This is a genomic window from Pseudomonas sp. KCJK9016, from assembly GCF_046231795.1.
Lineage (GTDB): Bacteria > Pseudomonadota > Gammaproteobacteria > Pseudomonadales > Pseudomonadaceae > Aquipseudomonas > Aquipseudomonas bananamidigenes.
In genome coordinates, this window is the sequence record NZ_JBJJMM010000037.1 from 1 (window position 1) to 46,165 (window position 46,165).

Annotated in this window: 44 protein-coding genes; 19 read left to right on the forward strand and 25 right to left on the reverse strand. The window is 60.9% G+C overall.

Annotated elements, in window-relative coordinates:
• The first annotated feature begins 204 nt into the window (after nucleotides 1–204).
• The 4 genes from hrpA (at nucleotide 205) to ACK6BI_RS25545 (ending at nucleotide 6,454) form a co-directional block, all read left to right on the forward strand.
• Nucleotides 205–4,116: an ATP-dependent RNA helicase HrpA gene (gene hrpA, locus ACK6BI_RS25530; protein WP_409319271.1), complete on the forward strand. Its 3,912-nt coding sequence runs from the start codon at nucleotides 205–207 to the stop codon at nucleotides 4,114–4,116.
• 237 nt (nucleotides 4,117–4,353) lie between these two features.
• Entirely contained in the window at nucleotides 4,354–5,475 is a 1,122-nt protein-coding gene (locus ACK6BI_RS25535; protein WP_409319272.1) for a beta-ketoacyl-ACP synthase III, read from the forward strand.
• A gap of 137 nt (nucleotides 5,476–5,612) precedes the next feature.
• A complete protein-coding gene (locus tag ACK6BI_RS25540; protein WP_409319273.1) occupies nucleotides 5,613–6,224 on the forward strand; it encodes an RNA polymerase sigma factor in 612 nt (203 codons plus the stop codon).
• Complete coding sequence (locus ACK6BI_RS25545; RefSeq protein ID WP_409319274.1) at nucleotides 6,218–6,454, forward strand: anti-sigma factor family protein; 237 nt, start codon at nucleotides 6,218–6,220, stop codon at nucleotides 6,452–6,454. The genes ACK6BI_RS25540 and ACK6BI_RS25545 overlap by 7 nt, the downstream gene beginning before the upstream one ends.
• Nucleotides 6,455–6,589: 135 nt before the next feature.
• Here ACK6BI_RS25545 and ACK6BI_RS25550 read toward each other — a convergent pair whose 3' ends face one another.
• Nucleotides 6,590–7,921: a putative porin gene (locus ACK6BI_RS25550; protein WP_409319275.1), complete on the reverse strand. Its 1,332-nt coding sequence runs from the start codon at nucleotides 7,919–7,921 to the stop codon at nucleotides 6,590–6,592.
• 280 nt (nucleotides 7,922–8,201) lie between these two features.
• Here ACK6BI_RS25550 and ACK6BI_RS25555 point away from each other — a divergent pair, with 280 nt between their 5' ends.
• Nucleotides 8,202–9,326: a GNAT family N-acetyltransferase gene (locus tag ACK6BI_RS25555; protein WP_409319276.1), complete on the forward strand. Its 1,125-nt coding sequence runs from the start codon at nucleotides 8,202–8,204 to the stop codon at nucleotides 9,324–9,326.
• A 114-nt stretch (nucleotides 9,327–9,440) separates the two neighbouring features.
• Here ACK6BI_RS25555 and aqpZ read toward each other — a convergent pair whose 3' ends face one another.
• The 5 genes from aqpZ to ACK6BI_RS25580 form a co-directional block, all read right to left on the reverse strand.
• A complete protein-coding gene (gene aqpZ / locus ACK6BI_RS25560; protein WP_409319277.1) occupies nucleotides 9,441–10,136 on the reverse strand; it encodes an aquaporin Z in 696 nt (231 codons plus the stop codon).
• A 184-nt stretch (nucleotides 10,137–10,320) separates the two neighbouring features.
• On the reverse strand, nucleotides 10,321–12,153 hold the full coding sequence (locus tag ACK6BI_RS25565; RefSeq protein ID WP_409319278.1) for an ABC transporter ATP-binding protein: 1,833 nt from the start codon (nucleotides 12,151–12,153) through the stop codon (nucleotides 10,321–10,323).
• 88 nt (nucleotides 12,154–12,241) lie between these two features.
• Nucleotides 12,242–12,805 carry a peptidylprolyl isomerase gene (locus tag ACK6BI_RS25570; protein ID WP_065258271.1) on the reverse strand — a complete coding sequence of 188 codons (564 nt, stop codon included), beginning with the start codon at nucleotides 12,803–12,805 and terminating at the stop codon, nucleotides 12,242–12,244.
• Nucleotides 12,806–12,808: 3 nt separating this feature from the next.
• Nucleotides 12,809–13,612, reverse strand: coding sequence for an alpha/beta fold hydrolase (locus ACK6BI_RS25575; RefSeq protein WP_409319279.1), 804 nt, complete (start codon nucleotides 13,610–13,612; stop codon nucleotides 12,809–12,811).
• A gap of 13 nt (nucleotides 13,613–13,625) precedes the next feature.
• The gene (locus tag ACK6BI_RS25580) at nucleotides 13,626–14,549 is read right to left on the reverse strand and encodes a LysR family transcriptional regulator (RefSeq protein WP_065258273.1); all 924 of its coding nucleotides are present in this window, start codon (nucleotides 14,547–14,549) and stop codon (nucleotides 13,626–13,628) included.
• A 49-nt stretch (nucleotides 14,550–14,598) separates the two neighbouring features.
• On the opposite strand from ACK6BI_RS25580, the gene ACK6BI_RS25585 reads away from it, so the two are divergent.
• The 3 genes from ACK6BI_RS25585 (at nucleotide 14,599) to ACK6BI_RS25595 (ending at nucleotide 16,772) form a co-directional block, all read left to right on the forward strand.
• Nucleotides 14,599–14,913 carry a 3-phosphoglycerate kinase gene (locus ACK6BI_RS25585; protein WP_409319280.1) on the forward strand — a complete coding sequence of 105 codons (315 nt, stop codon included), beginning with the start codon at nucleotides 14,599–14,601 and terminating at the stop codon, nucleotides 14,911–14,913.
• 165 nt (nucleotides 14,914–15,078) lie between these two features.
• Entirely contained in the window at nucleotides 15,079–15,678 is a 600-nt protein-coding gene (locus tag ACK6BI_RS25590; protein WP_065258275.1) for an FMN-dependent NADH-azoreductase, read from the forward strand.
• A 212-nt stretch (nucleotides 15,679–15,890) separates the two neighbouring features.
• Nucleotides 15,891–16,772 (forward strand): carboxylate/amino acid/amine transporter, encoded by an 882-nt coding sequence (locus ACK6BI_RS25595; RefSeq protein WP_065258442.1) that lies wholly within the window; start codon nucleotides 15,891–15,893, stop codon nucleotides 16,770–16,772.
• Here ACK6BI_RS25595 and ACK6BI_RS25600 read toward each other — a convergent pair.
• The gene (locus ACK6BI_RS25600) at nucleotides 16,717–17,622 is read right to left on the reverse strand and encodes a LysR substrate-binding domain-containing protein (RefSeq protein WP_409319281.1); all 906 of its coding nucleotides are present in this window, start codon (nucleotides 17,620–17,622) and stop codon (nucleotides 16,717–16,719) included. The genes ACK6BI_RS25595 and ACK6BI_RS25600 overlap by 56 nt on opposite strands.
• 170 nt (nucleotides 17,623–17,792) lie before the next feature.
• Here ACK6BI_RS25600 and ACK6BI_RS25605 point away from each other — a divergent pair, with 170 nt between their 5' ends.
• A complete protein-coding gene (locus tag ACK6BI_RS25605; protein ID WP_409319282.1) occupies nucleotides 17,793–18,437 on the forward strand; it encodes a hydrolase in 645 nt (214 codons plus the stop codon).
• A gap of 61 nt (nucleotides 18,438–18,498) precedes the next feature.
• Here the strand turns inward: ACK6BI_RS25605 and ACK6BI_RS25610 are convergent, their stop codons facing one another.
• Nucleotides 18,499–19,797 carry a mechanosensitive ion channel family protein gene (locus ACK6BI_RS25610; RefSeq protein ID WP_409319283.1) on the reverse strand — a complete coding sequence of 433 codons (1,299 nt, stop codon included), beginning with the start codon at nucleotides 19,795–19,797 and terminating at the stop codon, nucleotides 18,499–18,501.
• A 191-nt stretch (nucleotides 19,798–19,988) separates the two neighbouring features.
• Here ACK6BI_RS25610 and ACK6BI_RS25615 point away from each other — a divergent pair, with 191 nt between their 5' ends.
• Complete coding sequence (locus ACK6BI_RS25615; RefSeq protein WP_409319284.1) at nucleotides 19,989–21,329, forward strand: DEAD/DEAH box helicase; 1,341 nt, start codon at nucleotides 19,989–19,991, stop codon at nucleotides 21,327–21,329.
• 60 nt (nucleotides 21,330–21,389) lie between these two features.
• On the opposite strand, the gene ACK6BI_RS25620 is transcribed toward ACK6BI_RS25615, so the two are convergent.
• From ACK6BI_RS25620 to ACK6BI_RS25635, 4 genes are all read right to left on the reverse strand, one after another.
• Entirely contained in the window at nucleotides 21,390–21,989 is a 600-nt protein-coding gene (locus ACK6BI_RS25620) for a hypothetical protein (RefSeq protein ID WP_409319285.1), read from the reverse strand.
• A gap of 12 nt (nucleotides 21,990–22,001) precedes the next feature.
• A complete protein-coding gene (locus ACK6BI_RS25625; protein ID WP_409319286.1) occupies nucleotides 22,002–22,586 on the reverse strand; it encodes a papain-like cysteine protease family protein in 585 nt (194 codons plus the stop codon).
• A gap of 216 nt (nucleotides 22,587–22,802) precedes the next feature.
• Nucleotides 22,803–23,078, reverse strand: a complete 276-nt coding sequence (locus tag ACK6BI_RS25630; RefSeq protein WP_065258449.1) for a hypothetical protein — start codon at nucleotides 23,076–23,078, stop codon at nucleotides 22,803–22,805.
• Nucleotides 23,079–23,158: 80 nt separating this feature from the next.
• A complete protein-coding gene (locus ACK6BI_RS25635; RefSeq protein WP_409319287.1) occupies nucleotides 23,159–23,893 on the reverse strand; it encodes a DUF899 domain-containing protein in 735 nt (244 codons plus the stop codon).
• Nucleotides 23,894–24,070: 177 nt separating this feature from the next.
• Here ACK6BI_RS25635 and ACK6BI_RS25640 point away from each other — a divergent pair, with 177 nt between their 5' ends.
• Nucleotides 24,071–24,460, forward strand: a complete 390-nt coding sequence (locus ACK6BI_RS25640) for a transcriptional regulator (protein WP_065258451.1) — start codon at nucleotides 24,071–24,073, stop codon at nucleotides 24,458–24,460.
• 50 nt (nucleotides 24,461–24,510) lie between these two features.
• Here ACK6BI_RS25640 and ACK6BI_RS25645 read toward each other — a convergent pair whose 3' ends face one another.
• From ACK6BI_RS25645 to ACK6BI_RS25655, 3 genes are all read right to left on the reverse strand, one after another.
• On the reverse strand, nucleotides 24,511–25,380 hold the full coding sequence (locus tag ACK6BI_RS25645) for a DUF6279 family lipoprotein (RefSeq protein WP_409319288.1): 870 nt from the start codon (nucleotides 25,378–25,380) through the stop codon (nucleotides 24,511–24,513).
• A gap of 71 nt (nucleotides 25,381–25,451) precedes the next feature.
• Nucleotides 25,452–26,168, reverse strand: a complete 717-nt coding sequence (locus tag ACK6BI_RS25650; RefSeq protein ID WP_409319289.1) for a TorF family putative porin — start codon at nucleotides 26,166–26,168, stop codon at nucleotides 25,452–25,454.
• 207 nt (nucleotides 26,169–26,375) lie between these two features.
• Nucleotides 26,376–26,564, reverse strand: a complete 189-nt coding sequence (locus ACK6BI_RS25655; protein WP_409319290.1) for a hypothetical protein — start codon at nucleotides 26,562–26,564, stop codon at nucleotides 26,376–26,378.
• 351 nt (nucleotides 26,565–26,915) lie between these two features.
• Between ACK6BI_RS25655 and ACK6BI_RS25660 the strand changes: the two genes are divergently transcribed.
• The 3 genes from ACK6BI_RS25660 to ACK6BI_RS25670 all read left to right on the forward strand — a co-directional run bounded on the left by ACK6BI_RS25660 (nucleotide 26,916) and on the right by ACK6BI_RS25670 (nucleotide 29,306).
• Nucleotides 26,916–27,752: a S1 RNA-binding domain-containing protein gene (locus ACK6BI_RS25660; protein ID WP_409319291.1), complete on the forward strand. Its 837-nt coding sequence runs from the start codon at nucleotides 26,916–26,918 to the stop codon at nucleotides 27,750–27,752.
• Between the two features lie 45 nt (nucleotides 27,753–27,797).
• Nucleotides 27,798–28,193 carry a DUF2177 family protein gene (locus ACK6BI_RS25665; protein ID WP_409319292.1) on the forward strand — a complete coding sequence of 132 codons (396 nt, stop codon included), beginning with the start codon at nucleotides 27,798–27,800 and terminating at the stop codon, nucleotides 28,191–28,193.
• A gap of 180 nt (nucleotides 28,194–28,373) precedes the next feature.
• Complete coding sequence (locus ACK6BI_RS25670) at nucleotides 28,374–29,306, forward strand: DMT family transporter (RefSeq protein WP_409319293.1); 933 nt, start codon at nucleotides 28,374–28,376, stop codon at nucleotides 29,304–29,306.
• Here ACK6BI_RS25670 and ACK6BI_RS25675 read toward each other — a convergent pair.
• Entirely contained in the window at nucleotides 29,251–30,432 is a 1,182-nt protein-coding gene (locus ACK6BI_RS25675; protein WP_409319294.1) for an MFS transporter, read from the reverse strand. The two genes, ACK6BI_RS25670 and ACK6BI_RS25675, sit on opposite strands and share 56 nt — an antisense overlap.
• A gap of 104 nt (nucleotides 30,433–30,536) precedes the next feature.
• On the opposite strand from ACK6BI_RS25675, the gene ptrR reads away from it, so the two are divergent.
• Both ptrR and ACK6BI_RS25685 read left to right on the forward strand, forming a co-directional pair.
• Nucleotides 30,537–31,430, forward strand: coding sequence for a putrescine utilization regulator PtrR (gene ptrR / locus ACK6BI_RS25680; RefSeq protein WP_409319295.1), 894 nt, complete (start codon nucleotides 30,537–30,539; stop codon nucleotides 31,428–31,430).
• 142 nt (nucleotides 31,431–31,572) lie between these two features.
• Nucleotides 31,573–31,701 carry a PA1414 family protein gene (locus ACK6BI_RS25685; RefSeq protein WP_007914492.1) on the forward strand — a complete coding sequence of 43 codons (129 nt, stop codon included), beginning with the start codon at nucleotides 31,573–31,575 and terminating at the stop codon, nucleotides 31,699–31,701.
• Between the two features lie 101 nt (nucleotides 31,702–31,802).
• Here ACK6BI_RS25685 and ACK6BI_RS25690 read toward each other — a convergent pair whose 3' ends face one another.
• The 6 genes from ACK6BI_RS25690 to speB all read right to left on the reverse strand — a co-directional run bounded on the left by ACK6BI_RS25690 (nucleotide 31,803) and on the right by speB (nucleotide 37,389).
• Complete coding sequence (locus ACK6BI_RS25690) at nucleotides 31,803–32,051, reverse strand: acyl carrier protein (RefSeq protein ID WP_409319296.1); 249 nt, start codon at nucleotides 32,049–32,051, stop codon at nucleotides 31,803–31,805.
• A gap of 46 nt (nucleotides 32,052–32,097) precedes the next feature.
• Nucleotides 32,098–32,823: an MBL fold metallo-hydrolase gene (locus tag ACK6BI_RS25695; protein WP_409319297.1), complete on the reverse strand. Its 726-nt coding sequence runs from the start codon at nucleotides 32,821–32,823 to the stop codon at nucleotides 32,098–32,100.
• Nucleotides 32,824–32,904: 81 nt separating this feature from the next.
• Complete coding sequence (locus ACK6BI_RS25700) at nucleotides 32,905–34,284, reverse strand: sodium:solute symporter (protein WP_409319298.1); 1,380 nt, start codon at nucleotides 34,282–34,284, stop codon at nucleotides 32,905–32,907.
• A 154-nt stretch (nucleotides 34,285–34,438) separates the two neighbouring features.
• Nucleotides 34,439–35,950 carry a purine-cytosine permease family protein gene (locus ACK6BI_RS25705; RefSeq protein WP_409319299.1) on the reverse strand — a complete coding sequence of 504 codons (1,512 nt, stop codon included), beginning with the start codon at nucleotides 35,948–35,950 and terminating at the stop codon, nucleotides 34,439–34,441.
• 55 nt (nucleotides 35,951–36,005) lie between these two features.
• Nucleotides 36,006–36,428 (reverse strand): YybH family protein, encoded by a 423-nt coding sequence (locus ACK6BI_RS25710; RefSeq protein ID WP_409319300.1) that lies wholly within the window; start codon nucleotides 36,426–36,428, stop codon nucleotides 36,006–36,008.
• Nucleotides 36,429–36,438: 10 nt separating this feature from the next.
• On the reverse strand, nucleotides 36,439–37,389 hold the full coding sequence (gene speB / locus ACK6BI_RS25715; RefSeq protein ID WP_065258464.1) for an agmatinase: 951 nt from the start codon (nucleotides 37,387–37,389) through the stop codon (nucleotides 36,439–36,441).
• Between the two features lie 232 nt (nucleotides 37,390–37,621).
• Here speB and ACK6BI_RS25720 point away from each other — a divergent pair, with 232 nt between their 5' ends.
• Complete coding sequence (locus tag ACK6BI_RS25720) at nucleotides 37,622–38,515, forward strand: LysR family transcriptional regulator (protein ID WP_007956593.1); 894 nt, start codon at nucleotides 37,622–37,624, stop codon at nucleotides 38,513–38,515.
• Between the two features lie 4 nt (nucleotides 38,516–38,519).
• Nucleotides 38,520–39,116, forward strand: coding sequence for a tRNA-uridine aminocarboxypropyltransferase (locus ACK6BI_RS25725; protein WP_409319301.1), 597 nt, complete (start codon nucleotides 38,520–38,522; stop codon nucleotides 39,114–39,116).
• Between the two features lie 148 nt (nucleotides 39,117–39,264).
• Here the strand turns inward: ACK6BI_RS25725 and ACK6BI_RS25730 are convergent, their stop codons facing one another.
• From ACK6BI_RS25730 to ACK6BI_RS25740, 3 genes are all read right to left on the reverse strand, one after another.
• Nucleotides 39,265–40,626 carry an HlyD family type I secretion periplasmic adaptor subunit gene (locus ACK6BI_RS25730; protein WP_409319302.1) on the reverse strand — a complete coding sequence of 454 codons (1,362 nt, stop codon included), beginning with the start codon at nucleotides 40,624–40,626 and terminating at the stop codon, nucleotides 39,265–39,267.
• Between the two features lie 9 nt (nucleotides 40,627–40,635).
• Complete coding sequence (locus ACK6BI_RS25735) at nucleotides 40,636–42,795, reverse strand: type I secretion system permease/ATPase (RefSeq protein WP_409319303.1); 2,160 nt, start codon at nucleotides 42,793–42,795, stop codon at nucleotides 40,636–40,638.
• 152 nt (nucleotides 42,796–42,947) lie between these two features.
• Nucleotides 42,948–44,306, reverse strand: a complete 1,359-nt coding sequence (locus ACK6BI_RS25740; RefSeq protein ID WP_409319304.1) for a TolC family outer membrane protein — start codon at nucleotides 44,304–44,306, stop codon at nucleotides 42,948–42,950.
• Nucleotides 44,307–44,838: 532 nt separating this feature from the next.
• Between ACK6BI_RS25740 and ACK6BI_RS25745 the strand changes: the two genes are divergently transcribed.
• Nucleotides 44,839–46,165 (forward strand): retention module-containing protein (locus ACK6BI_RS25745; protein ID WP_409319305.1); only part of this gene is annotated, 1,327 nt, incomplete at its 3' end.

Genomic DNA, 46,165 nt, shown 5'->3' on the forward strand with positions numbered 1-46,165 from the left:
GAAGTAAATGAGTCCGCAGGGAAGGAAACCCACGGGGGGGGGGGCGTTGCCACCGGCGGAGCAACAAAGCGGGTGGGACCCCCCCGGCGGGGCGGGGCGGGTATTGCGCAGCAGTGGGGGGGGACCACGCCCCCTCGCCACAGTAGAAGCCAAATCTGCCACAATCGCGTCCTTGCGCCACTAGACGACCGAATTGCGTACCCGATGACCGACGAATCGCCCTCCATCGACAAACTGCTGAAAAACCTCGATCACGCCATGCTCGCCGACCGCCATCGGCTGCGGCGGCAGTTGCTAGAACTGCGCAAGAAACCCGACGAGGCCAAACTGGCCCAATGGGTCGCTCGCATGCAGGCCTCCTGCGATCAGGTGCTGGCGCGCAAGGCCAGCCTGCCGGTGATCCGTTACGACGACAGCCTGCCGATCGCGGCCAAACGTGACGAAATCAAGAAAGCCCTGGAAAAACACCAGGTGCTGATCATCGCCGGCGAAACCGGCTCGGGTAAAACTACCCAGTTGCCGAAAATCTGCCTGGAAATCGGTCGTGGCCAGCGTGGTCTGATCGGTCACACCCAGCCGCGGCGGATTGCGGCGCGCAGTGTGGCCAGTCGGGTTGCCGAAGAACTCGGCACGCCGCTGGGCGCGCTGGTCGGTTATCAGGTGCGCTTCGAAGATCAAAGCGATGCCAACACCCTGATCAAACTGATGACCGACGGCATCCTGCTGGCGGAAACCCAGAACGACCGCTACCTCGAACGCTACGACACGATCATCGTCGACGAAGCCCACGAACGCAGCCTCAACATCGACTTCCTGCTCGGTTACCTGAAAACCCTGCTGCCGCGTCGCCCGGACCTGAAAGTCATCATCACTTCGGCAACCATCGATCTGGAGCGTTTCTCGAAACATTTCGACGATGCGCCGATTGTCGAGGTGTCCGGCCGAACCTTCCCGGTGGAAACCTGGTATCGCCCGCTGACCCTGGAGCAGGACGAAGAGGGCAACCGCGTCGAGGACGACCTGACCGTCGATCAGGCCATCCTCGCCACCCTCGATGAAATCGCCGCGTATGAACGCAGTGAGCGCCGCAGTCCTGGCGACGTGCTGGTGTTTCTGCCGGGGGAACGCGAGATTCGTGACGCCGCCGACATGCTGCGCAAGGCCCAGCTCAAGCACACTGAAATCCTGCCGTTGTACGCACGACTGACGCCGGCCGAGCAGCAGCGGATTTTCCAGTCCCACCCGGGCCGTCGTGTGGTGCTGGCGACCAACGTTGCCGAAACCTCGCTGACTGTGCCGGGCATCCGTTACGTGATCGACAGCGGCACGGCGCGCATCAGTCGCTACAGCTACCGGGCCAAGGTCCAGCGCCTGCCGATCGAAGCGATTTCCCAGGCCAGCGCCAACCAGCGTAAAGGCCGCTGTGGCCGGGTCGAGCCGGGCATCTGTGTGCGCTTGTACAGCGAAGAGGATTTCCTTGGTCGTCCGGAATTTACCGATCCGGAAATCCTGCGCACCAACCTCGCTGCCGTGATCCTGCAGATGCTGCATTTGCGCCTCGGCGAAATCACCGCGTTCCCGTTCATCGAACCGCCGGACGGCAAGGCGATCAGTGACGGTTTCAACCTGCTGCAAGAACTCTCGGCGGTGGATCGCAACAGTCAGCTGACCCCGCTGGGGCGCCAGTTGGCGCGCCTTCCGGTGGACCCGCGCATGGGCCGCATGCTGCTGGAAGCGGCAAAACTCGGCAGCTTGCAGGAAGTGCTGATCGTCGCCAGCGCCATGTCGATTCAGGATCCGCGCGAGCGTCCGCCGGAGCGTCAGCAGGCCGCCGATCAGGCCCACGCCCAGTGGAAGGATGCCGATTCGGACTTCGCGGCGCTGGTCAATCTGTGGCGTGGCTTCGAAGAGCAGCGCCAGGCGTTGACCGCCAATCCGCTGCGCAACTGGTGCCGCAAGAATTTCCTCAACTACCTGCGCTTGCGCGAATGGCGCGATTCCCACAGGCAATTGAGCCTGATCTGCCGCGACTTGCAGTTGAGCCTGAATAAAGAGCCGGCGGATTATCCGAAACTGCACAAAGCGGTGCTGGTCGGCCTGCTCAGCCAGATCGGCCAGAAAACCGAGGAGGGTGACTACCTCGGCGCCCGTCAGCGGCGCTTCTGGATTCACCCGTCGTCGGGCATCGGCAAAAAGCGCCCGCAGTGGGTGATGACCGCCGAGCTGGTGGAAACCACCAAGCTTTACGCGCGGATGGTGGCGAAGATCGACGCCGACTGGATCGAGCCGCTGGCCGGGCATCTGATCAAGAAGAACCACTTCGAACCGCACTGGGAGAAGAAGCGCGGCCAGGTCGTGGCCTTCGAACAGATCACCCTGTTCGGCCTGATCGTGGTCGGTCGTCGCCCGGTGCATTACGGCCCGGTGGATCCGGTAGTCTCGCGAGAGCTGTTCATCCGCGAAGGCCTGGTGCGGGGCGAGATTCAGTCCCGGGCCAAATGCCTGAGCGCCAACAAGCAGTTGCTCGAACAACTCGACGAACTGGAAGCCAAGGCCCGTCGCCGGGACATTCTGGCCGACGAGGAAACCCTGTTCGCCTTCTACGACGCGCGGTTGCCCGCGGAGATCCATCAGACCGCGACATTCGACAGCTGGTATCGGATCAACAGCCAGAAAAACCCGCAGCTGTTGATCATGCGCGAAGAAGACGTGCTGGCCCGGGAGGCCAGCGAAGTCACCGCGCAGCATTACCCGGACACGCTGCGCATCGGCGATCTGGAACTGGCCCTGAGTTATCACTTCGAGCCGAATCACCCTCGGGACGGTGTGACCTTGCGCGTACCGGCGCCGCTGTTGCCGATGCTGCCGCCGGAGCGCCTGGAATGGCTGGTGCCGGGGTTGATCGAGGCCAAGTGCATCGCGCTGGTGCGCAACCTGCCCAAGGCCTTGCGAAAGAATTTCGTGCCGGTGCCGGACTTCATCAAAGCTGCCCTGCAACGCATGACCTTCGCCGAAGGCTCGTTGCCCCAGGCGCTGGGCCGTGAACTGCTGCGCATGACCGGTGCGCGGGTCAGCGATGAAGCCTGGGCCGAAGCGGCGCAGCAGGTCGAAAGCCATTTGCGGATGAACCTGGAAATCGTCGACGGCCAAGGCAAGTTCCTCGGCGAAGGGCGAGACCTGGCGCAGCTGACGGCACGTTTCGCCGAAGCCAGCCAGGCCGCACTGGCCGTACCGCAAAGTTCGAAGAGTCAGCAGCCGGTGGAGGCCAAGGTCTTCGCGCCGGTGGCGGAAAAGACCCAGCAGAAGATCGCCGGGCTGTCGATGACGGTGTATCCGGCGCTGGTGGAAGAGGGCTGCACGGTCAAGGAGGGGCGGTTCTCGACCCCGGCCGAAGCCGAGTTCCAGCATCGCCGCGCCTTGCAGCGCCTGTTGATGCAACAACTGGCCGAGCCTGCGAAATTCCTGCGCGGCAAGTTGCCGAGACTGACCGAGCTGGGTCTGCTCTACCGCGAACTGGGTCGGATCGATGCATTGGTGGAAGACATTCTGCTGGCCAGCCTCGACAGCTGCATCCTGGAGGGTGAAGACCCATTGCCTCGCGACGGCGCCGGGCTCGCGGCACTGGCCGAGCGCAAGCGCGGCAGCTGGACCGAGCATGCCGAGCGGGTGGCGCGCCTGACCCTGGAAATCCTCAAGCTCTGGCACGGCCTGCAAAAACGCTTCAAGGGCAAGATCGATCTGGCGCAGGCGGTGGCGCTTAACGACATCAAGCAGCAGCTCAGTCATCTGGTGTATCCGGGCTTCGTCCGGGAAACGCCGATGCTCTGGCTCAAGGAGCTGCCGCGTTACCTGAAGGCGGTCGAGCAGCGTTTCGAGAAACTGGGCGCACAGGTACAGAAGGATCGGGTCTGGAGCGGAGAACTCGCCGGCCTCTGGACGCAATACCAGACTCGCGCCGCCAAGCATGCCCAGGAAGGCAAGCGCGATCCGCAACTGGAGTTGTACCGCTGGTGGCTGGAGGAGTACCGGGTTTCGCTGTTCGCCCAGCAGTTGGGGACGAAAGTGCCGATCTCCGACAAGCGGCTGGGCAAGCAGTGGGCGCAGGTCGAGGCCTGATCCAGGGGTTACGCTCCCACAGGGATGTGTGACAGCTCCCGGAAATGGGGCCAAAACCTCGGGTTTATGGCAAACTTCGCCCCCATAAACGCCGGTTTCGCGACCCAGAGCCTTCGCCGGGTCGCGCAGCGGAATAAAGCGATGCCAGGTTTTTGCGTCCCTTATCGGGAATGAACCCTTTGCGTGTTGGCACGTCGGTGCCAGCACTTTCTGCCTGAACAGATTAGAGAAACGACCATGCATAACGTCGTCATCAGCGGCACCGGCCTGTATACCCCGGCCAACAGCATCTCCAACGAAGAGCTGGTGCAGTCTTTCAATACCTACGTCGCGCAGTTCAACGCGGACAACGCCGAGGCTATCGCCAGTGGTGAAGTCCAGGCCCTGACCGAGTCCAGCGCTGCGTTCATCGAAAAAGCTTCCGGCATCAAGAGCCGTTTTGTCATGGACAAGGACGGCATCCTCGATCCTGCACGCATGACGCCACGCCTGCCCGAGCGTTCCAACGATGAATGGTCGGTGCTCTGCCAGATGGCCATCGGCGCAGCCGAGCAAGCCTTGCAGCGTGCCGGCAAGACCGCCGCCGACATCGACGGCGTGATCGTCGCCTGCTCCAACCTGCAGCGCGCCTACCCGGCCATCGCCATCGAAGTCCAGGAGGCACTGGGCATCCAGGGTTTCGGTTTCGACATGAACGTCGCCTGTTCGTCGGCCACTTTCGGCATCCAGCAAGCCGCCAACACCGTGCAACTGGGCCAGGCCCGGGCGATCCTGATGGTCAACCCGGAAGTCTGCACCGGTCACCTGAACTTCCGCGACCGTGACAGCCACTTCATCTTTGGTGACGCCGCGACTGCTGTTGTCATCGAGCGTGCCGATACGGCGACGTCGAAACACCAGTTCGAGGTAGTCAGCACAAAGCTGCTGACCAAGTTCTCCAACAACATCCGCAACAACTTCGGTTTCCTCAACCGCGCAGCGGAAGAGGGCATCGGTGCCCGTGACAAACTGTTCGTGCAGGAAGGCCGCAAGGTGTTCAAGGATGTCTGCCCGATGGTGGCCGAGCTGATCGGCGAACATCTGGAAGAGAACAAACTCAACGTCGCAGACGTGAAACGCTTCTGGCTGCATCAGGCCAATCTGAGCATGAACCACCTCATCGTGCGCAAGCTGCTGGGGCGTGAAGCCACCGAAGAAGAAGCTCCAGTGATTCTCGACACCTACGCCAACACCAGCTCCGCCGGTTCCGTGATTGCGTTTCACAAGTATCAGGACGACCTGGCCGCCGGTTCGCTGGCGGTGCTGAGTTCGTTTGGTGCCGGTTATTCGATTGGTAGCGTGATTCTGCGCAAGCGTTGAGGTGGGAGGTTAATTTCCTCTTAACCGCGCTGACTTTTCCTACATCCGGATCAGCGCAGACGCTGTAGTTTTCGGGGATGACGGCAGGCGAGATCCTGCCGTTTTCATTTTCGAAGTCAGGACAAGGGGATTGATGGATGGTGGCTGACGACACCCAATTGCTTGCACGCCTGCTGGCCGGCGAGCAAAAGGCTTTCAAGGAACTGGTCACGACTTACCAGAGCGCCATGCGCGCGGTGGCGTATGCGATTGTCGGCCAGCGTCATGTCGAGGAAGTGGTGCAGGACGCGTGGCTTTCGGTGGTGCGCCATATCGGCAGCTTCGAGGGACGCTCCAGTCTCAAGACCTGGCTGCTGACCATCACCGCCAATTCGGCCAAGGGCCGCTACAGGCAGAACCGTCGCGAAGTGTTGCTGGATGATCTGCCGTCGCCCCATGGCACTATCGACGATGACCGTTTTTCTCCGGGAGACGGACACTGGCTGGTGGCACCGTTCGCCTGGCATCAGGACACCCCCGAAGCGCTGCTCACCGAAAACGAGTTGCGCGAATGTCTGGAACACACGCTGCTGAGCCTGTCGGAACTGCAAAGCAGTGTGCTGGTGTTGCGCGAGCGCCAGGGCCTTGAACTGGAAGACATCTGTAATCTTCTGGAGATCTCGCTCTCCAATGTCCGCGTGCTGCTGCATCGGGCACGTTTGAAGGTCTTCGCGACCGTGGAACATTTTGAGGAGACAGGCGAATGTTGACCTGCAAGGAGCAAGTGGCACGATCCAGCGATTATCTTGACGGCCAGCTGAGCTTTCGCGAAAAACTGATGGTGCGTCATCACCTGATGTTCTGCCGTAACTGTCGGCGTTTCATTCGCCAGATGCGGTTGATGCAGGCGACCTTGAAGGCCATGCCGGAGAAACCCGAAGACGGTGTGGATGCCTTGGCCGAGCGCCTGGCGCAGCAGCGGCGCAAAGACCGGTCCTGACAAAAAAAACAGCCCGGACCAGCCGCAGCGAACGGATGATGGGGATCGCTGCTGCTGTACCGGGCTGTAGGAGAAAATCAGCGTCAAGCTGCAAATGAGGCACCCACGTGCAGCCTGTCGCTTGTCATTGCTGTTTTAGAACTTGGCTTCGGCATCCAGTTGCAGGGTATTGATGTCGGAATCGGTCTTCCTGAGGCTGGCGTTGGTGTAGTCCGAGTTAGCCATGAAGTAAGTGGCACCCAGGGTGAAGTTCTTGTCCAGCTCGTAGCTCACTTTCAGCTTGCTGCCGCGCGAACCGGTGTAACCGTTGGCGAAGTCGGAGTCGGTGAAGGCGCCCACCACCGCGTTACGCTGTACGTCGCGGTAGTTGTAATCGATGCCGAAGCCGTAGACCTTGGTCTTCACACCGGCCAGCCAGCCCGTGTCCTGGTCGTTGCTGGCGTCGTTGTTGTTCACGTACTGACCGTAGATCGACAGCGGTACCGGCAAGTTGGCGATGTCCAGCTGACCGAAGCCCTCATACAGTTTGAAGGTTTCGTTCGGGCTGTTGCCGTTGACGGCCAGGGCGCATGGTGCGGTGACGGTGCCGCTGGTCGGGCAGGCACTGTCCTTGTCGTTGTCGTAGGAGTAGATGCTGCCGCCCAGGGTCAGTTTCAGGCTGTCGGTCAGTGCGAAGCGACCGCCCAGTTGGCCAGCATACAGACGCAAGTCGTGCTTGAACTGCACGCCTTCGCCGTCGACGTTGTCCTTGAGGGTGTAGTGGCCGGCGCTGCCGAACAGTTCGGCGCTGCCGTTCAACGGGTACTTGTAGGTAACAGCCAGGCCTTCCGGGTTGATGTCGCTGTCCCAGATGATGTCGCCCATGCTGACCCATGGCTGGTTCATCTTACCGGCGATCAGGTGCAGGTTCTTGACTGCGTCAGGGTGGTAGTCGACGTAGCCCAGGTCGAGCCAGATCTGCTTCTTGTCGAAGTAGTTGTTCAGGTCCTGGTTGGTGGAGCGGGCATCGTCGTTGCTGCCGGTGGCGATACGGATACCGGTGTCGACCTGCGGGTTGATTTCGGTGTAGGCACCCAGGCGGGCACGAATGCGCTGACGGTCCTGGTCCTTGGCGTTCGGCACGCCATCGTTCTTCACGGTTTCCTGACGGAAACGCACGTCACCCTTGAACTGAGTCTTGGCAGCCCAGGCCAGCTTCTGGTCGAAGCTGCTCAGTTCGTTGGTTTTCTTCGCGGTTGCCGCGATTTGCTCGTTGGTCTCTTGCTGCGCCTGCTGCGCGATTTGCTGGGCCTTCTGATCCTGGGCCAGTTCGGCTTGCAGTTCTACGTACTGCGCCTGGGTGATGGAACCGTTAGCCTTGAGCATGTCGAGCAGTTTGGCGTCGACTGCGGCACTGGCCGGAACACTCATGGCCAGCAACAGGCCACCGCACAGGGCCGCCGCAGTTTTCGTGGAAGCAAGACGCATAGCAATCTCCGAAGATGAGAGGGATGGCTTAACCATCCTGGGCACAACCGACGGTTTGAAGGTCGGAAAACTGTGTCCGGGTAGAACCCGGCGCTCTAAAAACAGGCGCCAGTATCGCGATGGTTTATGACAGAGCAGTGGCACGGTGATGGCAGCTTGATGACGATCTCAAACAGCCGTGAACTATTGATCCAGAGCGCTGTCGCGCAATCGGACGTGGGCAAGACGGGGTCGATCGGCGATACTCGCGAAGCTTTCAGGGCCAAAAGTGGAGAGGAAAATGCCGTTGCAGCGCCTGCAAAAACTGTCGGAGATCGAACCGGCACTCTGGGATGCACGGGTGCCGGACAACCAGCCGTTTTTGCGCCATGCCTTCCTCTGCGCGCTGGAAGACAGCGGCAGTGTCGGCCGGCACACGGGCTGGCGGCCGGAGCATCTGCTGCATGTCGAAGAAGGCCGTCTGATCGCGGCGCTGCCCGGTTATCGCAAGTGGCATTCCTACGGCGAATATGTGTTCGATCACGGCTGGGCCGATGCCTGCGCCCGCGCCGGTATCGATTACTACCCCAAGTTTCTGGCCGCGGTGCCGTTCAGCCCGGTCACCGGGCCGCGCCTGTTGGCGGCGAGCGTCGAGGACGGATTCGAACTGCTCAAGAGCCTGCCGGGTTACCTGGAAATCGAAGAACTCTCTGGCGCCCACATCAACTTCACCGATGCCTTTACCAATGCCGCCATGGCCGAACAGCCCGGCTGGCTGCAACGCATCGGCTGTCAGTACCACTGGCAGAATCGCGGTTATCGCGACTTTCAGGATTTCCTCGACGTGCTCAGCTCACGCAAGCGCAAGCAGATGCGCAAGGAGCGCGAGCAAGTGGCGGGGCAGGGTTTCGAATTCGAATGGCTGGAAGGTCGGGAACTGGACGAGGCGCAGTGGGATTTTGTTTATGCGTGCTACGCCAACACCTATGCGGTGCGTCGGCAGGCGCCGTACCTGACGCGAGAGTTCTTCAGTCTGCTGGCCGAGCGCATGCCGGAATCGATCCGCGTCGTGCTGGCCAGACAGGGCTCAAGACCCGTGGCCATGGCGTTCAGCCTGGTGGGGGGCGACAGCTTTTACGGGCGTTATTGGGGGTGCCTTGCCGAGTTCGATCGGCTGCATTTCGAAACCTGTTTCTACCAGGGTATGGACTTCGCGATTGCCCGGGGTTACCAGCGTTTCGACGCTGGTGCCCAAGGCGAACACAAACTGATTCGCGGCTTTGAACCGGTGATCACTCATTCCTGGCATTACCTGCGCCATCCCGGTCTGAAAGCCGCCGTCAAAGACTTCCTTGAACAGGAGCGCGCCGGCGTGCTGGCTTACGCAGAAGAAGCGAAAACGGCTCTGCCCTACCGTCAGGCATAGATTTCCTGTGGGAGCGAGCCTGCTCGCGAATGCGGTAACTCAGGCAATCAAGGTGTTGACTGATGTTCTGCTTTCGCGAGCAGGCTCGCTTACACGCAGGGTTCTCGGAGGTTCTCAGGTTTCTTCCTTGCCCAGCCAGCGATAGACCACACCGCCCACCACCGCGCCCAGCAGCGGCGCGACCCAGAACATCCACAACTGCGCGATGGCCCAGCCGCCGACCATCAGCGCCGGGCCCGTGCTGCGGGCCGGGTTGACCGAGGTGTTGGTCACCGGAATCGAGATCAGGTGGATCAGCGTCAGGGCCAGGCCGATGGCGATCGGTGCCAGTCCCGCCGGGGCGCGTTTGTCGGTGGCGCCGAGAATGATCACCACGAACATCGCCGTCATGACCAGTTCAGTGACGAACCCGGAGGCCATCGAGTATTTGCCTGGCGAGTGCTCGCCATAGCCATTGGAGGCAAGGCCGGCGGCGATGTCGAAACCCTCCTTGCCGCTGGCGATGTGGTACAGCAGAGCCGCTGCGAGAATCCCGCCGATCACCTGGGCGATGACATAGGCGGGCAACTCTTTGGCCGGAAACCGTCCACCGACGACCAGACCGAGCGACACGGCCGGATTGAGATGACAACCGCTGATGTGGCCGATGGCAAACGCCATGGTCAGCACCGTCAGACCAAACGCCAGGGCGACCCCCAGCACACCGATACCCACAGGTGATGAGGCGGCAATCACCGCACTGCCGCAGCCACCCAGAACCAGCCAGAACGTACCCAACAACTCCGTGGCTGAACGTTTTAACAGAGACATGAGAGTGTCCTTGATAGACGCGCTATCGAGACTGTATCGAATTGTGCTTCCTTGCAATTACGACAGGTTCATTTCCAGAGCCTTTGCTGATTACAGCAGGGATTGTGCGGATTTCCAGCAGACATGAAAAAGCCGCCAGGGCCCGTGTTTCAAGGGCTGTGGCGGCTTTTTCGTCTGCGGCAGATCAGTCGATGCCGACAAATCCTCCAGTCTGGTGCGCCCACAACCGCGCATACAGACCGCCATGGGCCAGCAGTTCGGCATGGCTGCCGCTTTCGGCGATCCTGCCGTTCTCCAGTACCACCAGCCGGTCCATGCGGGCAATGGTCGAGAGACGGTGGGCGATGGCGATCACGGTCTTGCCCTGCATCAGGGTTTCCAGACTTTCCTGGATCGCCGCTTCGACTTCCGAATCCAGCGCCGAGGTCGCTTCGTCCATGATCAGGATCGGCGCGTCCTTGAGCAGCACCCGGGCAATCGCGATCCGCTGGCGCTGGCCGCCGGACAGCTTGACGCCACGCTCGCCGACATGGGCGTCGAACCCGGTGCGTCCTTCGGCATCCGACAGCAGCGGAATGAACTCGTCGGCCCGGGCCTTGCGCACCGCCTCCCAGAGTTCGGCGTCGGTGGCGTCGGGTTTGCCGTACAGCAAGTTGTCGCGGATCGAACGGTGCAGCAGCGACGTGTCCTGGGTGATCATGCCGATCCGCGCTCGCAGGCTTTCCTGGCCGACTTCGGCAATGTTCTGGCCGTCGATCAGGATCCGCCCGCCTTCGACGTCATACAGACGCAACAGCAGGTTGACCAGGGTCGACTTGCCGGCGCCGGACGGGCCGATCAGGCCGATTTTCTCGCCGGGTTTGATGGTCAGGTTGAGATCGCCGATGATGCCTTTCTTCTTGCCGTAGTGAAAATCCACGTGCTCGAAACGCACTTCGCCACGGGACACGGCCAGCGGTCTGGCTTGTTCCTGATCAGTGACGCTGACCGGTTGCGAGATGGTCTGCAGACCGTCCTGAACCATGCCGATGTTTTCGAAAATGCCGGTGACCACCCACATGATCCAGCCGGACATGTTGACGATGCGGATCACCAGACCGGTCGCCAGGGCGATGGCGCCGACGCTGATCAGCGATTGTGTCCAGAGCCAAAGGGCCAGCCCCGTGGTGCCGACGATCAGCAGACCGTTCATGGTGGTGATGGCCACGTCCATGCTGGTGACCACGCGGCCTGCCAGCTGGGCTTTTTCGGTCTGCTCCTGAATCGCCTCGCGGGCGTAGTGCTGTTCGAAGTTGGTATGGGCGAACAGCTTCAGGGTGGCGATGTTGGTGTAGCCGTCGACGATGCGGCCCATCAGTTTCGAGCGCGCGTCGGAAGCGGCGACGGAGCGGTCCTTGACCCGTGGCACGAAGTAATAGAGCGCGCCGATGTAGGCGGCGATCCACGTCAACAGCGGGATCATCAGGCGCCAGTCGGCTTCGGCGAAGAGCACCAGCGAGCTGATCGCATAGATCAGCACGTGCCACAACGCATCCACCGCCTGCACCGCGGAATCACGCAGCGAGTTGCCGGTCTGCATGATGCGCTGGGCGATGCGCCCGGCGAAGTCGTTCTGGAAAAAATTGAGGCTCTGCTTGAGCACGTAGCTGTGGTTCTGCCAGCGGATCAGGCTGGTCATGCTCGGGCTCAGGGTCTGATGCACCAGCATGTCGTGCAGGGCCAGAAACAGCGGTCGCAACAACAGGGCCACCACGGCCATCCACACCAGTTCTGCGCCATGCTGCTTGAAGAAATCGACGTTCGGCGTGCCTTGCGCAAGGTCGATGATGCGGCTCAGGTAGCTGAACAGCGCCACTTCGATCAGCGCACCGAACAGGCCGACGATCAGCAGGGCGGCAAAACTCGGCCAGACCTGCTTGAGGTAATAGGTATAGAAGGGCAGAACACGATCCGGCGGAGAGGCCGTAGGTGCGTCGCGGAATATGTCGATCAGTTGTTCGAAACGGCGATAGAGCATCAGATAACCGCCCGGAGTACGGGCTCTCCTTTTATCAGTGTGAGCGGCGAGGCATGAAACCATCGCCGCTCGATACGCCCTGTAAAGCTTAGTCGATGCGCTTGGCCGACTTGATGATCACAGGATCGACCGGCACGTTCTGCATGCCCTGTTTGGTGGTGGTCTGGGAGTTGACGATGATGTCGACCACGTCCATGCCCTTGACCACTTTGGCGAACACCGCGTAACCGGCGTCGCGGCCCGGGTCGAGGAAAGCGTTGTCGGCAACGTTGATGAAGAACTGGCTGGTAGCCGAGTTCGGATCGGAAGTACGGGCCATCGACAGGGTGCCGCGTACGTTGTGCAGACCGTTGCCGGCTTCGTTCTTGATCGGGGCGTCAGTAGGTTTTTGCACCATCTGCTGGGTAAAACCGCCGCCTTGAGCCATGAATCCAGGGATCACACGGTGGAAGATCGTGTTGGTATAGAAACCCTTGTCAACGTACGAAAGAAAATTCTTGGTGCTGATCGGCGCCTTGACCGGGTCCAGCTCGATTTCGATGGTGCCGTTGGTGGTCACCAGTTCGACGTGTGGCGCCTTTTCCGGTGTGGCGGCCATCAGGTTGGCGGCGAACAGCACGGTGCCGGCGGCGAGGGCGAGTTTTTTCAGCATGGTTCAGTGATCCTGAGGGTGAATATCGGCTATGGCGAGAAATGCCAGCAGCGTTTGATTGAAGCGTTCGGGCTGATCGAGCGGGGTGGCGTGACGCGAATCGGCGATCACCACCAGCCGAGCATCGGGCAGCAGTCTGACATAGGTTTCTTTCAGCGCGACGGGGGTGTAGTCCCGGTCGGCGCTGATGACGAGCGTTGGACAGGTGACCCGGGAAAGTCGTTCCTGCACCCCCCAGCCAACAATCGCATCGAAGCTGGCGAGATAAGCACGTTTGTCGTTCTTTGCCCAGCGCTCGGCCATCTTCTGTCGCAAATCGGCCTGCTCCGGTCTGGGGAACAGTCTGGCGCCAAGGGCCTTGCCGATGGTGGCCAGGCTCACCAGACGCATCAGGCTCCAGCGCTTGAACCACTGCCAATAGTCGTCGCGACTGCGCAACTTGACCTCGGGCGCGCTGTTGACGATGGTCAGGCTTTTGAGCATCTGCGGCTGATCGACAGCGAACTGGAAGCCGATCATGCCGCCCATGGACAGCCCGACGTAATGCACCGGGCCGAGGCCAAGGTGCTCGACCAGGGCGACGATGTCGGCGCTGAACCCGGCGATGCTGTAGCGCTCGCGAGGCTTGTCGGAGCGGCCATGGCCGCGCATGTCCGGGACGATCACCCGGTATTGCGCGGCCAGCGCCGGAATCTGCATTTCCCAGTCGAGCGTGCTGGAGCCGAGCCCGTGAACCAGCAGCAACGGTTCGCCGTGGCCATATTCCTCGTAATGCAGGTTGCAGCCTTCATGTTCGAAATACGCCATCGGTGACTCCGTGTCAGGCTTGTTCGGGAGCGGCGAACGGTGCGTCCAGCGGCAAGGTGTCGAAGGTGCGCAGTAGTTCGACGAGGATCTGCGAGGCCGGGCCCAGCGGTTTGTCCTTGTTCGAGTACAGATAGAAACTTGGATTGCGGCTGCCGCCCTGATCCAACGGTAGCAGCTTGAGCAGACCTTCCTTCAATTCCCGTTCGATCATGTGCCGTGGCAGCCAGGCAAAACCCAGTCCGCTGGAGACGAAATTGGCGGCGGTGGCGAGGCTGCCGACGGTCCAGCGCTGTTCGGCGCCGAGCCAGCCGACGTCCCTCGGCTGCTGGCGGCCGGAGTCGCGGATCACCACTTGCATCTGGGTTTCCAGGTCCTGGAAGTTCAACTCGCGGTTCAGCCGATGCAAGGCATGTTCGGGATGGGCGACGGCGACGAATTCCACATCGCTCAGCTCCGCGCCGAGGTAGCCGGGAATGCTCAGGCCGGTGATCGCCAGATCGGCCACACCTTCGAGCAGCACTTCTTCGACACCTGACAGCACTTCTTCACGCAGACGCACGCGGCAACCACGGCTCTGCGGCATGAACGCGGTCAGTGCACGAACCAGGCGTGCGGTGGGGTAGGCGGCATCCACCACCAGCCGCACTTCGGCTTCCCAGCCTTGCTCCATGTGATGGGCGAGGTCTTCCAGCTGGCTGGCCTGTTTCACCAGTTGCCGCGAACGGCGCAGCAGCACGCCACCGGCTTCAGTGAGCACGGCTTTACGTCCGTCGATGCGCAACAACGGTACGCCGAGCTGATCCTGCATGCGGGCGACGGTGTAGCTCACCGACGATTGCGAACGGTGCAGGGCTTCGGCGGCCTGGGCGAATCCGCCGTGGTCGACCACCGCCTGCAACGTTCGCCATTGATCGAGGGTCACGCGGGGGGCTTTCATCGATAGCTCCTCTTGTCCTAAGCTGGCGGTCCCCCATGGAGACTGCCGAATGAAAAAATTCTGTTGTGTGGTTCTGGCGCTGCTGCCGCTGACTGCGTTTGCGTATCCGATCGATGTGCAGAAGAATCTCAATGGCCTGAAGATCGATTACGAGTCCTTCGATACCGATAAAGACATCGGCTCCATCCGGGTCGCCAACTACGGCGAAGTCGACGCCGTCTGCAAAGTCGTGTTCAGCAATGGTCCGGAAGCGCCGCGCACCCGCAATATCGAAGTACCGGCCGGCAAACACACCAATGCCACCGCCAAGTTCTCCCGCGAGATCATCAAGCTGCGCGTCGAGCTGAACTGCAACCCGAAATAACATCAGTCCCTGTGGAGCGAGCCTGCTCGCTCCTGTAAGGGCTCAGCTGCATCTAAACGAATATTTCGATGGTTTGCAGCAATTATTTGCGCTTTTTCATCGATGCGACCCTGTTTAACCTTCACTCCATCGACTTACAACATTCCCGGATGGAGGCTACACACCATGTCCCGCGTTCTGATCATCGAAAGCAGCGCCCGCCAGCAAGACTCGGTTTCCCGTCAACTGACCCAGACGTTCATTAGTCAATGGAAAGCTGCACACCCGACCGATCAGATCACCGTCCGCGACCTCGCCGTGAATCCTGTTCCTCACCTGGACAGCAACCTGCTGGGCGGCTGGATGAAGCCCGCCGAACAGCGCAACGCCAACGAACAATCCTCGCTGGATCGCTCCAACGAACTGACCGATGAACTCTTGGCCGCCGACGTGCTGGTGATGGCCGCACCGATGTACAACTTCGCGATTCCCAGCACCCTGAAAGCCTGGCTCGACCATGTGCTGCGTGCCGGCGTCACCTTCAAATACACCGAAACCGGCCCGCAAGGCTTGCTCAGCGGCAAGCGTGCCTATGTGCTGACGGCTCGCGGCGGCATCTATGCCGGCGGTCCGGCCGATCATCAGGAACCGTACCTGCGTCAGGTGATGGGTTTCATCGGCATCCATGACGTGACCTTCATCCACGCCGAAGGCATGAACCTGGGCGGTGACTTCCAGGAGAAAGGCCTGAATCAGGCCAACGCCAAACTGGCTCAGGTCGCTTGATATGTTAATCGCCAGATAATCGCCGCTTGTTCTAGTGACCTGGCGCAACCCCTTCAACGCTCTACGCGCATCGAACCTCCCTTTGCACTTGTTGCTCCTGAGTGCTGCAGCCCGATTGAACGCTTTAGCGAGATCGGGCTTTTTTTTGCCCGGAATTTAGCGATGGCCGGGAAAAACCGCTATCGTCGCCGCCATTCGAAATCGAGGCGACCATGGGCTATCTACTTATTGTCACGCTGATCCAGGCGTTTTCCTTCAATCTCATCGGTGAATACCTGGCCGGGCACGTCGACAGCTACTTCGCGGTGCTGGTTCGCGTGGTGCTCGCGGGGCTGGTGTTCATTCCGCTGACCCGCTGGCGCTCGGTGGAACCTGCGTTCATGCGCGGCATGCTGCTGATCGGTGCGCTGCAGTTCGGTGTGACTTACGTCTGCCTGTATTTGAGCTTTCGCGTGCTGACGGTGCCGGAAGTGCTGCTGTTCACCATCCTCACGCCGTTGCACGTGACCCTGATCGAAGATGCGCTTAACCGCCGCTTCAACCCGTGGGCACTGATCGCCGCACTGGTGGCGGTGGCGGGGGCGGCGGTCATCCGCTACGACCGGATCAACCCGGACTTCTTCATGGGCTTTTTGTTGCTGCAACTGGCCAACTTCACCTACGCCGCCGGTCAGGTGCTGTACAAGCATCTGGTGGCGAAGCACCCGAGCGATCTGCCGCACTACCGGCGCTTCGGCTTCTTCTACCTCGGCGCGCTCGCGGTGGCGTTGCCGGCTTTTCTGCTGTTCGGCAAATCGAATTTTCTGCCGCAAGCGCCGCTGCAATGGGGCGTGCTGGTGTTCCTTGGCCTGGTTGCGACTGCGCTGGGGCTGTACTGGTGGAACAAGGGTGCGTGCCTGGTCAACGGCGGCACCCTGGCGGTGATGAACAACCTGCATGTGCCGGTGGGTCTGGTGTTGAACCTGCTGATCTGGAATCAACATGAGGAACTGGGGCGTTTGTTCCTCGGGGGCGGCGTGATTCTGGCGGCGGTGTGGATCAGTCGGTTGGGGATTGGCAAGGCGGCGCCAGTTGCCCCACCAGAAACTCGATAAACGCCCGGGTCTTCTGCGGCACCCGCCGCGCTGACGAATACACCGCGTTGATGGTGATCGCCGGGGCCTGCCATTCGCACAGCACCGGCACCAGTCGCCCGGCCGCCAGCGCTTCTTCGACGATGAAGTCCGGCAGCAGCGCAATGCCCATGCCGGCCTCCGCCGCCTGCGCCAGCAGGTCACCGTTGTTGGCATGCAGAGGCCCGGTCACGTTGACCCGCTGGGTCTCCTTGCCGTTGCACAGTTGCAGGCTGACGCCGCTCTGCAGATAGCCGTAGTTCAAGCATTGATGCGAGCGCAGGTCCTGCGGTGTCTGTGGCGTGCCTGCGCGTTCGAGGTAAGCGGGGGAGGCGACCATGATGCGCGGCGCCGGCGCCAGTTGCCGGGCGATCATGGTCGAATCGGGCAGGCTGGCGATGCGGATCGTCACGTCGAACCCGCCGCGCACCGGATCGACCTGCTGGTCGCTGAGTACCAGTTGCAACTCGATGTTCGGGTGCTGCTCGTGGAACAGCGGAATCAACTTGCCCAGGCGCCGCAGGCCGAACGACATTGGCGCGTTCACGCGCAACACCCCGCGCAATTCGCCAATGCCATCCCGCGCCCGCTGTTCGGCCTCGTCCAGCGCCGCAATCACTTCCCGCGCCGCTTCGAAATACTCCGCTCCGGCCTCGGTCAGGTGCAGGCTGCGGGTGGTGCGTTGCAGCAGTTGCACGCCGATGGCTTCTTCCAGCGCCTGAATCTGTTTGCTGACTTTCGACCGTGGCACGTCCATGGCCCGGGCGGCGGCTGCGAAGCCGTTCTCGCCGACCGTCACCACGAAGGCGCGCATGCATTCGATGCGATCCATGATTGTCCCTTTTTTAGAATCAATGATTCTCGATTTTAGGGAATTGTCCCTTTATCGGCCAGCCCCTAAAGTGACATCCAAGCCGAGACAACAACGCCGAAGACGGCAAAACGCCTCGACTCACCCAATCCCCAATCGAAACTCTGAATCGACATCAAAAGGAACGCGCCATGTCTAACCGTGAACTGCTGAACCCGACCAACTCCGCCCTGATCCTGATCGACCACCAGCCACAAATGGCGTTCGGCGTGCAGTCGATCGACCGTCAGACCCTGAAGAACAACACCGTGGGCCTGGCCAAGGCGGCGAAGATCTTCAACGTTCCGACCATCTACACCTCGGTCGAAACCGAAAGCTTCAGCGGCTACATCTGGCCGGAACTGCTGGCGGTGCACCCGGAGCAGAAGCCGATCGAGCGCACCTCGATGAACTCCTGGGAAGACAAGGCGCTGGTTGACGCTGTGAAGGCCACCGGTCGCAAGAAACTGATCATCGCCGCGCTGTGGACCGAGGTCTGCCTGACCTTCCCGGCGCTGGAAGCCCTGGCCGAAGGCTACGAGGTGTACATCGTCACCGACGCGTCGGGCGGCACCAGCAAGGAAGCCCACGACATGTCGGTACAGCGGATGATTCAGGCCGGCGCCGTACCGGTGACCTGGCAGCAAGTGCTGCTCGAGTACCAGCGTGACTGGGCGCACAAAGACACTTATCAGGCAGTAATGGACCTGGTGCTGGAACACAGCGGCGCGTACGGCATGGGCGTCGACTACGCCTACACCATGGTCCACAAGGCACCGCAGCGGCAGGTCAAATAAGTCGGCAGGACAAAAAAAGACGCAACCGGGGTTGCGTCTTTTTTTTGCGCTGAAGAAAGCGCTACATCAGATGTTTCTCAACTTCGGGTATATGCGCCGAACCCAACACCGCCGGCAACAACCCCGAGCGCAAATCCCCACCGCTCGGCTGCTGATAAAGGCTCAATCCGAACTCCGGCAGCACCGCCAGCAGGTAATCGAAAATATCCCCCTGGATCCGTTCGTAATCGGCCCACACCGTGGTCGTGGTAAAGCAGTAGATTTCCAACGGAATGCCCTGGGCCGTGGTCTGCATCTGGCGCACCATGCAGGTCATGTTGGGCTGGATCTCCCGGTGGCTCTTCAGGTAGGCCAGTGCGTACGCGCGGAAGGTGCCGATGTTGGTCATGCGCCGACGGTTGGCCGACATCGCCGCGACATTGCCCTGGGCCTCGTTCCAGGCCTTGAGCTCGGCTTTCTTGCGACTCATGTAGTCGGTCAGCAGGTGCACCTGGGACAGTTTCTCTTCTTCATCGTCGCGGATGAAACGCACGCCGCTGGCGTCGATGAACAGACTGCGCTTGATCCGCCGCCCGCCGGACTGCTGCATGCCGCGCCAGTTTCTGAACGACTCGGACATCAGGCGCCAGGTCGGGATCGAGACGATGGTCTTGTCGAAATTCTGCACCTTGACCGTGTGCAGGGTGATGTCGACCACGTCGCCGTCGGCGCCGACCTGGGGCATTTCGATCCAGTCGCCGACCCGCAGCATGTCGTTGCTGGTCAGTTGCACGCTGGCGACGAACGACAGCAGGGTGTCCTTGTAGACCAACAGGATCACCGCCGACATCGCACCCAGACCGGACAGCAGCAACAGCGGCGAACGGTCGATCAGGGTGGCGACGATGATGATCGCGCCAAACACATACAGGACCATTTTCGCCAGTTGCACATAACCCTTGATCGAGCGGGTGCGGGCGTGTTCGGTGCGGGCGTAGATGTCCAGTAGCGCATTGAGCAGGGCGCTGACCGACAGCAGCAGGAACAGAATGGTGAACGCCAGCGCGACGTTGCCGAGAAACACCATGGCGGTCTTGCTCAGCTCCGGCACCAGGTGCAGGCCGAACTGGATTACCAGAGACGGCGTCATCTGCGCCAGACGCTGAAATACCTTGTTATGCCGAAAGTCGTTGATCCAGTGCAGCGCGGGCTGGCGACCGAGCATGCGACTGACATGCAGGATCAGATAACGCGCCACTCGTCCGAGAACCAGTGCGATCACCAGCAGCAGAATCAACGCCAGGCCGGCGTGCAGGAGCGGGTGCTGATCGAGCGCACCCCAGAGGTCTTGGGCGTTGAGCCAGAGCTGTTTGAAATCCATGAGAGAGACGATTCTTCTGTAAGACGCGACGGGGGATTAGAGCATTTAAGACGCTGTGTATTACCGTTGGAGACAAATCGAGCAACAAAAAAGCCACTGATTGCGCCTGATTTCACAAAGAAACTCGGCCTGAGCGCTCGAAACCGGTAACCTATGCAGCTGTTTTTTCGCACATCTTCGAGGTAGCACCCGTGTTTTCCCAATTCGCCCTGCACGAACGCCTGCTCAAAGCCGTGGCCGAGCTGAAATTTGTCGAGCCAACGCCTGTGCAAGCCGCGGCCATTCCGCTGGCGCTTCAGGGGCGTGACCTGCGGGTGACGGCGCAAACCGGTAGCGGCAAGACCGCCGCTTTTGTCCTGCCGATCCTCAATCGCCTGATCGGCCCGGCCAAGATCCGTGTCAGCATCAAGACCCTGATCCTGCTGCCGACCCGCGAGCTGGCCCAGCAGACCCTGAAGGAAGTCGAACGCTTTTCGCAGTTCACGTTCATCAAGTCCGGCCTGATCACCGGTGGTGAAGACTTCAAGGTCCAGGCCGCCATGCTGCGCAAGGTCCCGGACATCCTGATCGGCACGCCGGGCCGGATGATCGAACACCTGAACGCCGGCAATCTCGACCTGAAAGAGGTTGAAGTGCTGGTACTCGACGAAGCCGACCGCATGCTCGACATGGGATTCGCCGAAGACGTGCAGCGTCTGGTGGACGAATGCCCGACCCGTCAGCAGACCATGCTGTTCTCCGCCACCACCGGCGGTTCCGGTCTGCGCGAGATGATCGCCAAGGTGCTGAAGAACCCTGAGCACCTGCAACTCAACGCGGTCAGCCAACTGAATGACTCCACCCGTCAGCAGATCATCACCGCCGACCACAACCAGCACAAGGAACAGATCGTCAACTGGCTGCTGGCCAACGAGACCTATCAGAAGGCGATCATCTTCACCAACACCCGGGTGATGGCCGACCGCATCTACGGTCGCCTCGTCGCCCAGGAATACAAGGCATTCGTGCTGCACGGCGAGAAAGACCAGAAGGATCGCAAGCTGGCCATCGACCGTCTGAAGCAGGGCGGCGTGAAGATTCTGGTGGCCACCGACGTGGCGGCCCGTGGTCTGGACGTCGAGGGTCTGGATCTGGTGATCAACTTCGACATGCCGCGCAGCGGCGACGAATACGTACACCGCATCGGTCGTACCGGCCGCGCCGGCAACGATGGTCTGGCCATCTCGCTGATCTGCCACGGCGACTGGAACCTGATGTCGAGCATCGAGCGCTACCTCAAGCAGAGTTTCGAGCGCCGCACCATCAAGGAAGTCAAAGGCACCTACAGCGGACCGAAGAAGGTCAAGGCCTCGGGCAAGGCTGCGGGTACCAAAAAGAAAAAGACCGATGCCAAGGGTGACAAGAAAAAAGCCGTTGCCAAGACCCCGAACAAGCGCAAGAGCGCCAACCGTCCGAAGCCGGATTCGCTGGTGAGCAGTGACGGCATGGCCCCGCTCAAGCGCCGCAAGCCGGCAGCGCCTGCGGCTGAATAAGCCGTTTCAGACGCCCCAGAAAACCCGGACAGTGTCCGGGTTTTTTATTGCCGGCGTTTATCAACTGCCCAGCTGTCCACGGGTGTCGGCATCAAAACGTTGCTTTGCCTGATCCGCCTTCGGTTTGAGCTGTGCGAGCAGGGCCGCCTCGCTGTACAACCCGGTCAGTGCCAGTTCCCTGGGCGTCGGTTCGATCGGGATCAGCACATCTTCATTTGCCGCGTGCAGCCAGATCGCTACGACATGCAGCGCCGAAACGAACAGCACTCGCAGCTCAACGGTCTTGCCCTGCAACTGCGGCGATTGCTCGGCCAGTTTCAATGCATCCACCGTTGCGGCTGCGTGGTTGCCGTGGTTCAACGAAGCGAACTCGACATGACCGCGAACTTCAGCCAATTGCGCATCGGCGATCGACACGCCGTCGGCAAATACCAGGTAATGCCAGTCGCCAACCCGGGCGTTCTTCAGGCCTTTGCCCTGGCTCAGATCCTCCAGGCTGAGCGAGTAGCCGCGATAGGCCTCGCTCAGGCTGATTTTCGCCGGTACGGCACTGGCGAACTGGCGGTTGATACCGAAGCCTTGGGTTTGCAGCGCCGCTTGCAATACTGGACGCAAGGTCTGCACGCCGTTGGAAGGCGCCTTTGGATAAGTCAGTTGCATGATGTCGCCCTCCTAGTTTTTCGCCGTGAAGTAAGTGTGGGTCCAGTTGCCGCCACCGTTGTAGGAACCGGGGAACGAGCTCAGTGCGCGGGTCGAATAGCCGTAGATCGAATCCGCGACCAGCACGTAGTTGCCGTTGGTGCCATAGATCGTCAGGAAGTGCGCACCGCCGCCGTACCAGGCACAACGCAGACCGACAGGCCGGCCCATGTTGATCTGGTTCTGGATGGCCGACATCTGCAACGAACCCTGATTCATCCCGTTGTAGCTGCGGGTGGTTTGCAAGGCTGAATCGAGGTAGCCGTAGACGTTGCAGGGGCCAGGCTGGCTGCAGCAGTTGCGGTTCAACTGGGTGCTGGCAACGCCGCACTGGGTCCAGGACCCGGTGCCGTAATAGTTGCCGACCGAAGCGGAAACCGCGGCCCAGCACCAGTTGGTCTGGGTCTGTTGCTGCATCGCGAAGTTGAGGCTTGAGGCCGCCAGGGCCTCGACCTGTGGCGCGGCTTCGACCTCGACCAGTTGCGCGTCGAGCAGATGGCCGGTCAGGCACCCGGGCAGGGTGCTGCCGGTGAATGGTGTTGTTTCAGTGGTTAACATTTTTCAATCCTCCATGAATGAAAACATATGTCTTGCGTAGATTTGCGAGCCGTCGGCGGTCAAGGGGTGCCACTTCTGCGGCGGGTTCCGAGCGGGCTCGAGGTAACCCTAGGTCTGAATATGCACTAATGCAAATAAATAAATGCATAAATGCAATTTTGCGGGCGAAAGGACACTCTTTTCAGTGTGTCCTTCGAGGTGGGAGACCCCGGACTGTCAGCCCTCGGCCTTATGTTCGGCCGAATCCAGCTCCTTCAGGCGCTGGTCGATCAACTGGCATTTGTCCGGCAGATCGGCAGAGGCCGTGCCCAGATCCATTTTCTGCAGCTCGGCATTGATTTCCTTGGCCTTGGCCGGGTTTTGCTCGGTGAGCTTCGCCACTTCCCGGGCCAGTTGCTCGCGTTTGGCGGTGGCTTCTTCGGGCGTGCAGGCCCAGACGGGCAGGGCGCAGGCGAGGGTGGTGGCGAGTGTGAGTTTGAGCAGGGTTTTCATGGGACGGGCCTCGGTTCCGGTTAAGGCGGGTTAACCGGTTGAAGCCCGTGACCAGTGGAAAGTTCAGTGTTTTTGCTGGCTCAGTCGCCGTGACAACAGCTGGATTTTTCTGCCTTGTCATACCGATCATGATGCCGTACCCACTCCATGATCTCGTCCTCGTTCCGCCCCTTGGGTGTGAGGTCGTGAAAATGGTAGGCGCCGACCAGCATGTCCAGGCCTCGGGCGTAGGTTGAGTAGGTGTGGAATATCTCGCCGTTATTGGCGCGATAGAACACGCTAAGCCCCGGCATTTCCTCTTCGCCACTGTCGGTCTTTTCATAGTTATACGTAGCCTTTCCGGCTGCGGCATCTTCAGCACGGGCACAAACGCCAAAGTCGTAGTTGAAATCGGAACCGTCCGACGACACCCAGTCGAACTTCCAGCCCATCCGCCGCTTGAACGTCTGGAATTCGGCGAATGGCGCGTGGGATACCGCCACCAGCGCGATGTCGTGATGGGCCAGGTGCAGATTGGCGCCGTCGAAGTGATCGCCGAGGAAGGAACAGCCCTGACAGCCTTCCTCCCAACCCTTGGCGAACATGAAGTGATAGACGATGAGTTGACTGTGTTTGCCGAACAGGTCGGCGAGTTTCAATTCGCCGTCCGGCCCCATGAAGCGATAGTCCTTGTCGACCTTCACCCAAGGCAGGGCACGGCGTTTTGCGCTGAGGCGGTCGCGTTCTTTGGTGAAGGCTTTTTCATCGGCCAGATGCTGCTTGCGGGCGGCGAGCCATTCTTCGCGCGACACCACCGGATGATTCTCAACGTTCATGATGCTTTCTCCTGCGCAGGTTGAAACCGACTGTCTCAGACTAGTCGCTCACTGCGGCCGGAAATCGACAGACCGCCGGTCGGTCGTGCCATCGAATAATCCTGAACGGCGATGCAGCGCTTCGGTCACAACCTGTGAACGCGCCAAAAACTCATGCGCAACGGAGGTTCAATCAGGATGACGACTTATAACTGGGATTTGATCGAACGCCTGCTGCACGAAGTGCAGAACGGCGCAGGCCACAGTTTTGCACCTCGCACCTTTGCCGAAGATTACGCGGCTGACAAGGCGGCAGCGGGCGAGCCCATCGAGAATCTGGATCACCTGAAAACCCTGGCCTGTGACTACGAAAAGCTGCTGCTGGATCGCGGTTACATCACCCCGCGCGAGGAAGATGGCAGCACGGGCAACAACTTCAGTCTGACCCTGCGCGGCTCGAGCCTCTTGAGCCTGATCGACAGCAGCATTCCTGGCAATGACCACCCGCGCCAGGTGCTGGACGAGCAGGAGGACGCGCTCGACGAGGCGACGTTCGACACCGTGGCCTCCAAGGCGCAGATCGCCTGAGTTGTCGAAGCGAGCGATCGTCCGGATCCGGTCCGGACGATCTTCGCTGTTCAATTGCGCCTGGCCGCTTTCAGACACTTCAAATCATTGAAGTCCTTGCGTACACCTTCGATCTTCTTCAACAAGCGCTGACGCTGCTGCGGCGTGCTCTCGGCCATCAGATCCACCGCCAGTGAACGGGCCTGTGCCTCGGTATTGTCGTAGGCCTTGCGGTAATCCGCTGTCCATAAACGCTCGCGATAGACCAGAAGGGTCTCGATCCGTTGTGGGAATTCCGGGCTCTTGCGCTGGGCAACGGCGGCGCTGAACTGTTGCTGCCAGTGCGCACGGTTGGCGATCCATTGGGTGTTCTGATCGCCGAGTGCGGTCGACCACGCCATCACCCGTTGCTCTTGCGTGACACTCAAAGGCCCGAGCCAGTCGTTGAGACGCTTGTCCATGCGGGCGCCACGCTCGGCGATCTGTTGGGCCAGTGGCGGCTTCACATATTCCTGCTGACGTTTGCGCAGGTCCTTGGCAAACGCATCGTTCATGTCCGCGACCTGTTTGTCGTCCAGCCCCTGCAATAACTCGATGGCCGACGGGGTGATTTCCCGTGCGGTTTCGGCAATCGCCTGTTTGGCTTCCACGGTGCGGGCCTGCAATGCAGCGTCGGTGACCTGGTTGGTTTCGACCATGGTCTGCAGGCGATCCAGCCAGTCGAGATAACCCGGCAACTGGGTGGTGCAATGCCAGTTCAAGTGTTCCTTGAGGCGCTCATTGAACCAGTCTTTCTGCTCGCCGTTCATGTCCAGGTAGTCGCTGAGCGTCCATGGAATGATGACGTCGAGATTGCGATAGGCCAGGCCAATCCGGCTGCAGGCGCCGAGTGTGAGCAGGCAGACCAGCAGGGTGGCGAAGGGTTTGAACCAGCGAGACATGGGCGAGTCCTTGCGAAAGCCTGGCGTCTGATTCTTATGTGAACGCAGGATGCTCCCGGCAGTTCAGCCAATCAATAGAACGTGCGTTCGGCCTTGAGCGTGACCAGCCCGTCGCACTGGCTGTTGTGTCCGGAGTACGCCGAGCAGTCGCTGCCGCTCAGGCTTGAACTGCTGTAGATCAGGTCCAGATCGATACCCATGACCGGCCGGGAAAATTTCACCGACCAGTCGGTAAAACTGCTGACATAACCACCGTCCACCGATACCGGCGTATTGAGCTGATGGGTGGTGTATTTCATGCTGATCCCGATACCGAACGGCGGGTTGCCGCCAAGACTGGCAAACAGGGTGTTGTTCTGTTTATCCGGATCGTTGCTCAGTGCGATGCCGAAACGGCTGCCGAGCAACGTCAGGCCACCGAAGAATTCCTGACTGTCGAGGGTGTCGACCTTCGGATAGCTGTAATGAATCATCCCGACTTCGTAGCCGAGGGTTTGATCGAAAGGTTGTTTGAAGCCGATGTAGGAATCGATTTCAAGATTCTTGCCCGGCGTCAGTCCCATGCTCGGCGCGTACTGGCCAACGTAAAGGCCGCTGTCGTGGCTCAGATCGAGGCCTCCGTGGAACGAGCCGACCGCCGAAGGCTTGACCAGCCCCTGGGCCATGCTGCGACTAGGCGTGGCGCCGAGTTTCAGGTCGAACTCACCGAGCTCACGCTGGAAAATCTGTGCGTGTGCGACCGGGCTTGCCAGCAGTCCTGCAATAAATAAACAGAGCGGTTTGAACATGCGTCACTCCTTGAACAGCGAGCGCAGGGTGACATACCTGCTGAAACGCTTGATCCAGACGCGTGCAAGGATACCGGCGAATGCTCGGCATCGGGGGCCGTTCGTCGATTCATGCTGTTTTGATTAAACGCGAGGGAGGTCTTGCGAGGGATCCGGTCCGGACGCTTCGAAGCTCAAAGCGTCCTGGATCTGGTGTAAGGCGGGGTGTTACTTCTTGCCCAGGCTGATCTGCCTGGACGGGGCGAATGTCTGGCCGCTGACGCCCTTGGCAATTTGCTGGATCTCGCCGCCGGATTTGAGAAATGCCGCGATCTGATCGTTGATCGATTCGCTGGTTTCAACGGCTGGAGCTGGCTTTGCTTTGCTGGTGGATGTTTTTACACGCATGGCGGCCATTAACCTGTAGAAAAGTAATTCGGCCAGGCATCGTACAGGAATAACTTGCTGATCGCTTGGTTAATATCCATCGGAATAAGCAGTTGTGCGGGCAGGGCATCTCTCGAACCATCGTCTGGATATCCCGCTAACCTGCTGATTTAAATAAATAACATGGAACGGAATTGGCCTGCTTTTCAGGAGCCTGGCGTGGCTGGAAACATCCGGTTCGGTCTGACGAGTGGCGTCCGTCCAGCGGCAAATCGAGGAAAATCAAGGCTTCGCGCAAATTTCAGGGCAACCCTGGATCTGGCGCCCGACGAATCCGGCAAAACCGGGTAGAATGCCGCCCACGCAATGAGGGTATTGGAAATGGCTTTAGTCGGGCGTTACAACAGTTTGCAAGTGGTTAAACACACTAACTTCGGTTTATATCTGGACGGCGGGTCCGACGGCGAAATTCTTTTGCCCAATCGTTATATTCCCAAAGATATTCCCAGCGAAGATGAAGACTGGCTCAATGTTTTCGTTTATCTGGACAGTGATGACAAACTTATTGCAACCACTGAAAAGCCAAAAGTTCAGGTCGGTGAATTTGCCAGTTTGAAAGTCGTTGAAATCAACAGTATCGGTGTATTCCTCGACTGGGGTCTGCCAAAGGATCTGTTGCTGCCTTACTCGGAAGAAAAACGTCAGTTGACCGCCGGCGACTATTGCGTGGTGCACGCCTATCTCGACAAGCGCACCCGCCGTATCACCGCCACCGCGCGTCTGGATCGTTACCTCGACAAGACCCCGGCCAACTACAGCGTGGGCCAGGAAGTCGATCTGCTGGTGGTCGAAGCCACCGACATGGGTTTCAAGGCGATCATCAACAACAAGCACTGGGGGCTGATTCACAAGAATGAAATCTTCAAGTTCATGCGCTCCGGCATGCGCGAGAAAGGCTTCATCAAGGAATTGCGCGCCGACGGCAAGATCAGCCTGAGCCTGCAGCCGGTGGGGCAGGATGCGGCCAGCAGCCTGAGTTCGAAGATCCTCTCCAGGTTGCGTGAAAGCAACGGCACCCTGGCCGTCAGCGACAAGAGCGACCCGGCGCTGATCAGCAGCCTGTTCGGTGTCAGCAAGGGCAACTTCAAGAAGGCCATCGGTTCGTTGTACAAGGAAGGCAAAATCATCATTCATGCCGATCGCATTGAACTAACCTGACCCTGACGTAGCCCATGTTGCATGGGCTCAATTGAGGTCGGGCAGATGAAAAGATCGCTGATTGCCTACGTCGCTACGCTGCTGACGTTTCTTCTGCTCGACGGCGTCTGGCTCGGCGTATTGATGGCACCGACCTATCGCGAACTGCTCGGGTCGCTGATGCTCGAAAAACCGTTGCCGGCCCCGGCAGCGGTTTTTTATTGCCTGTACGTTTTCGGCTGCGTGGCGCTTGTGGTGCTGCCGGCGACGACCTTGCAACGCGCCGCCCGCATGGGGGCGCTGCTCGGGCTGGTCGCTTATGGCACCTATGACCTGACCAATTGGGCGACGCTGCGCGGCTGGTCGGTGCAGGTGGCGTTGCTGGATTGGGCATGGGGGACGTTTGCCACCGCGGTGATCTGTACGGTTGGATTCGTCGCGACCCGCCGGTATGGCAGATAAGTCCGTTGATTTCAGTTGTTTGAGCTGACGTTGCAAGAGAATGAAGTGTCTCTTCCAGACGGCTTTTTCTGGCCAACTGGTTAATAATCCTCGAAACCATTATTCGCCCCGGACATCGATCCGGGGCTTTGCTTTGACCATTGGGAAAACTGCCATGACGTATGCGTTCGAGGTGTTGCGGTGAGTGTCAGTCGGCGCAGTGCCGACGGCTTTGCCCTGCAAGTGATGATCGGCCTGTGCCTGATCTGGGGCGTGCAGCAGGTGATGATCAAGTGGGCGGCGACCGATATCGCGCCGGTGATGCAGGCAGCCGGACGATCGGGGATTTCCGCGTTGCTGGTCGGACTACTCATCTGCTGGAAGGGCGGCTGGGAACAGGTCGGCGCCACCTGGCGTGGCGGTTTGCTGGCCGGTGCCTTGTTCGGGCTTGAGTTCCTGTTCATCTCCGAAGGCTTGCAGTTGACCACCGCAGCGCACATGTCGGTTTTCCTCTACACGGCGCCGATCTTCACGGCGCTGGGTGTGCACTTCCTGTTGCCCAGCGAGCGCCTGCGACCGGTGCAATGGCTGGGGATTTTCATGGCGTTCGTCGGGATTGCGCTGGCGTTCGCCGGCGGCATGTCCTGGGACAACCTCGACCATCGCATGCTGCTGGGCGATGCCCTTGGCGTGCTGGCCGGGGCCAGTTGGGGCGCGACCACCGTGGTGGTGCGGGCCTCGCGGCTGTCGGAAGCGCCGGTGACGCTGACGCTGTTCTATCAACTGATCGTCGGTTTCGTCGGCCTGCTGTTGATCGCATTGTTCAGCGGCCAGATCACCCACGTCAGCCTGACCGTCGTGGCGCTGGGCAGCGTGCTGTTCCAGGGGCTGGTGGTGTCGTTCTTCAGTTACCTGACCTGGTTCTGGCTGCTGCGTCGTTATCTGGCGGCCAACCTCGCGGTGTTTTCGTTCATGACGCCGTTGTTCGGCGTCACGTTCGGCGTGGTGTTGCTGGGTGAAAAACTCAGCCTGAATTTCATCATCGGTGCCGTACTGGTGCTGCTTGGCATCACCTTCGTCAGCGCGGAACAGTGGGTGCGTCGGCGTTTGCGCAAGGCACTCGGCCAGTCGTAAGCGGTTTCCACGCCAGTCCACCGGCAATCAGCAGGCCACTGCCGGCAATCACCAACGCCGGTTGCAGGCCGCCGCTGAAGTGGCTGCTGACCGCCGCCAGCAACGGCCCGCTGAGCTGACCGACAGCGAAGCACGCGGTGAGCAGGCCGGCGTTGCGCTGGGTGGCATGGGGCGCCAGTTCCCGGGAGCGTTGCATGACCAGTTGCATACAGGCCAGGAACGGCGTGCCGCACAGGATCACACCCAAAGCCAGGCCAGGGCCGCTGCCCAACAGGCAAGCGAACACCCCGGCCGCTTGCAGCCATAACGTCGCCATCAACCAGTGACGGGTGGTGTCCTGATCATGCCGACGCAGACTCACCAGCAACACGCCAAGGGCCGCGGCGAGGCCGAAGCATGGCCAGAACAGATCGGCCTGCCATTGCCCGTGAAACTGCGCATTGGCCATCTGCGACAGGAACGTGGCCGGAATGATGTAGCCCACACCGTACAGGGCGTATACCGCTGCCAACCGAAGAATGCCGCGATTCGAATGCCTGACGGCAGCAGGAGCGACGCTTTCCCCGACACCCGGTTGCGGCAGGATCCGCACGATTCCCAGCAACATCACCAGCGCCACGGCGGCATAGATCAGCCATAGAGTGGCGGATGTCTGCTGCGCCAGATGTGAGAACAGCGCCAGCAGTCCCGTCAGAAAAATCCCCAGTCCAGGCCCGGCAAAAACCAGCGCTCCCAACCGTGGGCGACCCGCCGCCGCAGCCAGTGGCTGACTCAGCGCGGTGATCATCACCAGCACCCAGGCACTCGCCACGCCCGTGCCGAAACGCAGCAGCAGATGCGACCAGAAACCGTCGGCCCAGAACGACGCCAGCGTCAGCAGCACGCACAGCCACAAGCCGCCATGCAAACGGCGTTGCACCTGATCGGGGCGACGGGAAAACATCGCGTCCACGGCGCCGAGCAGATAGCCGAGGTAGTTGGCGGCGGCAATCAGACCGGCGGCAGTCAGGTCGATCTGGCCTTCACTGATCAGGTGGGGAAGTTGCGGTGTGAGGGCGAAACGCCCGATGCCCATGGCCAGCATCAGGGCAATGAAACTGGCGGACAAGCGAATCAGCGGCGACATGGTCTGGATTCCGTGGTGAGTTCGATGACCGTCAGGCTAGGACTGATTGACTTTCTTTAAAATTGAATAATAGTGAGTAACTTGTTCAGTTCAGGAGAAAGCTTGTGGAGTTCAGCCAACTGCGGATCTTCCAGGCCGTGGCGCAGGAGGGTTCGATCACCCGCGCCGCCGAACGTCTGCACCGTGTGCCGTCGAACCTGTCTACCCGGCTCAAACAGCTCGAAGAGCAACTGGGCGTCGAGCTGTTCGTCAGGGAGCGTCAGCGTTTGCAGTTGTCGCCTGCGGGAAAAGTCCTGCTGGACTACACCGGCAAACTGTTCGCCCTGCGTGATCAGGCCAGCGCAGCGGTGATGGGCGGACAACCGGCGGGGGATTTTGTACTTGGTACCTTGTACAGCACCGCCGCGATCCATTTGCCGGCGCTGCTGGCGCGGTATCACAAACAGTATCCGGCGGTGAATCTGCAGGTGCAGTCAGGGCCCAGCGGTGAATTGCTCGAGGGGTTGCTGGCCGGACGGCTTGATGCGGCGCTGGTGGACGGCCCGCCGCAACTGGCCGGGATCGACGGCGTGCCGCTGTGCAACGAGCGGCTGGTTTTGATCAGCGAGGCCGATCACCCGCCGGTGCGCAGTGCCAGGGATGTCGAGGGGCGGGCGGTGTTCACCTTTCGTCATGGTTGTGCCTACAGGGCGCGGCTGGAGGCATGGTTCGCCCATTACCAGACGGCGATGGGCCGGGCGATGGAGATCGAGTCCTATCAGGGCATGCTCGCCTGCGTGATTGCCGGCAGCGGCGTGGCGCTGATGTCGGAGTCGATGCTCGCCAGCCTGCCGGGCCGCGAAAGTGTCGCGGTGCATCCGTTGGCCGAGCCATTTGCCAGTGCGACAACCTGGCTCATGTGGCGCCGGGGCATGGTCGGAGCCAATCTCAATGCGTGGATTGAACAGCAGCAGATGCTCTATCCCGTGGCCGGCGAAGAAAGCCTGGAAATCGCTTGAACGATCGGTCAGGGATTCTGATCCATTCAGTAACAGATCATTGCGGATTTTGCCGAGCATTGCGTAGGACTTCGGACTATTATCAGTGCGAAGCGGCCTCAGAATTCCGGTCGCTCAGCACCACCCTGAAGGGGGCATGACGATGAAAGAGAAAATTCAGAACTGGCTGCACGATTTGGGTGTTGCCCTCGGCTTGATCGAACCGCCTCTGCAACCGGTCCCGATTCGCACTGACGACGAACAGCGCAGGCGTCAGCAGCGTCGGCGGTAATGCCTTCCGGCTTCAAGGGTCAAAGATTGAAAAGGTCGCAGTGTCAGGCGGCTTCTGCAGCAATGATGCAGGAGCCGCCTGACACTGCGACCTTTTGCTTTTCAGTGCCGCCCGATTTCCAGTAGAAAACGGCTCAAGTCATTAGCGGTTCTGGCGCTCTTGAGCATGTGGTCTTCCTCGGCGGTGAAGGCCGTCAGTCCGAATTCATCTTCCAGATGGAAGATCAGATCCTCGATGTCCGCCTTTTCCAGACCCAGCTCCGCCAGACTGGTGTTGTCGTTGAAGTCGCGGTGTTCCAGCAGGCGTTTGATGAATCGGTGCACGGCGGCACGCACGGCAGCTCTTCTCATGGCAGATGTTCAAAAGTGGCGGGACCTGACTGGAGTACAGCAGGCCTCAGGCGTGTCGGCGCAACCATTCGTCAATCATCGAACGTAAATGCTCTCCCGAGAAACTGCCGAAATGCCCGCCATGCACGGTACGGATCGGCAACGCCTGCAAGCGACGAAGGCTGGCGGCGTAATCCTCGAGATTGGAGTGGTAGGCGTCTTCGATCAACGGCCCGTCGTAGATGATGTCGCCGCTGAACAGGGTTTCGGTCGCGTCTTCATAGAGGCTGATCCCGCCCGGTGAATGCCCCGGCGTGTGCAGCACCTGCAACGTGCGGTCGCCCAGGTCCAGCACATCACCGTCCTCGACAAACCCGGTGGCCGGCGCAGCCTTGACCCGGTATTCGGCGTAGCACAACGGGCAGTCCGGGTGCGCTTCGAACATGTCGTCGCCGACGAAGGCGCGGCTCAAGTCATTCTCGCCATCCGGCGCCGCCAGAATGTCCGCCTCGGCGGGATGCACCAGCCGTTCGGCAAACTCGTGATGACCGGCGATGTGGTCGAAGTGGCAATGACTGGCCACCGCTACCAGAGGCCGCTCGGTCAGCCACGGCAGTTGCTCGCGCAGGCTCACCAGCCCCGAACCGCTGTCGAGCAGCAGATCCTTGTCCCGCCCCTGAACATGCCACAGGTTGCAGCGATAGAACGGGCGAATGTACGGCTCGTGAATCAGGCGGATGCCGTCGCTCATGGTTTGCACTTCGAACCACTGGTTGCGAGAAACAATCTTCATAAGCACTTTCCTTGAGACGAAAAAAACGGGTGTGGCAACCGACGCCACACCCGCCGAAGAAATTGTTGCTATCGCTTCAGCTTAGATCGCGCTGGCCACCGGGGCAGGGCGACGGGAAACCAGGCTGACCACCACGAAACTCACCAGGCCGACGGCCAGGCTGTAGTAGATCGGCGTGTTGGCGTCCAGACCGTCCTTGACCATGAACAGCAGCGCCGTGGCGAAGCCCATGCCCATGCTGGCGATGGCGCCGGCGGTGGTGGCGCGTTTCCAGAAGATTGCACCGATCAGCGGAATCAGCATGCCGCCCACCAACAGGTTGTAAGCGAGGGTCAAAGCGCTGATCACGTCGTTGACCACCAGCGCGATGGCCAGTACCACGGCACCGGTCAGCAGGGTGAACAGACGGTTCACGCCCAGGCTCGACTGTTTGCCGCCACGCAGTTTCGGCAGCAGGTCTTCGGTCAGGGTGGTGGAGGCCGCGAGCAGACCGGCGCTGGCGGTGGACATCATGGCGGCCAGGGCGGCGGCGATCACCAGACCGCGGATGCCGTCCGGCAGCGACAGTTTGACGATCGCGGCGAAGGCGTTGTTGACGTTGTCCAGATCCGGGATCAGCACGTGTGCTGCCATGCCGATCAGGGCGCAGGCCAGACCGTAGAGGATGCAGTAGATACCCGCGAAGCTGCCGGCGTACTGAGCCACTTTTTCATTCTTGACGGTGAACACCCGTTGCCAGATGTCCTGACCGATCAGGATGCCGAAGAAGTAGATCATGAAGTAGGTGATGATCGTGTCCCAGCCGATGGTGGTGAAGTTGAACGCCGCCGCCGGCAGCTTCAGCACCAGTTCGTCCCAGCCACCGACTTTGTACAGGCAGATTGGCAACAGGATGAACATCAGGCCCACGGTCTTGATGATGAACTGGACGATGTCGGTCAGGGTCAGCGACCACATGCCGCCGATGGCCGAGTACACCACCACCACGCCACCGCCGAGCAGTACCGAGACCCAGAACGGCAGGCCGAACAGCACTTGCAGCACGGTGCCGATGGCGAGGATCGAGGTCACGCCGATCATCAGCGCGTAGGCCAGCATGATTGCCGCGCTCGCCGAGCGGGCCATCGGGTTGTAGCGTTTTTCCAGGACCTGGGTCACGGTGTAGATCTTCAGTTTCAGCAGTGGCTTGGCCAAAAACAGGTTCAGCGCCACGATGCCGCAACCCAGTGCCGCGCACAGCCAGAAACCGGAGATACCGTGCACATAGCCCAGACGCACGGTGCCGACGGTGGACGCGCCACCCAGAACGGTCGCGGCCATGGTGCCCATGTACAGGCTCGGGCCGAGGTTACGCCCGGCGACGAGGAAGTCCTCGTTGGTCTTGGCCTTGCGCATGCCGAAATAGCCGAGCAACAGCATGCCGGCCGCGTAGATGAGGACGACGAATAAATCCAAAGCCATGATGGCGTGTCTCCGATTGTCTTTTTTATGGTGAGTCTGGAATCAGTTTTCCCTTGTGGGAGCGAGCCTGCTCGCGATAGCGATTTTTCAGTCACATCGATGTTGGATGTGCTGCCGTCATCGCGAGCAGGCTCGCTCCCACAGGGGGATGGTGTCAGGCTGGCTGACTCATTTCAGGCTTTGCTGCCGTGGCAGCACCCTGGCTCCGGGGATCCTTCGGCCCGTAGACCAGCGCCGGTTCCGGGAACAGGCTCAGCAGCATCAGGTACATCACCGAGGCCAGGCCCAGGGTCACCAGCAGGCTGATGTCGATGCCGCCGGCCAGTTCACCGAGCGGGCCGACGAACTGCCCCGGCAGGTTGACGAAGCACAGGCCGACCGCCGCACTCGGGATCCATGCACCCAGGCCACGCCAGTTCCAGCCGTGGTTGAACCAGTAGCGTCCGCCTTGCTCGCCGCGGGTGAACACCTGCAGGTCGTCCGGGCAGTAGAAGCCGCGACGCACCACCAGGCCGATGATCATGATCACCATCCATGGGGTGGTGCAGGTGATGATCAGCACCGCGAAGGTCGACACGCTCTGCACCAGGTTCGCCGCGAAGCGTCCGATGAAGATGAAGGCAATCGACAGCACGCCGATCAGCAGCGTCGCCTTGACCCGCGACAGCAGACGCGGGAACACACTGGACATGTCCAGCCCGGTGCCATACAGCGACGTGGTGCCGGTGGACATGCCGCCGATCACCGCAATCAGGCACACCGGCAGGAAGAACCAGTTCGGCGATACCGCCAGCAGACCGCCGACATAGTTGTTGGCCGCGATGTAGTCCGGTGCCTGGATCGCCACGATGGTGGCGGTGGTCAGGCCGAACAGGAACGGAATGAAGGTGGCGATCTGCGACAGAATCACCGCCGCCATGATCCGCTGACGCGAAGTTTCACGCGGGATGTAGCGGGCCCAGTCGCCGAGGAACGCGCCGAAGGAAATCGGGTTGCTCATGGCCACCAGCGCAGCGCCGATGAACGCAGCCCAGAAGCCCGGCTGACCAAGGCTGACGGTGCCGGCGTAGTGCGAATCGAATGGACCGGCGAAGGCAAAGATGCCCAGCAGGAACAACAGGCTCGCGCTCCACACCGCGACCTTGTTCACCCACAGCAGGAAGCGGAAGCCGTAGATGCACACGGTCAGCACCAGAATCGCGAACAGACCATAGGCCAGACCCAGGGTCAGGTCGGTTTCCGGCAGGCCGATCAGGCGTTTGGCACCGCCGATCAGCGCATCCCCTGAACTCCACACCGAGAGCGAGAAGAAGGCGATGGCGGTCAGCAACGACAGGAACGAACCGACGATCCGCCCGTGCACACCGAAGTGCGCACCGGACGACACGGCATTGTTGGTGCCGTTGAGCGGGCCGAACAGGCCCATCGGTGCGAGGATCAGCGAGCCGAGCAGCACGCCCGAGACAATCGCCCAGACGCCCGCCTGAAAGGACAGGCCGAACAGTACCGGGAAACTGCCGAGCACGGCGGTGGCAAAGGTATTCGCGCCGCCGAAGATCATGCGGAACAAGTCCACGGGACCGGCGGTGCGTTCGTTGTCCGGGATCTGTTCGACCCCGTGGGTTTCAATCTGCGTAAGGCTTTGGTCTTTGTTGTTGTTATTCATGATCTGCTCCGATCATAAAGGCGCGCTCATCGTGCGTGAGCGTCACCTGTCTTGGCTAAGGGGGTGGCAGCCCTTCCGGCATTGCGGACAAATGTTCGTGGCAGGCCAGCCAATGGCCTTGTTGTTCTAGGCTCGACGCTTGTTTCTTGAAAACAATCGTCTCGCGCTCCTGGCTGAAGTGTTGCTCCCCTTGCATGCGCAGCTCGGTGGCCACGTCATGGATAAACACCGCCACGTCACCCAGCAGGCTGACGAAGGCGTTGCTCGAAGTGCACGACAGCACCTCGAAGCCATCCTCGGCGCGCCACCTGTCCCACAACGCCTGATAGGCATCGCGCGACAGCAGGGGCTGTTCGAGGGTGTAGAACACGAAGCTCGCATCGGCGCTGAACGCGCCGAAGTAGGCTTCGCGATCGTTGCGGGCGAAGGCGGACACCAGATCGGCGGCCGCTTTCAGAACCTGATCACGTTCGTTCATGACCCGACCCTCAGCGGTGGACCACGCCCGGCAGTACGCAGAGCATTTCGTACAGCAGGTTGGCGGCCAGCAGCGAGGTGTTGCCGGTGGTGTCATAAGCGGGCGAGACTTCTACCAGATCGCAGCCGATAAGGTCGAGGCCCTGGCAGCCGCGAACGATTTCAATCGCCTGAATGGTCGTCAGACCACCGATTTCCGGGGTGCCGGTGCCAGGCGCCCAGGCCGGGTCGATGCCGTCGATGTCGAAGCTCAGGTACACCGGGCCACCACCGACTTTCTCGCGCACTTCGGCCATCAGCGGTTCCAGCGACTTGTGCCAGCACTCTTCGGCCTGCACCACACGGAAGCCCTGATCACGGCTCCAGTTGAAGTCGTCAGCGGTGTAACCCTGCGCACGCAATCCAATCTGCACCACGCGGTCACAGTCCAGAAGGCCTTCTTCGACGGCGCGACGGAAGGTCGTGCCGTGAGCGATTTTCTCGCCGAACATGTGATCGTTCACATCGGCGTGAGCATCGATGTGCACCAGACCGACCTTGCCGTGCTTTTTATGAATGGCACGCAGGATCGGCAGGGTGATGGTGTGGTCGCCCCCCAGGGTCAGCGGGATCACGTTGTGCTCGAGGATGTTGTCGTAGGCTTCTTCGATGATGCGCACGGCGTCGAGCAGGTTGAAGGTGTTGATCGCCACGTCACCGATGTCGGCAACCGACAGCGAGTCGAACGGCGCAGCGCCGGTGGCCATGTTGTATGGGCGGATCATCACCGATTCGGTGCGGATGTCGCGCGGCCCGAAGCGGGTGCCGGGACGCAGCGAAGTACCGATGTCCAGTGGCACGCCGACGAAGGCAGCGTCCAGGCCGGCAGCGGTCTCAAGGTGGGGGAGTCGGAGCATGGTGGCGATGCCGCCGAAGCGCGGCATTTCGTTGCCGCCCAGTGGTTGGTGAAGAATCTTGTCCACGGGTGGGGCCTCATCGTCTTTGTTTTATTTATGTCGGCGCGCCGTTCAGCACAGGTTCGGACGCCGCTGTGGGACCGATTCTGCGAAATGTAGTGAGGGGGAAGAATCGCTACGAACAAAAACTTAGTTCAGAATTTTCTAAACTAATGGGGAGGCGGAAGATAGACTTCTCGCTGATCGTTCCCACGCGAAGCATGGGAACGATCTACGCAGAACGATCCTTGGAGCAGACATGGCCAACGCTTTACCCGACCTGAAACTTTTGCGCATCTTCGTCAGCGTCGTGCGGCATCAGGGGTTTGCCAATGCGCAACAGGAACTCAACCTGTCGACTTCGGCGATCAGCACCTACATGAGCCAGCTCGAAGCCGCGCTCGGCCTTGTGCTGTGCCATCGCGGGAGGGGTGGTTTCAGTCTGACCAGCAAGGGTGAGCTGTTCCATCAGGAAACCCTGCGTCTGCTCGCCGAACTCGAAGGTTTCGAGCAATACGCCGCCGCGCTCAAGGGTGAATTGCGCGGCACGCTCAACCTGGGGGTGATCGATTCCACGGTCAGCGACAAGGCCCTGCCGTTCGCCGAAGCCATCGGCGCCTACAGCCAGGAACACCCGGCGGTGCATTTGCATCTGTCGGTGATGAGCCCCTATGAGTTGCAACTCGGCGTGCAGGACAACCGCCTCGATCTGGCCATCGGCGCGTTTTCCACGCGCATGAGTGGGCTGGTGTACATGCCGCTGTACCGCGAACAGCACTGGCTGTATTGCAGCAGCCGTCACCCGTTGTTCAACGAACGGCGGATTCCCGAGCAGGTCATCACCCAGCAGCGCATGGTCGGTCGCGGCTACTGGAGCCAGGCGGAACTGGCGCGCCACGGTTTCAAACACAGCGCCGCCACCGTGGAGAGTATGGAGGCGCAGCTTATTCTGGTGCTGTCCGGCGCCTACATCGGTTACCTGCCGGAGCACTACGCCCAGGCCTGGGCCGACAAGGGCGACCTGCGGGTGCTGCTGCCGGCGACCTTCGGTTATCAGGCGCCGTTTTCCATGATCATGCGCCGAGGCCGCAGTCGCGAGCCGTTGATCCAGACTTTCCGCGACCTGCTCAAAGCGCAGCTCAATCAGGCATAAGAACATGTCCAGACCTCAATGCCCGCGCTGCCTGCGCCCACAAACCCACTGCCTGTGCCCGCTGATTCCCAGCCTCGACAGTCGCACCCGCGTATTGCTGTTGCAGCATCCGAGCGAGGTCAGTCACGCGCTGAACACCGCACGTCTGGCGGCGCTTGGTTTGAACAATGCGCAACTGATCGTCGGCGAGGTGTTCGAGGATCTGCCGGCGCTGTTGAATCAGCCGGGGTATCAGGCGCGGCTGTTGTTCCCGGCGGATGATGCGCAACCGATGCAGGCGTACACCGCGTCCGATGAACCGCTGCTGCTGGTGGTGCCGGACGGCACGTGGCGCAAGGCGCGCAAGATGTTGCACCTGAATCCGTTGCTGGCGGCGTTGCCACGGGTGACGCTGGCCGAGGGCGGGGTTTCCCGGTATCGGCTGCGCAAGGCGCCGGGGCCCGGGGCGTTGTCGACCATCGAGGCGATCGTGCAGGCGTTGCAGACCCTGGAAGCGCCGGCCTCTTTCGATCCGTTGCTCAAGCCGTTCGAGGCGTTGATCGAGGGGCAGATTGCGGCGATGGGGGAGGAGACTTTCCAGCGTAACCATGGCGATAGATAAGTGCTTAAGCGGCTGACCTCTTCGCGAGCAGGCTCGCTCCCACGTTTGATCGCAGGTGTACACAAATCATGTGCTCAGCTCAAATCCCCTGTGGGAGCGAGCCTGCTCGCGAAAGCATCAGATAAATCACCGCAAATCCTAACAATGCCTAGCGCTCGCGCATCGCCTCGGTCCGGGCCTTGAGCACCGGTTTGAGCAGGTAATCCAGTACGCTTTTCTCCCCGGTGATGATGTCCACCGTCGCCACCATCCCCGGAATGATCAGCAGCGGCTTCACATCCCCGCCCAAATGGTTTTTGTCGGTGCGCACCTGAATCAGGTAGAAGCTGTTGCCCTTGTCGTCGGTGATGGTGTCGGCGCCGATCAGCTCCAGCCTGGCGCTGAGTCCGCCGTAGATCGTGTAGTCATAGGCGCTGAACTTGACCATGGCTTTCTGGCCCGGATGCAGGAACGCCACGTCCTGCGGTCGCACCTTGGCTTCGATCAGCAGGTTGTCTTCCAGTGGCACGATTTCCACCATGTCACTGCCCGGCTGGACCACGCCGCCGATGGTGTTGACCTTCAATTGCTTGATCACTCCGTGCACCGGCGAGGTCACCGTCGTGCGGCTGACACGGTCGTCGATGGCGATGCTCGACGCGGTGATTTTCGACAGGTCGGTGCGTTTCTGGTTGAGGTCCTTGGCGGCGTCGGAACGGAAGGTCTGTTCCGACTCGTCGATCTTGCTCTTGATCTCGTTGATTGCCGATTCGGCCCGGGGAATCGCCAGGGTCGTGGCGTTCAACGAGCCACGAATTTCCACCGCACTGCGCTTGAGACGCAGGATTTCCACCGGCGACACCGCCCCGGTGCCTACCAGTGGCGATGACATGTTCATTTCCTGTTGTAACAGCGCCAGGCTGGAACTGTATTGGCCTTGCTTGGAGCGAAACTCCGCCAGCTCCTGAGTCTTCTGCCGCAACTGTTCGGTGAGGGTCCGTTGTTCGCTGGCCAGACGTCGCTGGCGCTGGTCGTACAACGCCCGTTCATCTTCGGCGACTTGCGGCGCCTTGCTGAGGATCTCGTCCGAGAGCTTCATCGGCCGGCCTTCGGACTCCGCCGACAGGCGTTCGACCTGGGCCATCAACGCGTAGCGATCGGCCTCGCTCTCGCCCTTGTTCGACAGAAACCGCGTGTCATCCAGGCGCAGCAGGGTGTCGCCCTTGTTCACCATTTGCCCTTCACGCACGAAGATTTCGGTGACGATCCCGCCCTCGAGGTTCTGGATTACCTGGACCTTGCTCGACGGAATCGCCTTGCCTTCGCCCATGGTCACTTCTTCAAGCACCGCGAATTTGGCCCAGACCAGCGCACTGATCAGCAGCGCCGCCGCCAGCCACACGGTGATCCGCGACCAGCGCGGCGAATCCTGCAACGAAGCACTGGCGGTTTCCGGCATGAATTCGGCTTCGGCGCTTTTGCCGAAACTGTCGAAGTAGCCGCGCTGTTTTGAAGAGGAGGAAGCAGACATGGGCGACTCCTAGACTGCCGCCGAGCCGACCCGGCCCTTGCGCAGTGCATCGATGACCGCTTCTTTCGGACCGTCGGCGACGATCCGGCCGTTGTCCAGCACCAGCAACCGGTCCACCAGGCTCAGCATCGAGGTGCGGTGGGTGACCAGCAGCAGTGTCTTGCCCTGTACCCAGCCATGAAGCTTCTGGCGCAGGACGTCTTCGCTGCTGTTGTCCATGGCGCTGGTGGGTTCGTCAAGCAGCATGATCGGCGGGTCGAGCAACAGCGCCCGGGCCAGCAATACCGCCTGGCGCTGACCGCCGGAAAGCAATTGCCCGCGCTCGCCCACCGGCCGGTCGAAGCCTTGCGGATGCTGACGGGCCAGCTCGGTGACACCGGTCAGTTCGGCCACTTCGAGCATGCGTGCATCGCTGACATACCGGGCGCCGAGGGTCAGGTTGTCGCGCAGGCTGCCGGCCAGCAGCGGCAGGTCGTGGGCGACGTAACCGATCTGTTGGCGCAGGTCGGCGACATCCAGTTGCCGCAGGTCGAGACCATCGAGCAGCAGCTGGCCTTCCTCCGGCTCGAAGAAACCCATCAACAGCCGTGCGAGGGTACTTTTGCCGGAGCCGCTGCGGCCGATGATGCCGATCCGCTCGCCGGGCTTGAGGCTGAAACCGACATTGCTCAGGGCCGGTGCATTCTGGCCGTTGTAATGGAAGGTCACAGCGCTGACGTCCAGTGCGCCTTGCAGTTGCGTGCGTTCCAGCGGCCGCTGCTTCCCGTCGCGTTCCTGGGGCAGGGCCATCAGCGCGTCGGTGCTTTTCATGGTCAGTTGCGCTTGCTGATAGCGGGTGATCAGCCCGGCAATCTGGCCCAGCGGCGCAAGCACGCGACTGCCGAGCATGTAACTGGCCACCAGCGCGCCGACGCTGAGGTTGCCGGCGATGATGCTGTAGACCCCGGCGACGATGGTCGCCATCCCCGAGAACTGCTGGATGAACAGCGTGCCGTTGGTGGCCAGCGCCGAGAGGTTGCGTGCATGGCTGTCGAGGCGGGTGAGGGCGCCGTGGGTGCTTTCCCATTTGTGCTGGCGCTCGCTTTCGGCGCTGCAGGCCTTGAGGGTTTCCAGGCCGCCGAGGGTTTCGATCAGCAACGCCTGACGCTCGGCGCCGAGGCTCAGGCTTTTCTGCACGGTGTCGCGCAGACGCGCCTGAATGATCATCGCGAACATTATGGTGATCGGAAACGCCAGCAGCGGAATCACCACCAGCCAGCCACCGAGCAGGCCGATCACCACCAGCATCAGCACCACGAAGGGCAGGTCGATCAGGCTGGTCAGGGTCACGGCGGTGAGAAATTCCCGCAGCCCCTGAAAGTCATGAATGCTCTGGGCGAACCCACCGATGGTCGCGGGCCGGGCTTTCATCGCCATGCCGGTGATGCGCTCGAACAAGGTCGCGGAAAGGATCACGTCAGTCTTCTTGCCGGCGGTGTCCAGCAGGTGCGCGCGCACCACACGCAAGACCAGTTCGAAACCGGTGCCGATCAACAGCCCGATGGCCAGCACCCACAGGGTCGATGTGGCCTGGTTCGGCACCACGCGGTCGTAGGTCTGCATGACGAACAGCGGCACCATCAGGCCCAGCAGGTTGATCAGGAAACTGGCGAGGATCGCGTCGCTGTACAGCCATTTCGACAGCTTCAGGGTGTCGCGAAACCACGCCTGGACCCTTGGCACCAGGGGTGAACGCAGGTCTTCCAGTTCATGCCGGGGCCGGGCGAACAGGGCCTGGCCCGTATAGTGTTCGGCGAGTTCCTGGTGGCTGACCCACTGCTCGCCGCCATCGGCTTCACTGGGCAGGATCAGCGCCTTGCCGTCATCGGCAAAACGACGTAGCACCGCCGTGCGGCCATTGCCCAGCAGCAACAGCACCGGCAGATTGAGCGGGGAAATGTCCTTGAGGTCGCGGCGCAGCATGCGCGCCTGCAAACCGGCCCGGGCCGCCGCACGGGGCAGCAGGTCCAGGCTCAGGCGTTGTTTGTCCAGGGGCAGCCCGGCACTCAGGCTGGCGCGACTGACCGTGGCGCCATGGAGTTTGCAGAGGATCAACAGACCGTCGAGTAACGGATCATCGAAGCTCAGCCGCGGATCGATCCCGGGCGCTCCGGGTTCCATGCTGGTCATATTGATCGCCCCTCTTGATGACTGCCCGATTACCTGTGGCGAGGGAGCTTGCTCCCGTTTGAGTGCGCCGCACTCACATGGATCTCAGTGTTGCCTGGTTCGTTGGGGGCGCTGCGCACCCCGACGGGAGCAAGCTCCCTCGCCACAACGGTTTATTTGAGCTCGGGCAGGCGCGCCTCGTTTTTCACTTCGGCAGCGGCAATCGCGTCGGCCGGCAGCACCACCCGTTGCTTGCTCAGCAACTGCCCCATGTTCGCCAGCACGCGGTACATCGAAAACTCCTCGGTGTAGCGGATTTCGGTGTAGCGGCGGTTGGCGTTGTACAGCTCGTTTTCACTGTCGAGCAGGTCGAGCAGGGTGCGCTGGCCGAGACCGAACTGATCCTGATACGCGGCGCGCACACGCTTGGTGGTCTCGGCGTATTCGCGGGCGGTCGGGGTCTGTTTCTTGGCGTTGGCCATGGCGTTCCAGGCCAGGTGAATGTTCTCGTTGAGCTGGCGCAGGGCGTTGTTGCGGATGTCCATGGCCTGGTTGATCTGGTGCGCATCGGAGGCCAGGCGCGCCTTGTCGCTGCCGCCACGGAACAGGTTGTAGTTCATCACCACGCCGACCCGCCATTCGTTGTCGTGGCCCTCGTCACCCTGCACGTTGTTGTTGGCGCCGACCGCCGCTTCGGCATCGAAGCGTGGATAGAACGGCGACTTGGCGACTTCGTACTGGCTCTCGGCCGATTGCACGTCGGCCTGGGCGGATTTCAGATACGGGTTGTTCTCCACCATGCTCTGCTGGGCTTCCGGCAGGGTGGCGGGCAATTCACCACGGGTCGAGGCCGGGGCTTCCAGCTCATCGGGCATGCGCCCGACCACGGCGTAGAAATTCGATTCGGCGTCCGCCAGATCGACCTCGGCAGTGTCGAGGTTGTTCTGCGCCAGCGCCTTGCGGGCCACCGACTGGTCGGAGTCGGCAGTGCTGCCGATGCCGCGCTGGGTGCGCAGGCCGATCTGGTCGTTGACCCGCAGGTGAGCCTGCAGGTTGTTCTTGGCCAGCGTCACCAGTTCGCGCCGCTTGAGCACTTCGAGGTAGACCTCGATGGTGCGCAGGGCCAGATCCTGGGCGGTGCCTTGCGCGTAATACGCGCGGGAGTTGGACACGCCCTTGGTGCGTTCGACCTCGTTGGCGGTATTGAAACCGTCGAACAGCATCTGCCGCAGGCGCAGCTCGGACTGAGTGTAATTGAGGATTTCGGTGTGGTGATTACCCAAGGCCCGGGTGTTGGTGTTGTCGCTGTAGCCGCGCCCGTAGGCAGCGTTCAGATCCACCGATGGATAGAAGCCGCCCCTGGCGACTTTTACCTGTTCATCGGCCGACAGTTTGGCGTCAACCCGCGAAGCCAGTTCCGGGTGGGTCGCAATGGTGCTCTGAATGGCTTCGGTGAGGTTCATGGCCTGAGCCTGGGAAGTGCAAGCCATGGCCAGCAAAACCGCACTGCAGAGGGGGGTTGGAAAGCGCATGGGTGCATCTCCCTGAGTCCTGATGGTATTCCGCTGTCGCCAATTTATTGACGAAATTTTTAGTGTTTAGCGTCTCATCGCTGTTACAACAGAGCTAAGAACATCCTGAAGCGTAGCTAAGAAAAATTTTTCATAGGGTTTATGCCGAAAAAAACTTATGCGCTTTGCCGAATCCAGCACATTGTTCCATTCGAAAGCCTTTGTTTTATGCGCTTTAGGGAGTGCATGAAGGCTTGAGGAAAGTTCCACTCACTTTGCGACATACGGGCGAAGTACTGCTAAAGGGGAGGGACGCGTAGCGGCAAATGGGCGACATTTTTTTGTCACTCGGGTGATTCACCACCGTTACGTAGCGCTAGTGGGCGTGATGTATCTATACGGACTCCAAGTGTCTGAGGGCGCTGGGGTTTCTTAAGATGCACAACCTGCGAAACGAACTGTCGAGGTGCGAGCGTCGCCCCGACAACCCGCTTGAGCCATGGGCTGCTTCGCGAACCAGCGCCGACGGTGGTCGGCAGCGGAGGACATGCACATGGCAACGCTCATCGGGACAGTATCCAAAGTCATTGGTCAGGTGTTCGCTCAAACGGCGGACGGAAGTCGGCGCGCATTGGTCGCGGGCGATCGACTGTTTGCCGGGGATCAATTGATCACGGGGGCAGAAGGGGCGGTCGCCGTCCATCTGCTGAACGGCCAGGAACTGACCCTGGGCCGCGACAGCAGCCGGACCCTGACCGGGCAATTGCTGGCCAACCACGCGCCCCATGTGGATGCTCCGGAAGCACTGACCCCGAGCGATGCGCAACTCACCGATGTCGCACAGATCCAGAAAGCCATCGCCGCCGGTGAAGACCCGACCCAATCCGCTGAAGCCACTGCGGCCGGTCCCGATGCGCCCGGTGACATCAATGGCGGCAAGGGCGGTGGCCACAGTTTTGTGTTGCTGACCGAAGTGGGTGGCCGGGTCGATCCGGTCATCGGTTTCCCTACAGCCGGTTTCGGCGGCATTCCCGAATTTCCCGAAGAACGGCATAACGCGGTGATCGACAACGGCAACAACACGCCCGCGCCGGTCATCCCGCCACCGGTCAATAACCTTGTGACCCTCACAGGCCTGGATGTGCCCGGGGGCGAACTGACGCTCAACGAAGCCAATCTGCCGGAAGGTTCCGCCGCCAATTCTGGCGCGTTGACCCAGGCCGGCAGCTTCAGTATCTCGGCGCCCGATGGTCTGACCAGCCTGAGCATCGGTGGTATCAACGTAATTGTTGGCGGTGTGCCCGTCGGTTTCCCGCAATCGATCACCACACAACTGGGCAACACCCTGACCATCACCGGGTACAACCCGGCCAATGGTACGGTCAGCTACAGCTACACCCTCAATGGCAACGATGCCCATCCGGCGGGTGACGGTGCCAACAGCCTCAGCGAACATTTCACGGTGATCGCGGGCGACAGCAACGGTGACACGGCGACCGGCTCGCTGGACGTCAACATCACCGATGACGTGCCCAAAGCGGTGGATGACAGCAATGCCGGCACGGCTTCGGAAACCAACCTGAGCCTGAGCGGCAACGTGCTGACCAACGATGTGCAGGGCGCCGACCGTATTCCTGTCGGCCCCAACAGCGGCCCGGTGGTCGCCGGTACGTTCACCGGGACTTACGGCACGCTGGTGCTGAACGCCAACGGGACTTACACCTACACGCTCAATACCAGCGACGCGGATTTCAAGGCGTTGCATGGCGGCGGCAACGGCACCGAAACCTTTACATACACCCTGCGTGATTCCGATGGCGACACCAGTACTGCGAATCTGGTTTTGCAGATCCACAACAACGACGATCCGGTGATCATCA

Coding starts and splice junctions, on each gene's coding strand:
- ACK6BI_RS25725 (WP_409319301.1), top strand. CDS start 38,520: ATGTCCAGACCTCAATGCCCGCGCTGCCTGCGCCCACAAACCCACTGC.
- hrpA (WP_409319271.1), top strand. CDS start 205: ATGACCGACGAATCGCCCTCCATCGACAAACTGCTGAAAAACCTCGAT.
- ACK6BI_RS25585 (WP_409319280.1), top strand. CDS start 14,599: ATGAAAAAATTCTGTTGTGTGGTTCTGGCGCTGCTGCCGCTGACTGCG.
- ACK6BI_RS25690 (WP_409319296.1), bottom strand. CDS start 32,051: ATGAGAAGAGCTGCCGTGCGTGCCGCCGTGCACCGATTCATCAAACGC.
- ACK6BI_RS25740 (WP_409319304.1), bottom strand. CDS start 44,306: ATGCGCTTTCCAACCCCCCTCTGCAGTGCGGTTTTGCTGGCCATGGCT.
- aqpZ (WP_409319277.1), bottom strand. CDS start 10,136: ATGTCTCTGTTAAAACGTTCAGCCACGGAGTTGTTGGGTACGTTCTGG.
- ACK6BI_RS25575 (WP_409319279.1), bottom strand. CDS start 13,612: ATGGCGTATTTCGAACATGAAGGCTGCAACCTGCATTACGAGGAATAT.
- ACK6BI_RS25640 (WP_065258451.1), top strand. CDS start 24,071: ATGACGACTTATAACTGGGATTTGATCGAACGCCTGCTGCACGAAGTG.
- ACK6BI_RS25695 (WP_409319297.1), bottom strand. CDS start 32,823: ATGAAGATTGTTTCTCGCAACCAGTGGTTCGAAGTGCAAACCATGAGC.
- ACK6BI_RS25630 (WP_065258449.1), bottom strand. CDS start 23,078: ATGAAAACCCTGCTCAAACTCACACTCGCCACCACCCTCGCCTGCGCC.
- ACK6BI_RS25595 (WP_065258442.1), top strand. CDS start 15,891: ATGGGCTATCTACTTATTGTCACGCTGATCCAGGCGTTTTCCTTCAAT.
- ACK6BI_RS25580 (WP_065258273.1), bottom strand. CDS start 14,549: ATGAAAGCCCCCCGCGTGACCCTCGATCAATGGCGAACGTTGCAGGCG.
- ACK6BI_RS25720 (WP_007956593.1), top strand. CDS start 37,622: ATGGCCAACGCTTTACCCGACCTGAAACTTTTGCGCATCTTCGTCAGC.
- ACK6BI_RS25565 (WP_409319278.1), bottom strand. CDS start 12,153: ATGCTCTATCGCCGTTTCGAACAACTGATCGACATATTCCGCGACGCA.
- ACK6BI_RS25645 (WP_409319288.1), bottom strand. CDS start 25,380: ATGTCTCGCTGGTTCAAACCCTTCGCCACCCTGCTGGTCTGCCTGCTC.
- ACK6BI_RS25655 (WP_409319290.1), bottom strand. CDS start 26,564: ATGGCCGCCATGCGTGTAAAAACATCCACCAGCAAAGCAAAGCCAGCT.
- ACK6BI_RS25605 (WP_409319282.1), top strand. CDS start 17,793: ATGTCTAACCGTGAACTGCTGAACCCGACCAACTCCGCCCTGATCCTG.
- ACK6BI_RS25555 (WP_409319276.1), top strand. CDS start 8,202: ATGCCGTTGCAGCGCCTGCAAAAACTGTCGGAGATCGAACCGGCACTC.
- ACK6BI_RS25545 (WP_409319274.1), top strand. CDS start 6,218: ATGTTGACCTGCAAGGAGCAAGTGGCACGATCCAGCGATTATCTTGAC.
- ACK6BI_RS25730 (WP_409319302.1), bottom strand. CDS start 40,626: ATGTCTGCTTCCTCCTCTTCAAAACAGCGCGGCTACTTCGACAGTTTC.
- ACK6BI_RS25620 (WP_409319285.1), bottom strand. CDS start 21,989: ATGCAACTGACTTATCCAAAGGCGCCTTCCAACGGCGTGCAGACCTTG.
- ACK6BI_RS25705 (WP_409319299.1), bottom strand. CDS start 35,950: ATGAATAACAACAACAAAGACCAAAGCCTTACGCAGATTGAAACCCAC.
- ACK6BI_RS25590 (WP_065258275.1), top strand. CDS start 15,079: ATGTCCCGCGTTCTGATCATCGAAAGCAGCGCCCGCCAGCAAGACTCG.
- ACK6BI_RS25650 (WP_409319289.1), bottom strand. CDS start 26,168: ATGTTCAAACCGCTCTGTTTATTTATTGCAGGACTGCTGGCAAGCCCG.
- ACK6BI_RS25665 (WP_409319292.1), top strand. CDS start 27,798: ATGAAAAGATCGCTGATTGCCTACGTCGCTACGCTGCTGACGTTTCTT.
- ACK6BI_RS25735 (WP_409319303.1), bottom strand. CDS start 42,795: ATGACCAGCATGGAACCCGGAGCGCCCGGGATCGATCCGCGGCTGAGC.
- ACK6BI_RS25710 (WP_409319300.1), bottom strand. CDS start 36,428: ATGAACGAACGTGATCAGGTTCTGAAAGCGGCCGCCGATCTGGTGTCC.
- ACK6BI_RS25685 (WP_007914492.1), top strand. CDS start 31,573: ATGAAAGAGAAAATTCAGAACTGGCTGCACGATTTGGGTGTTGCCCTC.
- ACK6BI_RS25635 (WP_409319287.1), bottom strand. CDS start 23,893: ATGAACGTTGAGAATCATCCGGTGGTGTCGCGCGAAGAATGGCTCGCC.
- ACK6BI_RS25540 (WP_409319273.1), top strand. CDS start 5,613: ATGGTGGCTGACGACACCCAATTGCTTGCACGCCTGCTGGCCGGCGAG.
- ACK6BI_RS25675 (WP_409319294.1), bottom strand. CDS start 30,432: ATGTCGCCGCTGATTCGCTTGTCCGCCAGTTTCATTGCCCTGATGCTG.
- ACK6BI_RS25610 (WP_409319283.1), bottom strand. CDS start 19,797: ATGGATTTCAAACAGCTCTGGCTCAACGCCCAAGACCTCTGGGGTGCG.
- ACK6BI_RS25660 (WP_409319291.1), top strand. CDS start 26,916: ATGGCTTTAGTCGGGCGTTACAACAGTTTGCAAGTGGTTAAACACACT.
- ACK6BI_RS25550 (WP_409319275.1), bottom strand. CDS start 7,921: ATGCGTCTTGCTTCCACGAAAACTGCGGCGGCCCTGTGCGGTGGCCTG.
- ACK6BI_RS25625 (WP_409319286.1), bottom strand. CDS start 22,586: ATGTTAACCACTGAAACAACACCATTCACCGGCAGCACCCTGCCCGGG.
- ACK6BI_RS25600 (WP_409319281.1), bottom strand. CDS start 17,622: ATGGATCGCATCGAATGCATGCGCGCCTTCGTGGTGACGGTCGGCGAG.
- ACK6BI_RS25570 (WP_065258271.1), bottom strand. CDS start 12,805: ATGCTGAAAAAACTCGCCCTCGCCGCCGGCACCGTGCTGTTCGCCGCC.
- ACK6BI_RS25535 (WP_409319272.1), top strand. CDS start 4,354: ATGCATAACGTCGTCATCAGCGGCACCGGCCTGTATACCCCGGCCAAC.
- ACK6BI_RS25700 (WP_409319298.1), bottom strand. CDS start 34,284: ATGGCTTTGGATTTATTCGTCGTCCTCATCTACGCGGCCGGCATGCTG.